This window comes from Streptomyces sp. NBC_00273, assembly GCF_036178145.1.
Classification (GTDB): Bacteria; Actinomycetota; Actinomycetes; order Streptomycetales; family Streptomycetaceae; genus Streptomyces.
Genome location: NZ_CP108067.1, coordinates 6,706,690 through 6,762,684 on the forward strand (window position 1 = coordinate 6,706,690; position 55,995 = coordinate 6,762,684).

At 71.8% G+C, this 55,995-nt stretch carries 52 protein-coding genes (2 of these 52 cut by a window edge); 20 read left to right on the top strand and 32 right to left on the bottom strand.

Annotation, left to right across the window (positions count from 1 at the left end; translation table 11 throughout):
* The 4 genes from efeO to OG386_RS29855 form a co-directional block, all read right to left on the bottom strand.
* Positions 1 to 247, bottom strand: partial view of an iron uptake system protein EfeO gene (gene efeO, locus OG386_RS29840; protein ID WP_328790664.1) — the 5' portion only. It extends 908 nt beyond the left edge of the window; only the first 247 of its 1,155 coding nucleotides appear in the window; its start codon is at positions 245 to 247; its stop codon lies off the left edge, out of view.
* 214 nt (positions 248 to 461) lie between these two features.
* On the bottom strand, positions 462 to 1,289 hold the full coding sequence (locus OG386_RS29845; RefSeq protein WP_328793410.1) for a heme ABC transporter ATP-binding protein: 828 nt from the start codon (positions 1,287 to 1,289) through the stop codon (positions 462 to 464).
* A gap of 20 nt (positions 1,290 to 1,309) precedes the next feature.
* Positions 1,310 to 2,629 carry a FecCD family ABC transporter permease gene (locus OG386_RS29850; RefSeq protein WP_328790665.1) on the bottom strand — a complete coding sequence of 440 codons (1,320 nt, stop codon included), beginning with the start codon at positions 2,627 to 2,629 and terminating at the stop codon, positions 1,310 to 1,312.
* 35 nt (positions 2,630 to 2,664) lie between these two features.
* Positions 2,665 to 3,678: a heme/hemin ABC transporter substrate-binding protein gene (locus OG386_RS29855; RefSeq protein ID WP_328790666.1), complete on the bottom strand. Its 1,014-nt coding sequence runs from the start codon at positions 3,676 to 3,678 to the stop codon at positions 2,665 to 2,667.
* Positions 3,679 to 3,792: 114 nt separating this feature from the next.
* On the opposite strand from OG386_RS29855, the gene OG386_RS29860 reads away from it, so the two are divergent.
* From OG386_RS29860 to OG386_RS29880, 5 genes are all read left to right on the top strand, one after another.
* Complete coding sequence (locus tag OG386_RS29860; RefSeq protein ID WP_328790667.1) at positions 3,793 to 5,199, top strand: HtaA domain-containing protein; 1,407 nt, start codon at positions 3,793 to 3,795, stop codon at positions 5,197 to 5,199.
* Between the two features lie 49 nt (positions 5,200 to 5,248).
* Positions 5,249 to 6,703: an HtaA domain-containing protein gene (locus OG386_RS29865; protein WP_328790668.1), complete on the top strand. Its 1,455-nt coding sequence runs from the start codon at positions 5,249 to 5,251 to the stop codon at positions 6,701 to 6,703.
* Between the two features lie 19 nt (positions 6,704 to 6,722).
* On the top strand, positions 6,723 to 7,388 hold the full coding sequence (locus OG386_RS29870; protein ID WP_328790669.1) for a PhzF family phenazine biosynthesis protein: 666 nt from the start codon (positions 6,723 to 6,725) through the stop codon (positions 7,386 to 7,388).
* Positions 7,389 to 7,476: 88 nt separating this feature from the next.
* Positions 7,477 to 7,794 carry a hypothetical protein gene (locus tag OG386_RS29875; protein WP_328790670.1) on the top strand — a complete coding sequence of 106 codons (318 nt, stop codon included), beginning with the start codon at positions 7,477 to 7,479 and terminating at the stop codon, positions 7,792 to 7,794.
* Positions 7,795 to 7,923: 129 nt separating this feature from the next.
* A complete protein-coding gene (locus tag OG386_RS29880; protein WP_328790671.1) occupies positions 7,924 to 8,571 on the top strand; it encodes a biliverdin-producing heme oxygenase in 648 nt (215 codons plus the stop codon).
* A 102-nt stretch (positions 8,572 to 8,673) separates the two neighbouring features.
* Here OG386_RS29880 and map read toward each other — a convergent pair whose 3' ends face one another.
* On the bottom strand, positions 8,674 to 9,531 hold the full coding sequence (gene map / locus OG386_RS29885; protein ID WP_328790672.1) for a type I methionyl aminopeptidase: 858 nt from the start codon (positions 9,529 to 9,531) through the stop codon (positions 8,674 to 8,676).
* A 72-nt stretch (positions 9,532 to 9,603) separates the two neighbouring features.
* On the opposite strand from map, the gene OG386_RS29890 reads away from it, so the two are divergent.
* Positions 9,604 to 9,858, top strand: coding sequence for a hypothetical protein (locus OG386_RS29890; protein ID WP_328790673.1), 255 nt, complete (start codon positions 9,604 to 9,606; stop codon positions 9,856 to 9,858).
* 3 nt (positions 9,859 to 9,861) lie between these two features.
* On the opposite strand, the gene OG386_RS29895 is transcribed toward OG386_RS29890, so the two are convergent.
* Positions 9,862 to 10,473: a hypothetical protein gene (locus OG386_RS29895; protein ID WP_328790674.1), complete on the bottom strand. Its 612-nt coding sequence runs from the start codon at positions 10,471 to 10,473 to the stop codon at positions 9,862 to 9,864.
* A gap of 94 nt (positions 10,474 to 10,567) precedes the next feature.
* On the opposite strand from OG386_RS29895, the gene npdG reads away from it, so the two are divergent.
* Positions 10,568 to 11,272 carry an NADPH-dependent F420 reductase gene (npdG, locus tag OG386_RS29900; RefSeq protein ID WP_328790675.1) on the top strand — a complete coding sequence of 235 codons (705 nt, stop codon included), beginning with the start codon at positions 10,568 to 10,570 and terminating at the stop codon, positions 11,270 to 11,272.
* A gap of 57 nt (positions 11,273 to 11,329) precedes the next feature.
* Here the strand turns inward: npdG and OG386_RS29905 are convergent, their stop codons facing one another.
* Positions 11,330 to 13,411 (bottom strand): TerD family protein, encoded by a 2,082-nt coding sequence (locus OG386_RS29905; RefSeq protein WP_328790676.1) that lies wholly within the window; start codon positions 13,409 to 13,411, stop codon positions 11,330 to 11,332.
* 242 nt (positions 13,412 to 13,653) lie between these two features.
* Here OG386_RS29905 and OG386_RS29910 point away from each other — a divergent pair, with 242 nt between their 5' ends.
* Positions 13,654 to 13,845, top strand: a complete 192-nt coding sequence (locus OG386_RS29910) for a hypothetical protein (RefSeq protein WP_327385785.1) — start codon at positions 13,654 to 13,656, stop codon at positions 13,843 to 13,845.
* A 35-nt stretch (positions 13,846 to 13,880) separates the two neighbouring features.
* Here OG386_RS29910 and OG386_RS29915 read toward each other — a convergent pair whose 3' ends face one another.
* Together OG386_RS29915 and OG386_RS29920 are read right to left on the bottom strand one after the other, a co-directional pair.
* Positions 13,881 to 15,548: a hypothetical protein gene (locus tag OG386_RS29915; RefSeq protein WP_328790677.1), complete on the bottom strand. Its 1,668-nt coding sequence runs from the start codon at positions 15,546 to 15,548 to the stop codon at positions 13,881 to 13,883.
* A gap of 178 nt (positions 15,549 to 15,726) precedes the next feature.
* Positions 15,727 to 16,527 (bottom strand): site-2 protease family protein, encoded by an 801-nt coding sequence (locus OG386_RS29920; RefSeq protein ID WP_328790678.1) that lies wholly within the window; start codon positions 16,525 to 16,527, stop codon positions 15,727 to 15,729.
* A 72-nt stretch (positions 16,528 to 16,599) separates the two neighbouring features.
* Between OG386_RS29920 and OG386_RS29925 the strand changes: the two genes are divergently transcribed.
* On the top strand, positions 16,600 to 19,944 hold the full coding sequence (locus tag OG386_RS29925; protein ID WP_328790679.1) for an AfsR/SARP family transcriptional regulator: 3,345 nt from the start codon (positions 16,600 to 16,602) through the stop codon (positions 19,942 to 19,944).
* 56 nt (positions 19,945 to 20,000) lie between these two features.
* Here the strand turns inward: OG386_RS29925 and OG386_RS29930 are convergent, their stop codons facing one another.
* The 3 genes from OG386_RS29930 to panB all read right to left on the bottom strand — a co-directional run bounded on the left by OG386_RS29930 (position 20,001) and on the right by panB (position 22,863).
* Positions 20,001 to 20,852 carry an ABC transporter permease gene (locus OG386_RS29930; protein ID WP_328790680.1) on the bottom strand — a complete coding sequence of 284 codons (852 nt, stop codon included), beginning with the start codon at positions 20,850 to 20,852 and terminating at the stop codon, positions 20,001 to 20,003.
* Entirely contained in the window at positions 20,849 to 21,874 is a 1,026-nt protein-coding gene (locus OG386_RS29935) for an ATP-binding cassette domain-containing protein (RefSeq protein WP_266597266.1), read from the bottom strand. The genes OG386_RS29930 and OG386_RS29935 overlap by 4 nt, the downstream gene beginning before the upstream one ends.
* 119 nt (positions 21,875 to 21,993) lie before the next feature.
* On the bottom strand, positions 21,994 to 22,863 hold the full coding sequence (panB, locus tag OG386_RS29940) for a 3-methyl-2-oxobutanoate hydroxymethyltransferase (protein WP_328790681.1): 870 nt from the start codon (positions 22,861 to 22,863) through the stop codon (positions 21,994 to 21,996).
* A gap of 284 nt (positions 22,864 to 23,147) precedes the next feature.
* Between panB and OG386_RS29945 the strand changes: the two genes are divergently transcribed.
* Positions 23,148 to 24,176, top strand: coding sequence for an endonuclease/exonuclease/phosphatase family protein (locus OG386_RS29945; RefSeq protein WP_328790682.1), 1,029 nt, complete (start codon positions 23,148 to 23,150; stop codon positions 24,174 to 24,176).
* Positions 24,177 to 24,275: 99 nt separating this feature from the next.
* Here the strand turns inward: OG386_RS29945 and OG386_RS29950 are convergent, their stop codons facing one another.
* The 4 genes from OG386_RS29950 to OG386_RS29965 all read right to left on the bottom strand — a co-directional run bounded on the left by OG386_RS29950 (position 24,276) and on the right by OG386_RS29965 (position 29,725).
* The gene (locus OG386_RS29950; RefSeq protein ID WP_328790683.1) at positions 24,276 to 26,030 is read right to left on the bottom strand and encodes an NAD+ synthase; all 1,755 of its coding nucleotides are present in this window, start codon (positions 26,028 to 26,030) and stop codon (positions 24,276 to 24,278) included.
* Between the two features lie 70 nt (positions 26,031 to 26,100).
* Positions 26,101 to 27,372, bottom strand: coding sequence for a DUF4352 domain-containing protein (locus OG386_RS29955; RefSeq protein WP_328790684.1), 1,272 nt, complete (start codon positions 27,370 to 27,372; stop codon positions 26,101 to 26,103).
* Positions 27,373 to 27,530: 158 nt separating this feature from the next.
* Positions 27,531 to 29,174, bottom strand: a complete 1,644-nt coding sequence (locus OG386_RS29960; RefSeq protein ID WP_328790685.1) for a multicopper oxidase family protein — start codon at positions 29,172 to 29,174, stop codon at positions 27,531 to 27,533.
* A gap of 92 nt (positions 29,175 to 29,266) precedes the next feature.
* Positions 29,267 to 29,725 carry a hypothetical protein gene (locus tag OG386_RS29965; protein ID WP_328790686.1) on the bottom strand — a complete coding sequence of 153 codons (459 nt, stop codon included), beginning with the start codon at positions 29,723 to 29,725 and terminating at the stop codon, positions 29,267 to 29,269.
* An 84-nt stretch (positions 29,726 to 29,809) separates the two neighbouring features.
* On the opposite strand from OG386_RS29965, the gene OG386_RS29970 reads away from it, so the two are divergent.
* Positions 29,810 to 30,511, top strand: a complete 702-nt coding sequence (locus OG386_RS29970) for a DUF998 domain-containing protein (RefSeq protein ID WP_328790687.1) — start codon at positions 29,810 to 29,812, stop codon at positions 30,509 to 30,511.
* A 17-nt stretch (positions 30,512 to 30,528) separates the two neighbouring features.
* Positions 30,529 to 31,443, top strand: coding sequence for an alpha/beta fold hydrolase (locus OG386_RS29975; RefSeq protein WP_405790700.1), 915 nt, complete (start codon positions 30,529 to 30,531; stop codon positions 31,441 to 31,443).
* Here OG386_RS29975 and OG386_RS29980 read toward each other — a convergent pair.
* The 4 genes from OG386_RS29980 to OG386_RS29995 form a co-directional block, all read right to left on the bottom strand.
* Positions 31,428 to 31,847: a CBS domain-containing protein gene (locus OG386_RS29980; protein ID WP_328790688.1), complete on the bottom strand. Its 420-nt coding sequence runs from the start codon at positions 31,845 to 31,847 to the stop codon at positions 31,428 to 31,430. The genes OG386_RS29975 and OG386_RS29980 overlap by 16 nt on opposite strands.
* Positions 31,848 to 32,008: 161 nt before the next feature.
* A complete protein-coding gene (locus OG386_RS29985; protein ID WP_328790689.1) occupies positions 32,009 to 32,719 on the bottom strand; it encodes a DUF305 domain-containing protein in 711 nt (236 codons plus the stop codon).
* A complete protein-coding gene (locus tag OG386_RS29990) occupies positions 32,716 to 33,417 on the bottom strand; it encodes a DUF3105 domain-containing protein (protein ID WP_328790690.1) in 702 nt (233 codons plus the stop codon). The genes OG386_RS29985 and OG386_RS29990 overlap by 4 nt, the downstream gene beginning before the upstream one ends.
* A gap of 58 nt (positions 33,418 to 33,475) precedes the next feature.
* Complete coding sequence (locus OG386_RS29995) at positions 33,476 to 33,880, bottom strand: hypothetical protein (protein ID WP_328790691.1); 405 nt, start codon at positions 33,878 to 33,880, stop codon at positions 33,476 to 33,478.
* Between the two features lie 172 nt (positions 33,881 to 34,052).
* Here OG386_RS29995 and OG386_RS30000 point away from each other — a divergent pair, with 172 nt between their 5' ends.
* Positions 34,053 to 35,414, top strand: coding sequence for a glutamine synthetase family protein (locus OG386_RS30000; RefSeq protein ID WP_030717411.1), 1,362 nt, complete (start codon positions 34,053 to 34,055; stop codon positions 35,412 to 35,414).
* Positions 35,415 to 35,714: 300 nt separating this feature from the next.
* Here OG386_RS30000 and OG386_RS30005 read toward each other — a convergent pair whose 3' ends face one another.
* The gene (locus OG386_RS30005) at positions 35,715 to 36,548 is read right to left on the bottom strand and encodes a PIN domain-containing protein (protein WP_328790692.1); all 834 of its coding nucleotides are present in this window, start codon (positions 36,546 to 36,548) and stop codon (positions 35,715 to 35,717) included.
* A 287-nt stretch (positions 36,549 to 36,835) separates the two neighbouring features.
* Positions 36,836 to 38,245: a hypothetical protein gene (locus tag OG386_RS30010; RefSeq protein ID WP_328790693.1), complete on the bottom strand. Its 1,410-nt coding sequence runs from the start codon at positions 38,243 to 38,245 to the stop codon at positions 36,836 to 36,838.
* 213 nt (positions 38,246 to 38,458) lie between these two features.
* Between OG386_RS30010 and OG386_RS30015 the strand changes: the two genes are divergently transcribed.
* From OG386_RS30015 to OG386_RS30025, 3 genes are all read left to right on the top strand, one after another.
* Positions 38,459 to 38,632, top strand: coding sequence for a hypothetical protein (locus OG386_RS30015; protein ID WP_328790694.1), 174 nt, complete (start codon positions 38,459 to 38,461; stop codon positions 38,630 to 38,632).
* A 707-nt stretch (positions 38,633 to 39,339) separates the two neighbouring features.
* Complete coding sequence (locus tag OG386_RS30020; protein WP_328790695.1) at positions 39,340 to 40,011, top strand: DUF3223 domain-containing protein; 672 nt, start codon at positions 39,340 to 39,342, stop codon at positions 40,009 to 40,011.
* A gap of 595 nt (positions 40,012 to 40,606) precedes the next feature.
* On the top strand, positions 40,607 to 41,074 hold the full coding sequence (locus OG386_RS30025; protein WP_328790696.1) for a hypothetical protein: 468 nt from the start codon (positions 40,607 to 40,609) through the stop codon (positions 41,072 to 41,074).
* 99 nt (positions 41,075 to 41,173) lie between these two features.
* Here OG386_RS30025 and OG386_RS30030 read toward each other — a convergent pair whose 3' ends face one another.
* Together OG386_RS30030 and OG386_RS30035 are read right to left on the bottom strand one after the other, a co-directional pair.
* Positions 41,174 to 43,240 (bottom strand): PIG-L family deacetylase, encoded by a 2,067-nt coding sequence (locus OG386_RS30030; RefSeq protein WP_328790697.1) that lies wholly within the window; start codon positions 43,238 to 43,240, stop codon positions 41,174 to 41,176.
* Between the two features lie 183 nt (positions 43,241 to 43,423).
* Positions 43,424 to 45,943 (bottom strand): PIG-L family deacetylase, encoded by a 2,520-nt coding sequence (locus OG386_RS30035; RefSeq protein ID WP_328790698.1) that lies wholly within the window; start codon positions 45,941 to 45,943, stop codon positions 43,424 to 43,426.
* 298 nt (positions 45,944 to 46,241) lie between these two features.
* On the opposite strand from OG386_RS30035, the gene OG386_RS30040 reads away from it, so the two are divergent.
* Positions 46,242 to 49,229 (top strand): bifunctional [glutamine synthetase] adenylyltransferase/[glutamine synthetase]-adenylyl-L-tyrosine phosphorylase, encoded by a 2,988-nt coding sequence (locus tag OG386_RS30040; protein ID WP_328790699.1) that lies wholly within the window; start codon positions 46,242 to 46,244, stop codon positions 49,227 to 49,229.
* 73 nt (positions 49,230 to 49,302) lie between these two features.
* Here the strand turns inward: OG386_RS30040 and OG386_RS30045 are convergent, their stop codons facing one another.
* From OG386_RS30045 to OG386_RS30065, 5 genes are all read right to left on the bottom strand, one after another.
* Entirely contained in the window at positions 49,303 to 50,082 is a 780-nt protein-coding gene (locus OG386_RS30045; RefSeq protein ID WP_328790700.1) for a CAP domain-containing protein, read from the bottom strand.
* 474 nt (positions 50,083 to 50,556) lie between these two features.
* Positions 50,557 to 50,835 carry a hypothetical protein gene (locus OG386_RS30050; protein ID WP_328790701.1) on the bottom strand — a complete coding sequence of 93 codons (279 nt, stop codon included), beginning with the start codon at positions 50,833 to 50,835 and terminating at the stop codon, positions 50,557 to 50,559.
* Between the two features lie 58 nt (positions 50,836 to 50,893).
* The gene (locus OG386_RS30055; protein WP_328790702.1) at positions 50,894 to 51,166 is read right to left on the bottom strand and encodes a hypothetical protein; all 273 of its coding nucleotides are present in this window, start codon (positions 51,164 to 51,166) and stop codon (positions 50,894 to 50,896) included.
* A gap of 105 nt (positions 51,167 to 51,271) precedes the next feature.
* Positions 51,272 to 51,799, bottom strand: a complete 528-nt coding sequence (locus tag OG386_RS30060; protein WP_328790703.1) for a CAP domain-containing protein — start codon at positions 51,797 to 51,799, stop codon at positions 51,272 to 51,274.
* 307 nt (positions 51,800 to 52,106) lie between these two features.
* Complete coding sequence (locus tag OG386_RS30065) at positions 52,107 to 52,592, bottom strand: hypothetical protein (protein WP_328790704.1); 486 nt, start codon at positions 52,590 to 52,592, stop codon at positions 52,107 to 52,109.
* Positions 52,593 to 52,833: 241 nt separating this feature from the next.
* Between OG386_RS30065 and OG386_RS30070 the strand changes: the two genes are divergently transcribed.
* Positions 52,834 to 53,559 (top strand): dienelactone hydrolase family protein, encoded by a 726-nt coding sequence (locus OG386_RS30070; RefSeq protein WP_328790705.1) that lies wholly within the window; start codon positions 52,834 to 52,836, stop codon positions 53,557 to 53,559.
* A 9-nt stretch (positions 53,560 to 53,568) separates the two neighbouring features.
* Here the strand turns inward: OG386_RS30070 and OG386_RS47005 are convergent, their stop codons facing one another.
* Positions 53,569 to 53,823, bottom strand: a complete 255-nt coding sequence (locus OG386_RS47005; RefSeq protein WP_405787021.1) for a hypothetical protein — start codon at positions 53,821 to 53,823, stop codon at positions 53,569 to 53,571.
* 27 nt (positions 53,824 to 53,850) lie between these two features.
* Here OG386_RS47005 and OG386_RS30080 point away from each other — a divergent pair, with 27 nt between their 5' ends.
* Positions 53,851 to 54,165: a DUF6980 family protein gene (locus OG386_RS30080; protein WP_328790706.1), complete on the top strand. Its 315-nt coding sequence runs from the start codon at positions 53,851 to 53,853 to the stop codon at positions 54,163 to 54,165.
* A 301-nt stretch (positions 54,166 to 54,466) separates the two neighbouring features.
* Here OG386_RS30080 and OG386_RS30085 read toward each other — a convergent pair whose 3' ends face one another.
* The gene (locus tag OG386_RS30085) at positions 54,467 to 54,595 is read right to left on the bottom strand and encodes a hypothetical protein (RefSeq protein ID WP_328790707.1); all 129 of its coding nucleotides are present in this window, start codon (positions 54,593 to 54,595) and stop codon (positions 54,467 to 54,469) included.
* 141 nt (positions 54,596 to 54,736) lie between these two features.
* Entirely contained in the window at positions 54,737 to 55,213 is a 477-nt protein-coding gene (locus tag OG386_RS30090) for an ATP-binding protein (RefSeq protein ID WP_328790708.1), read from the bottom strand.
* 115 nt (positions 55,214 to 55,328) lie between these two features.
* Between OG386_RS30090 and OG386_RS30095 the strand changes: the two genes are divergently transcribed.
* Positions 55,329 to 55,995: the 5' portion of a helix-turn-helix domain-containing protein gene (locus tag OG386_RS30095; RefSeq protein WP_328793413.1), read on the top strand. It continues 167 nt past the right edge of the window; only the first 667 of its 834 coding nucleotides appear in the window; the start codon lies at positions 55,329 to 55,331; its stop codon lies off the right edge, out of view.

Genomic DNA, 55,995 nt, shown 5'->3' on the forward strand with positions numbered 1-55,995 from the left:
CGGTCACGATGCGGGCGTCCGGGAAGAGGACGTAGACCTCGGTGACCTTGGAGCCCTTGTTCTCGACGTCGATCTGCACCTTGCCGGCCGGGAACTCCGTCTTCGACACGTCGCAAGCGCTGTCGGACGCCGCCACCTTGATCGCATCGTTGCCGCCCGCGTCACTCTTCTGGGAGCAGCCGGTGACGGCGGTCAGTGCGGCCGCCACGGAGGCCGCGGCGATGACAGTGAGGCGAGCGGGGCGCATATGGAGGCTCCTGGCGTCGGACGTTAGGGGCCGCCCCGAGGAGGGAGAGGCCGATGAGGCGGACCTAACTTAACCGAGGCTTACCTCACCCATACCCCCTCGTACCGTGATTCAGCTCATACGTTTGGGTCCCGGACACGGCCCTGTCACGGGGCCTTCACGCCAGCCCCATGGCACGGTCAAGCGGAGGTCAAGCCGGAGCTCAAGCCGGAGCTCAAGCCCGTACGGGAACCACCAGCGGGGCCCCGGTGCGCGGGTGCGGGAGGACCTCCACGGGCTGCCGGTAGACCCGGCTCAGCAGCTCGCCCTCGAACACCTCGGCCGGCGGGCCGTCCGTGGCGATCCGCCCGTCGTGCAGGACGGCGGCCCGGTCCGCGTAGGCGGCGGCCAGCCCCAGGTCGTGCAGGACGACGACGACCGCGTCCCCGGCCGCCGCCCGCTCCCGGCAGATGCGCAGCACGAGCTCCTGGTGGCGCAGGTCGAGCGCGGCGGTCGGCTCGTCGAGCAGCAGCAGCGGGGCCCGCTGGGCCAGTACGCGGGCCAGCGCGACCCGGGCCCGCTCGCCGCCGGAGAGGGCGGAGAAGGGTCGCGCGGCGAAGTCCGTGACCTCGGTGGCGGCCATGGCCACGGCCACCGCCTCCTCGTCGGCCTCGGCGAGGGGGGTGCCGGCCCAGGGCGCGCGGCCCATCCGTACGACGTCCTCCACCGGGAAGGGGAAGGCGAGCGCGGCCGACTGGGGAAGTACGGAGCGGCGCAGGGCGAGGTCCGGGGCGCTCCAGTCGCCCACCGGGCGGCCGTCGATCCGGATCACCCCGGAGGCGGCGGGCAGGTCGGCGGCGAGCGCACCCAGCAGCGTGGACTTGCCGGCGCCGTTCGGGCCGACCAGGGCCAGCACCTCGCCGGCCCGGGCGGTCAGGTCGATCCCGGCGAGGACCTCGCGCTGGCCGAGCCGCAGGTGCAGGTCCACGGCCTCGGCGACCGCGTCGCCCGGGGCCGGGCGGGCGGGGACGGTCCTGCGCGAGCGGGTGAGCAGCCCGGCCAGTGGCCCGGGCAGTCTGCTGGTCACGCCCAGCCTCCTTGCTTGCGGCGGGTGCGGCGCAGCAGCCAGAAGAAGAACGGGCTGCCGATCAGGGCGGTCAACACACCGAGCGGCAGCTCGGCGGGCTGGGCGAGGGTACGGGCGGCCAGGTCGCCCGCGACCAGGACGACGGCGCCGGCGAGGGCGCTGCCGGGGACCAGGAAGCGGTGGCCGGGGCCGTTGGCCATGCGCAGCAGGTGCGGGACGAGCAGGCCGATGAAGGTGATGACGCCGGCCACGGCGACGGCGGCGGCGGTGAGCAGCGCGACGACGAGGATGAGGGCGAGGCGCAGCCGCTCCACCTCGATGCCGAGGTGGCGGGCCGGGCGTTCGCCGAGGGAGAGGAGGTCGAGGCGGCGGGAGTAGAGGGGGGCGATCAGCAGCCCGGCGACGGCGCAGGGCAGGACGGCGAGGACCTTGGGCCAAGTGGCCTGGGCGAGGGAGCCGAGCTGCCAGAAGGTGATCTGGTTGACCTGGCCGCTGTCCGCGAAGAAGACGAACAGGCCGATGAGGGCGCCGGCGAAGGCGTTGACGGCGATGCCGGTGAGGATGAGGGTGACGACCTCCGTCTTCCCGCCGTTGCGGGAGAGGAGGTAGACCGAGCTGACGGTGATCAGGCCCGCGACGAACGCGCAGACGGTGATGGTCCAGTTGCCGAAGAAGCTGAGGCCGAGGCCGATGGCGGCGACCGCGCCGACGGCGGCGCCGGCCGAGATGCCGATGACGCCCGGCTCGGCGAGGGGGTTGCCGAAGACGCCCTGCATGAGGGCGCCCGCGCAGCCGAGGCTGGCGCCGACGAGCAGGGCGAGCACGACGCGGGGGAGGCGGACGTTCCACAGCACGCTCTCGCCGACCCGGTCGAGGGGGGCTCCGCCGAGGCCGAGGTGGTGCTGGACGGAGGCGAGGACGTCCGTGAGGGGGATGTCGTAGGCGCCGACCCCTGCGGAGAGCAGGGCGAGCAGGGCGAGGGTCGTGACGAGGGCGGCGGTGAGGAGGGCGGGCCTGCGGCTCCGCCCGCGCGGCTCGGGTTCGGGCCGGGCCCGGGAGGCGCCGGGCCCGGCAGGGGCGCCGGGGTCGGCGGCCACGGGGGGTGCGCCGGGGGCGGGTGCCCGCCGGGGCGTCCCTTCGGGCGCCGAACGTGACGAGGGGTCGGCAGGCGCGGTGACGGTGCGTTCGGCGCCCTGCGGGGCTCGCCCCGAGACGGTCCCGGCCCTGTCGGAGCCGTGCGGGGGTTGCACCGGCACGCTCCCGGCCCCGTCGCAACCGTGCGGGGCCGCCGCGGTGGCCGGCTCGCTGGAGTCCATCTCGGGTGCGGTCCTCGCTTCTGGGTCGGAGCGGGTCACCGCAGGTGGCCGTAGAGCTGGGTGACCAGGGAGGAGAGGACCTGGTCGGTGCGGGGGCCGTAGTTGAGGAGGACGCCGTCGTCGACCGTGACCACCCGCCGGTCCATGCCGGCCGGGGTCTGGGCGACGCCCGGGATCTTCACCAAGCCGTCGATGCCGCCGACCGATTCGAGGCCCTTGGACATGACGAGGATCGCGTCGGGCGCGGCGGCCGCCAGGGCCTCGCTGGTGATCGGGGTGAAGTCCTTGCCGAGTCCGGAGTCCTTGCCGGTGTCGACCGCGCCGGCCGCCTCGAGCAGTGAGGCGGCGCCGGAGTCCGAACCGCCCAGCAGGTAGACGGAGGCGGTGCCGCGCAGGTAGAGGAAGGCCACCCGGGGCTTCTTGCCGGAGGCCGCCGGGATGTCCTTGCGCACGGTGGCGATCCGGTCGGCGGTGCGCTGGTTCAGCTGCGTGCCGGCCTCCTTGACCGCGAGCGCGGCGGCCACGGCGTCGATGCGCTTCGGGACGTCGTCCAGTCCCTTGGCGGGGTCGATGACCAGGAGCGGGATGCCGGCGTCGCGGATCTGCTGAATCGCTTCTCCGGGGCCGCTGGTGGTCTCCGCGATGACGAGGGTGGGGCGCAGGGACAGGACGCTCTCGGCGGAGACGTCGTGGCCGCGCGTCACCACCGGCAGCTGGGCGGCCTGTTCGAAGGTGGCCGTGATGTCCCGGGCGACGACCTGTTGGCCGAGGCCCAGCGTGTGGACGATCTCGTTGAGGCTCCCGCTCAGCGGGACGACCCGGTCCGCCGACGTGATCGTGACCTGGGTGCCGTCGGCCGAGGGCACGGTGACCGGCAGGGCGGGCCGTGGCGCCGGGAGCGGTTCCAGCCGGTCCGGGACCGCGGCTGCGCTGGGGGCGGATGAGCCCGAGGTGGTGGCCGTACCTCCGCAGGCCGTCAGTGCGAGTGCCAGTGCTGCCGCGGCAACTGCGAGACGGGGGAAGCGGGATGACGCGGCGGGCGTAGGCACGAAGGCACCGTCCTGATCGTCCGACTGAGGTTCTGGAGACCGGGGGTGTTCATCCGGCCGGGGTTAGCTTAGGTTAGCCTAACCTTGCTCGCTAGACCTGAGGAGGGGGCATTCATGCCCACGAGACCCGTCCGTACGTTCGCCGTCGCCCTGTTGGCGGCCCTGCTGGGCGCCCTGCTCCCGGCGACCGCCGCCCGGGCGGGCACCGTACAGGGGGGTCGGCTCGACTGGGGCATCAAATCGTCTTTCCAGAGTTATGTCACGGGTCCGGTGGCAAAAGGCGGTTTCAAGCTGAAGAGTGGCGCAGCCACCGTGGGTGGCAGCCTCTTCCGCTTCCACTCCGCGGCCGGTTCCTACGACCCCGACTCCGGAACCTTCGAGGCCTCCTACTCGGGCGGGGTGACCTTCCAGGGCCACCAGAAGCCCGACGGCGTCTACGAGCTGGACATGACCGTCAGCCGCCCGACCGTCAAGATCTCCGGCGGCAAGGGCACGCTGTACGTCGACGTCTCCAGCAAGGCCAAGGACAGCGGCGTGGTCACCAACCAGTCGCAGGTCGCCTTCGCTTCGCTCGGCGTCGGCGGCATCAACATGAAGGGCGGCGCCAGCCCGCTGTCCCTCACGAACGTCCCGGCCACCCTCACCGGGGAGGGCGCCCAGGCCTTCTCCGGCTACTACGGCGCCGGCACCCAGCTCGACCCGATCTCGCTCTCCGCCGACGTCAAGACCGCCCCGGCCGCCGAGCCCGCGCCGTCGGCGACGGCCGCGCAGCCGAGCGCCACCGCGCAGACCCCGCAGCCGGCGGGCGCCTTCGTCGACGCCGCCGTTGACTGGGGGGTGCGCCGCACCTTCCGCGAGTACGTCACCGGCTCGATCGGCCAGGGCAAGTGGGTCCTCGCCGAGGGCGCCCAGGACGGCGGCGCGCTGTTCCGCTTCCCGCAGGGCAAGGGCTCGTTCGACGGCGACAAGGGCACTCTTGACGCGGCCTTCGCCGGTACGGTCCAGTTCACCGGCGCCCACCTGGACCTCACGCTCGGCAAGATGAGCGTGAAGGTGGAGAACGGCAAGGGCGTCCTGTCCGCGGACGTGACCGCCGGCGGCGCGACGAAGAACGCCGTCCCGCTCGTGGAGTTCGACGCCAAGGGTCTGAAGACCGAGGGCAAGTTGGCCACCCTGACCGAAGCCCCGGCCACCCTCACCGAAGGCGGCTCGCAAGCCTTCAACGCCATGTACAAGGCCGGCACCGAGATGGACCCCGTCTCGCTCGCCGTCGCCCTGGACGCCACCGCCCAGTTGCCCGCCCTGCCCGACCTGGGCGGGGTGGCCTCGCCCGCCCCCGCGTCCGCGTCGCCGTCCGCCGAGCCCGCCCCCGCCGCGAAGGCCGCGGAGTCCTCGAACACCGGGCTCTTCATCGCCCTCGTCGTGGCCGTCCTGGTCCTGGCCGGCGGCGGCACCTTCCTGGTCGTGCGCAAGCGTCGTACGGCAGCGGCCCCGCCGACGCCGACCGACGCACCCCAGTAGGCACCCCTTCCTCTCCCCCTTCCCCCTGTTCCTCCAGGAGCTCCCAGCCATGTCGTCCATCCGACGCCCGATCTCCCTCGCGGCCGCAGTCCTGACCGCCGCAGCGCTCGGCGCCACCGCCTTCGCCCTGCCGGCCACCGCCGCGGGCGGTCCGCCCACCGACCCGGTGAAGATCACCGGGGGCACCCTCGACTGGGGCGTGCTCGCGAGCTACCGCGCCTACGTGACCGGCATGGCCAAGGGCACCATCACCGTCGCGGACGGCGCCCAGCAGAACGCGGACGGCACGCTGCGCTTCGTCGAGCCCACCGGCGCGTACGAGCCGGCCAACGGGCACGTGGTGAAGGCGGCCTTCAAGGGCAGCGTCACCTTCTCCTCGCCCGCCCCGCCGACCGGCCACGGCTTCGAGGTCAAGCTCTCGGACATCCGCATCGACACCGGCACCAAGAAGCTCACCGCGGACGTCACCAAGGGCGGCACGACCACCCAGGACGTGCCCATGGCCACCGTGGCCTTCGCCGGCCAGGAGATGAACGGTCTGACGACGACGCTCACCCAGGAGGCCGCGGACGTGCTCGGCTCGCCGGGCTACAAGGACAAGCCGGGCGACCCGCTCACCGCGAAGCTGGAGCTCGAGAAGAAGCCCGACCCCGAGCCCACCCCGGAGAACACCACCAAGAACCCGACGCCTCCGGCCGACGACGTGCAGAAGGTGCTCAGCGGCAAGCTGACGTGGGGCGTGAAGGAGTCGTTCCGCAAGTACGTGCTGAGCGCGGGGTCGATCACCCCGGCCAGCGGCGCCGCCAAGAACGGCGACACCTTCGACTTCGCCTTCGGCAAGGGCGACCTCGACGTCAAGAAGCAGAAGCTGAACGCCTCCTTCCAGGGCAACCTCCGCTTCCAGTACGCGGCCCACGGCATCGACATGACCTTCGGCAGCCCCCGCGTCGAGGCCACCGGCAAGACCGGCACCCTCTACGTGGACGTGAAGAACGCCTCCGGCACCAAGACGGGCCTCCGCTTCGCCACGCTCGACCTGTCGAAGACCGACTACAAGACCAAGAACGGGGTCCTGGCGCTGAACGCGGTCCCGGCGGTCTTCACCGCCGAGGGCGCGGCCGCCTTCGCCAACGACACCACCGGCTCCATGTACAAGGCGGGCGACGCGATCGACCCGCTCACCTTCGCCGTGGCGGTGGACAAGGACGCCACCTTGCCGAGCACCGGCGGTACGACCGGCGGCTCGACGGGCGGCTCGAACGGCGGCACCACCGGCGGCTCGAACGGCGGCACCACGGGCGGCACCACGGGCGGTACGACCGGCGGCACCACCAGCGGTACGGGTGGCACCGTGGGCGGCGGCTCCTCCACCGTCGGCGGCAACCTCGCCAACACCGGGGCCGAGATCCCGGCCGGGGCCCTGCTCACCACCTCCGGCGTGGTGATCGCGGCCGGCGCGGGCGCGGTGTACTTCGCGCGCAGGCGCCGTACGGCCCAGGTCTGAGCCGTGCTTCAATTCCCGCGTGAACGATCTCGACGTGTTGAAGGTCTTCTGCGCGGGTGACGGCCGCTTCGGCAACCTGCTCGGTGTCGTGCGCGACGGCCGGACCTGCCCCGACGACGCGTCGCGGCAGGCCCTGGCCGCCGAACTCGGCTACAGCGAGACGGTGTTCGTCGACGACCCCGAGCGCGGGGTCGTCGACATCCGCACCCCCGGCACGCGCATGTCCTTCGCGGGGCATCCGCTGGTCGGGGCCGCGTGGCTGCTGGACATCGAAGAGCTCCAGCCGCCCGCCGGATCCGTATGGGCGCGTGACGACGGGGAGTTCACCTGGATCACGGCCCGCCCCGAGTGGGTCGAGGGCAAGCGCACCGAGCAGTACGGATCCGTCGCCGAGGTCGAGGCGCTGCCCGCCCCGCCGCCCGGCGAGGGCTGGTTGTACGCCTGGGCCTGGGAGGACGAGGCCGCGGGCCGCGTGCGGGCCCGGGGCTTTCCGCGCCGCCCCGACGGGATCATCACCGAGGACGAGGCCACCGGTTCGGCGGCGATCTTGCTGACGGCCGAGCTGAACCGCGCCCTGAACATCACCCAGGGCGCCGGATCCCAGATCCTCACCGCTCCCGGCCCGGACGGCACGGTGGAGATCGGCGGCCGCGTCCGCTTCGCCCCGACCCCGGACAGGTTCTGAGGCTCCCCCCGCCCTGAGTACCCCGCGCAGGAGGAAGTGAGTACGCCGGCGCTGATGCGGACGCCGGTCGTCGCGGTGCAATGGCGCCATGACGCAGACTCCCGTGACCCGCAGCCCCGACGAGCGCCAGCAGTGGCTGCCGGTGGCGGCGCTCTTCACCGCGCTGGCCCCGGCGGCCGCGTGGTGCGGCCGGGCGACCTCCTACCTGCCCGGCTTCCCGCCCGGGTTCGTCCTCTTCTACGCCCTGCCGCTGGCGATGGTGGCCTTCACCTGGATCCCGCCGCGGACCGACGCGCAGCGCAGGCGGCGCCTGGCGCTGGGGAGCATCGGCTGCCTCCTGGCCTTCCTCTACCCCCACGTGCTCCTCGTCGGATGGTTCACGCTCTGGGCGCTCTCGGGCGGCTGACGCGGGCGCGGGGCCGGATTCTTTTACCGACAAGGCGTCGGGAACTCATTGACTTAGGCAAGCCTAAGTAGGAGGATCGGGCGTGACGGTGATGCCGTCACGCCCGTTTCCTCTTCCTGGAGGTCCGCCTTGGACGCCTTCTCTACGGTCATCCGCGTCGCCTCGCACGAGCAGCACACCGAGGCCGAGACGTCGACCTTCATGAGCGATCTGCTGGGAGGCCGGCTCGGCGTGGAGGCGTACACGCGCTACACGGAGCAACTGTGGTTCGTGTACCGGGCCCTGGAGGAAGCGGCCGAATCCCTCAAGGACGACCCGGTGGCCGGCCCGTTCATCCAGCCCGAGCTCATGCGGGTCGCCGAGATCGAGCGCGACCTCGCCCACCTGGTGGGCCCGGACTGGCGCGAGAGCGTGGTGGCCCTGCCCGCGACGCGTGCGTACGCCGACCGGGTGGCCCAGTGCGCGGCGCAGTGGCCGGGCGGGTACGTCGCCCACCACTACACCCGCTACCTGGGTGACCTCTCCGGCGGCCAGATCATCCGCGACAAGGCGGAGCGCACCTGGGGCTTCGAGCGCAAGGGCGACGGCGTCCGGTTCTACGTCTTCGCGGACATCTCCAACCCGGCGGCCTTCAAGCGGACCTACCGCGAGCTGCTGGACGCCATAGCGGCGGACGACCTGGAGAAGCAGCGCATCATCGACGAGTGCAAGCGCGCCTTCGACTTCAACGGCGCGGTCTTCCGGGAGCTGGGCGAGGAGTTCCCGCTCAGCGCGTGACCCTCGGGAGCCCGCGGAAACGGGGCCGGGCCCGGTGCGCAGCTGCACCGGGCCCGGCCCCGTTCGCCTCCGCCTCCGCCTCCGTGGAGGCGGCCGGAACGGCTAGGGGAGGGTCAGGATCTCCGCGCCGGAGTCCGTGACCACCAGCGTGTGCTCGAACTGCGCCGTCCGCTTGCGGTCCTTCGTGACGACCGTCCAGCCGTCCTGCCACATGTCGTACTCGTGGGTGCCCAGCGTCAGCATCGGCTCGATGGTGAAGGTCATGCCGGGCTCGATGACGGTGGTGGCGTGCGGGCTGTCGTAGTGCGGGACGATCAGGCCCGAGTGGAAGGACGAGTTGATGCCGTGGCCGGTGAAGTCCCGGACCACGCCGTAGCCGAAGCGCTTCGCGTAGGACTCGATGACCCGGCCGATGATGTTGATCTGGCGGCCCGGCTTGACGGCCTTGATCGCCCGGTTCAGTGCCTCCCGGGTGCGCTCGACCAGCAGCCGGGACTCCTCGTCCACGTCTCCGCACAGGTAGGTCGCGTTGTTGTCGCCGTGCACGCCGCCGATGTACGCGGTCACGTCGAGGTTCACGATGTCGCCGTCGCGCAGGACGGTGGAATCGGGGATGCCGTGGCAGATGACCTCGTTCACGGAGGAGCACAGCGACTTCGGGAAGCCCCGGTAGCCGAGCGTCGAGGGGTAGGCCCCGTGGTCGCACATGTACGCGTGGGCGACCCGGTCGAGCTCGTCGGTGGTCACCCCCGGCGCGATCAGCTTCGCGGCCTCTTCCATCGCCTGGGCGGCGATCCGGCCGGCGATGCGCATGGCCTCGATGGTCTCGGCCGTCTGCACCTCCGGTCCGGTGTACGGAGTCGGTGCGGGCTTGCCCACGTACTCGGGCCGGCGGATGTTTCCGGGAACGGAACGGACGGGGGAGAGCTCGCCTGGTACGAGCAGCGACTGGCCAGACATGCGAACGAGTGTATCCAGCGGGGATGGGGCAGCATGGCGGGATAGAGCGGTACGAGAGGAGTCCCGACGACGATGGCCCTGTTCAAGAAGCGTCAGGTGGGCAAACCCGGCGAGTGGTACTACTGCCTGGTCCACAAGAAGGTCGAGGAAGGACCCGACTGCCCGGCCAAGGACCGGTTCGGGCCCTACGGCACCCCGGAGGAGGCGAACCACGCCATGGAGACGGCGCAGGAACGCAACCTCGAATGGCAGAACGACCCCAAGTGGAACGACCGGACCCGCGAGGACGAAGAGGGCACCGCGGGCACCGGCACCGGCGGGGCGTAGTCCTCACCAGCGGCTGGGCGGCGGTGCGGTCAGGTGGTCGGCCAGCCGCGCCAGCCGGTCCCTGAACCGGCGCGGTGCGCGCCGCACCGGCCCGCTGTTCTCCCCGGCCGCCGCGCTGACCAGGTGTTGCACGGTGTCCAGGTCCATTCCGTCGTCCGGTACCGGGGCCGGTACCGACAGCGCGTCGTGGGCGAGCGCGCCCAGATCCGGGTCCCCGTTGTCCAGGGACAGTACGGTCGCCCCCGCGCGCCGCGCGTCGTGGACGCGTTCCAGCAGCCCCTCGCCCGGCGCCCCGGGCGCCACCACCAGCAGCGTGTGTCCGCCCCGGGCCGCCGCCAGCCGGCCCAGCCCCACCGACAGGTGCGGCGGCTCCCCGGGCCGCACGTGGTGGCGTACGAGGGTGGGCGCCAGCTCCGGCAGACCCGACCAGGCGGCCTCGTCCACCAGGTGCGCCGCCAGATGCCAGGGCTCGTAGCCCTCGGTCCCCACCAGCAGCAGGCGACCGCCGGCCGGTACGACGGACCGGCGCAGCGATCCGGCGAAGCGGCGGGCCTCTCCCGGCCACTGAGTACCGGCGAGCACCTCGCGCAGCAGCGCGACCCTCACGGCGTCCATATCGGCATCCTGCACCATGCGGGCGACACGGGGAGCGGTTCCTTCCCCTTCACCACCCTTCGACTGTGGGCTACCCGGCAGTACCCTCGCCCCCATGACTTCCTCAGACAACACGCAGAAGCCGCCGGTCAAGGACCCGTGGGAGCTGCCGGACGTATCCGGCCTCGTCGTCGGCGTCCTCGGCGGCACCGGCGACCAGGGCCGGGGGCTGGCCTACCGGCTCGCGAGGGCCGGCCAGAAGGTGATCATCGGCTCCCGCGCCGCCGACCGCGCGCAGACCGCGGCCGACGAACTGGGCCTGGGCGTGGAGGGCGCGGACAACGCCGAGTGCGCGCGCCGCAGCGACGTCGTCATCATCGCGGTGCCGTGGGAGGGCCACGCCAAGACCCTCGAAGCACTGCGCGAGGACCTCGCGGGCAAGCTCGTGGTGGACTGCGTCAACCCGCTCGGCTTTGACAAGCAGGGCGCGTACGCCCTCCAGGTCGAAGAGGGCAGCGCCGCCCAGCAGGCCGCCGCCCTGCTCCCGGACTCCCGCGTCACCGCCGCCTTCCACCACCTCTCGGCCGTCCTGCTGCAGGACGAGTCGATCGACGAGATCGACACCGACGTGATGGTCCTCGGCGAGGTCCGCGCCGACACGGACATCGTCCAGGCCCTGGCCGCACGCATCCCGGGCATGCGCGGCGTCTTCGCCGGCCGCCTGCGCAACGCCCACCAGGTCGAGTCCCTGGTGGCCAACCTGATCTCCACCAACCGCCGCTACAAGGCCCACGCGGGCCTGCGCGTCACGGACGTCTGATCCGGTCCGTCCGGTCCCGCCCCTCCCGGGCCGGGACCGGACCGCCAGGCAGGCGGATCAGCTCCGGCGGCCGCCGCGCGCCTCGAAGGTGCCCAGGTGGGCCACCACCCCGTGGTAGAAGCGGTCGACCGCGGCGTCGACGCCGCGGATGAAACCGGACTCCGTATTGCCCCGGGTGTTGCCCATCCCCTTGATCAGCGACAGCCGGAACCCGCCCGGCGCTGCCCCGTCCCTGGGCAGCAGGTCGCCGGGCTCGGGGCGCAGCCGCTCCAGGGTGCCGCGCGGCCCGTTCTCGCCCTCCACCAGGGTCTGGACGTGCAGGTCCGCCGGCGCTTCGGCCAGCGCCCGCAGCAGCCGCTTCGTCGTGGCCAGCGGGTACGAGCCCTCCGGGGCGGGGATGTCCACGCAGGTCCGGACCTTGCCGGTCCGTAGATCGGCGGTGACGGCGATGACGGAACTCGTCCCGTCGATGCGCAGTTCGGCGCAGAGCTTCCCGTCGGTGCACAGCGCCGCGGCCGCCGCGATCCGGCGGGCCCGCGGGTCGCTGTCGCGCCGGGTGCGCTGCACGGGCAGCGCCTTTTGCCCCAACTCGCCGCCCAGGCGCAGGCAGACCTGGCGGATCAGCCGTTCCCAGCTCTCGACGACGTCGACGGCGCGCTCGTCGTCGGGGCTGATGGTCTCGTCCTCGATGCCCTTGCGCACGGGCACCCAGGCGGGGCCCATGTTCTGGAACCCGTGGCAGCCCGAGTTCTCGTGCTGGAGGTACTCCAGGAGCTCCTGGAGGAGCCACGCGTGGGCGGCGTTGCCGACGCCCTCGTGGCGGATCAGCATCTGGGCCTGGTGGGCCACCTCCGCCCAGGACAGGTGCCAGAGGCTGATCTTGTGCTTGCGCCGCCCGTCGATCTTGACGTCGACCACGGGCGAGCCGTCCAGGGCCACGTCGTTGGAGAGCGTGATCACCGCTTCGTAGCCGCGGCGCGCGGCGATGTCCATGTACTGCTGGACCTGCTCGTCCTTGAGCGGATTGCCGTGCGTCTTCGTCTCCACGAGGGCCGTCCAGAGCTTGCCCGCGCGTTCCACCCGGATCACCCCGTCCGGCCGCTTCGGGGTGTCGCCGTGGGGGAGGGGGACCTCGGTGAAGGTCTGCATGCGGCCGGCGGGCGCCCCGAACCCGGCGGTGAGGCGGCGGCCCAGCTCGGGCACCTGCGCCATGACGGAGAGCAGTACGGAGGTCGCCCGGACCTCGCGCTCCTTGTCGCTCTTGAGGGACGGCACGGGGAAGAGCCGGGCGGTACGCCAGGTGTCGTTCTCGGCGAGCGACTTCTTGGCCACCTTGGGCAGGGTGACCTTCTTCCTCGTCGTGCGGGGTGCGCGGCCCCGGGTCTGGGCGGGCACGGTGGCGCTGGCCGCAACTGCTGCCGCTGCCGCCTCGGGCGCCGCCGTGGCCCCGGGCGCCGTCGCGGCGGCCGGCGCCGGCGCCGGCGCCCCGGCCGGGACGGCGGTCGCCCCGCCCTCCTGCGGCGGCGCGGTCACGGTGTCGGTCACGGCTTCGGTCACGGCGGCCGGCGCCGTCGCCGTTGTCGTCGGCTCGGTGTCCTCGAGTACGTCGATGCCGAAGTCGGTGGCCAGCCCGGTGAGGCCGGTCTCGTACCCCTGCCCCACGGCGCGGAACTTCCATTCCTCGCCGCGCCGGTACAGCTCGCCGAAGATGAAGGCCGTCTCCACGCCCGCGTCCTCGATGGAGTACCCGACGAGCGGCTCGCCCGTCCGGTCCGAGACGGTCATCCGCAGATCGTCGAGGTCTCCGAAGCGTGCGCCGCCGTACTGGCTGGCCGCCACCACGATCCGCGCCACGTCCTCGGGAACGGCGGTGAGGTCCACGCTGATGCGGTCCTCGTCGCCGTTCGCGGTCGGCGTCTTGCCGAGGAGCTGGACGCTTCCGTCCGCGGCGGCGGGGTGGTTGTAGAAGTAGAAGTCGTTCTCGCTGCGGATCTTGCCGTTCTCGTCCAGGAGCAGCACGGAGACGTCGGCATCGCCGGCTCCGGTGGCGCTGGTCCAGCCCAGGCTCACGACGACCGCCCCGGCGTCCTCGCTGAGGGCGGTCAGGCTGACGTTCGCGCCCTTGGAGATCTCCTGCATGCGTGCTCCCCCCCACTCGCCCGGTGTCGTCCGTCGCGGGCCGAGCAGGCCGGGCTGTTCGTTCCGTCGCGCGCGGAAGTACGGCGCGTATCCGCCGAACGGTAGTGCCGCGGGGTGCAGGAGATCAGGTGAAGCCGAAAACGAACCGGACGCGATCGCGGACGCCCTTACGGCAGCACTGCGGGGCATGGGGGACACTGGAGGGGCTCGACCCCGTTCAGTGTTTTCGAGGAGCTCGTCCCATGCCCCGCCTTGCCGTCTTCGCCCTTGTCGTCTGCGTCTGTGCGGTGGCCGCGGCCGTCGTCGCCTTCGTCGAGGGCAGCTTCCTCGGGATCGTCTGGGTGCTGCTGGCCGGCCTCACGTCCAACATGGCCTGGTACTACCTGCGCAAGGCGAAGGCCGAGAAGGCCTCCGCCGCGCGCCAGGTCGGCTAGGAACTGCCCGGGCGGCCCCGGGGTCGTCCGGTGGGTCAGACGGCCGGGCCGAAGCCGGTGACCGCGGGGTGCGGGGTGGCCGTGCCCGTACCCGGGAAGACGGTGACGTGGCCGGTGGCGTCCGCGGACCACAGGTCCGGCAGGCCATCGCCCGTGAGGTCGCCGTCGGAGCCGAGGCGCGGGTGCGCGGCCGGGGTCAGGGTGGACAGGACCGGCCCGGCGGCCGGATTCACGAAGGCGGAGAAGTCCGGTGCGTCCGCGGTGCCCTTGATGGAGAAGGCGCGGATCGCGCCGTCCGCCCGGGAGCGGGCCCACAGGGTCGGGAAGTCCGTGCCCTGCGCCCGGCCCGGGGTGAGCAGGTCGTAGCCGGCCCAGGAGGTGTCGTCGCCGGAGACGAGCACGGCCGTCCGCAGTCGGATGCCGCCGAACTTCGCGAGCCACAGCCGGCCGTTCTCGACGAACAACAGGGAGCTGCGGGGCAGGAAGCCGTCGACCGCGCTGTCGCCGGTGGGCGATCCGTACGCGGCGATCTGCGTGACCTTCGACCAGTCCGAACCGTACCCGTGCTGGGCGCAGTCGATGGCGGAACCTGCCGGGTCCAGGCACTTGGCGGGCTTGTCCATGTGGATCGAGCCCTGGTCCGTGAAGTGGCCCGCCCCGTCGTTGTTGAACCGGTAGACGTACTCCCCGCCGGGGGCGTGGGCCAGCAGGTCGTCGACCGCCGTCTCACCCAGGGGTCCCCGGTGGGTGTACTGGACGCCGGCCCAGCTGTCTCCGTCGCCCGGGGCGGCCAGGTGGCGGGCGTTCGCCGGGTCCAGCGGGTTCGCGCCCCACTTGCGGAGATTGCCCGCCGCGTCCGGGACGAGGACGTCCGGCTTTCCGTCGGAGTCGATGTCGCCGAAGGCGGCGGGCTTGGTGGTGGGCTGCGCGTAGTAGTACGCCTGCGCCTCGCCGAGGTTGCCCGCGTTGTCCTTCGTCTGGAGGTACACCGCCTGGCTGCCCCAGGTGGCGGGCTTGACCTTGATGTCGGCCGAACCGTCGGTCAGCCGGACGACGCGCGAGTCGGTCGCCCCGTCCGCGCAGTTCCAGCCGACCGGGAAGGTGGGGCTCGTCTGCCAGCGGGCGCAGGCGATTCCCGAGCCGCCGTCGGTGCCCTTCAGGGTGAAGGTGGCCTCCTCGCCGACCTTCTTGGGGGTCTCGTCCGTGGTGACCTCGGCGGTGGGCCGGGTGTGGTCGACGCGGAAGTAGCACCAGGCCGTGTAGGGGCTGGTCAGCTTCCCGTCGGTGGCCCGGGCCCGCCATGCGTACTGGCCGCCGTCCTTCAGCAGGGCGCGGGAGAGGACCGTGGCGGCCTGGGGGTAGGTGGACCACGAGGTCGGGAAGTCGGTGCGCGCGCCCCCGTACGAGGTGTCCCACAGCTGGAACGTCGTCTGCAGCTGGGCGTGGGACGCCGAGGTGGCGGTGACCTTGGTGGTGACGTCGTTCAGGCCGATCCAGCCGGCTCCGGATCCTGCGTACGGGTCGGTGTAGCAGTCGGAGTACTGCTCCTCGCCGGCGAAACCGGGGGCCGGGTTGGTGAGCGGCGCCGTGACCTTGGGCGCCGCCGGGTCGGCGGCGGCCGAGGCCGGCGCGGCGGCGGCCAAGCCGAGCGCCAGCGACAGGGCCGCCGCGGGCAGGGCGCGCAAGGGCGTTCTGAGTGTCATGTGTGCGAAATCCCCCTGGGACTACTGCTGTTGATCGGTCGGATCGGTCGCAGTCTTTCCGAAAGGGATAGCAGTTCGCACTGACATTTGATCGGGCGAGCGGCTCGGGCCGGTCGAACGGTAAGAATTCCGACCATTCGACCATTCGACCATTCGACCGTGCGGCCGCCCGGCGGACTCAGTCCTGCGGGACGGCGCAGTATCCGTCGGTGTCCCGCCAGAAGCTGTAGAGGTCGCGGCCGCAGTACGTCTCCAGGTCCGACACGCCGAGCGCGGACATCAGACCGTCCACCGCGCCGAAGAAGAACGCGTTGACCCCCGGGATCCACAGCAGCGCGAACACGGCCAGCAGGCCGAACTGTGCCAGCGGCTCCATCTCGCGGCGCACCCGGTACGACAGCCAGGGCTCGATGACTCCGTAGCCGTCCAGCCCCGGTACCGGCAGGAAGTTCAAGATCGCCGCCGTGACCTGCAGCATGGCGAGGAAGGCGAGCGCGTAGCGGAACGCCAGCGGCACCCCGTCGAGGGCGTCCAGCCAGAACGGGGCCGTGCACACCACGGCGAAGGCCACGTTGGTCAGCGGGCCCGCCGCCGAGATGAGGCTGTGCTTCCAGCGACCCTGGATCCGACCCCGCTCGATGAACACCGCGCCGCCGGGCAGGCCGATGCCGCCCAGGATCACGAAGATCACCGGCAGCACGATGCTGAGCAGCGCGTGCGTGTACTTGAGCGGGTTCAGCGTCAGGTAGCCCTTGGCCCCGACGGTGAGGTCACCGCCGTGCAGGGCGGTGCGGGCGTGCGCGTACTCGTGCAGGCACAGGGACACGATCCACGCCGAGGTCACGAAGAGGAACACGGCCAGTCCGGGGCTCGCCGCGTACCCCGTCCACACCGCCCAGCCCGTGACGGCCATGATCGCGAAGATGCCGAGGAATACCGAACTGATCTGCCGCTCTCCGCGGCTGCCCTGATGACCCATGCGGGCAACCTATCCCGCAGGCCGAACGGAAAACGGTGCGGGTCCCGGGCCGGCTCCGGGGACAATGGGCCGGTGCGTTACGCGATCCTCGGAACCGCCCAGGCCATCCACGACGACGGGACCCCCGTCGCCGTCGGCGGAGCACGCCTTCGGGCGCTCCTGACAGCGCTCGCGCTGCGGCCGGGGCGGGTGGTGCCCGCCCAGCTGCTCGTCGCCGAGGTGTGGGACGGCGATCCGCCGGCCGACGCGGTGGCGGCCCTGCAGGCGCTGGTCGCCCGGCTGCGGCGGGCGCTCGGACACCCGGCCGTGCGGTCCGCCGAGGGCGGCTACCAGCTGGCCGCCGAGCGGGAGGACGTCGACCTCTACCGCTTCGAGCGACTGGTCCGGGCCGGGGGCCAGGCATCGGACCCGGCCGAGGCGGCGGCCCTGTACGAGGAGGCCCTCGCCCTGTGGCGCGGACCGGCCCTCGCCGACCTGCCGGACCCGGCAGCGGAGGCCGCGCGCTGGGAGGCCGTACGGATGGACGCGCGCCGGGGACGGCTCGCGGCGGCCCTGGCCATGGGCGAGGCGGAGCGGTGCCTGCCGGAGCTGACCGCGCTGTGCGCGCAGCAGCCGCTGGACGAGCCGTTGCACACCCTGCGCATCCGGGCCCTGCGCGACGCGGGCCGCCCGGCGGAGGCGCTGGCCGAGTACGACAGCCTCCGCCGGGAGCTGTCCGACCGGCTGGGCACCGACCCGGGCCCGGAACTGCGGGCCCTGCACGCCGAACTGCTGACCTCGGACCCGCAGCCGCCGACCGCTACCGCAACTGCCACCGCTACCGCCGCCCCTGCCGTCGCCGGAGTGCCCCCGGTCGCCCCCGCGGCCGCGGGGAACCTGCGGGCGCGCCTGACCACCTTCGTCGGCCGTGAGGACGACATCCGCGTCATCGGGGACGACCTCGTGCGGGCCCGCCTCGTCACGCTCCTCGGACCCGGCGGCGCCGGCAAGACGCGGCTGTCCCAGGAGGCCGCCGAGGCCCAGGACGAGAGCGCCTGGCCCGACGGCGTCTGGCTCGTCGAACTCGCGCCCATCGACGGACCCGGCGACCCGGAAGACGTCGCCGAAGCCGCCCTCACCGCGCTCGGGGCGCGGGAGACCAAGCTGCGCGGCGCCGCCGCCGAGGAAATGCGCGCCTTCACCGAACGCGCCGGGGACGACCCCCTCGACCGGCTCGCCGAACACTGCGCACGGCGCCGGCTCCTGCTGCTGCTCGACAACTGCGAGCACGTCATCGGCGCGGCCGCCGCCCTCGCGGAACGCCTTCTCACGCACTGCCCCGACGTCCGGATCCTGGCCACCAGCCGCGAACCCCTCGGCGTCCCGGGGGAGTCACTGCGCCCGGTGGAACCGCTGCCCGACCCGATCGCGCTGCGGCTGCTCGGCGACCGGGGGGCCGCCGCCCGCGCCGGGTTCACCATCGAGGAGGACCCGGCCGCGGCCGCCGAGATCTGCCGCCGCCTCGACGGTCTGCCGCTGGCGATCGAGCTGGCCGCCGCCCGGCTGCGGCTGCTCACCCCGCGCCAGATCGCCGACCGCCTCGACGACCGGTTCCGGCTCCTGACCAGCGGCGCCCGTACCGTCCTGCCCCGCCAGCAGACCCTGCGCGCGGTCGTCGACTGGTCCTGGGAGCTGCTCGACGAGGCCGAACGCACCGTCCTGCGCCGGCTGTCCGTCTTCGCCGGCGGCTGCGACCTCGCCGCCGGCGAGGCCGTGTGCGCCGACCCGTCCGACCCCGCCCGCCACGCCCCGTACGACCCCGCCGACGTCCTCGGCTCCCTCGTCGACAAGTCCCTCGTCGTGGCCGCCCCCGGACCCGACGGCCGCGGCATGCGCTACCGCCTGCTGGAGACGGTCGGCGAGTACGCCGCCGAACGCCTCGCCGAGGCCGCCGGCGACCGCGAGGCCGCCGAGCACCGCCACCTCGTCCACTACCGGGAGCTCGCCCGCACCACCGAGCCGCTGCTGCGCGGCCACGGCCAGCGGGCGGCCACCGACCGGCTCGCCACCGAGTACGAGAACCTCCGCACCGCCATGCGCCGGGCCGTCGCCGTCCGCGACGCCGACGAGGTCCTGTGCCTGGTCCACTCGCTGGGCTGGTACTGGCACATGCACGACCTGCGCTCCGAGTCCCGGCACTGGGCCGAGGCCGCCGCCGCGCTCGGCCCCAACCCCTTCGAGCCGCCCTACGTCCCCGCCGAGCCCGTCTACGAACGGCTCGTCGACACGCCGCCGCCCTACTCCGAGGAAGCGCGCACCGAGGGCTGGCGCGCCCTCAACCTGGTCCTGCTCGCCTCCCGCGACCAGACCAACGAGACCTGGAGCACCCCCTCGGTCCGTGCCCTGATCGACGGGGTCCTCGCCACCTACCGGCCCGGACTGCCGCAGACCTGCCGGACCCCCGCCTCCCTGTGGATCTACGCCGTCATGATCGCCGGCGACCCCGGACTGCTCCAGCGGGTCATCGACGCGACCGTCACGACCGCCCGCGAGCTCGGCTACCGCTGGGAGCTGGCCTCCGCGCTCCAACTGCGCGCCAACATCCTCGCGAACCGCGCCGACTGGGCCGGGGACGCCTCGCGCGACGCCGACGAGAGCCTGGCCCTGTTCCGCGAACTCGGCGATGCCTGGGGCTGCGCCGAGGCCCTGTCCGCCGGCGCCGAGGCCCGGGAGAAGCGCGGCGAGTACGCACTGGCCGCCCGCGACTACCTGGAGGCCATCGCCTACGCCGAACGCCTCGGCGCCATGGCGCAGGTGACGGTGCTGCGCGTACGGATGTCCGGGAGCCTGATCGAGGCCGGCCGGATCGAGGAGGCCGAGCAGATCCTCACCGAGATCAGCGCGACCACGCAGCGGTACGGCAACGAGGCCATGCCCGCCGCCCGGATGTTCCTCGCGGGCATCCTCGGCCGCACGGGACGGTTCCCCGAGGCGCGCGGCCAGCTGCAACTCCTGAGGGAGGAGTTCGCCTTCGGCGCGTTCGCCATCTTCGACGGTTTCCTGCTCGGCACGATGGCCTGGCTCGACAACCGGCAGGGGCTGTACGAGGAGGCCCTCGACCAGCTGCGCCGGGGCATGGGCACCGTCACGGACCCGATGGCGCGGATGGTGTCCCCGCAGATGCCTGCGGTCTACCTGCTGATAGCGGCCGTCTCGCTGGTCTCGCTCGGCGGTCCGCGCCGGGAGTACGACGCCGCCAGGCTGCTGGGCGCCTACCGGGCGCAGCTGCCGCCCGCGCACTTCCCGGTCACGACGGAGCGCGAGGACCACGCCCTCGCGCAGGAGCTGACCCGGGCTGCGCTGGGCGACGCCGCCTACGAGAAGGCGTACGCCGAAGGCGGTGGCCTCTCCTTGGAGGAGGCCACCGCCCTCATCTGATCCGGCCCCCGGCCGGTGCCCGTCCGGGACGCGATCCGAACGGATCGGTCCGCGGATCAGGTCTTCTGGCGGAACTTCCGTACCGCGAGCGGCATGGTGACCGCCGTGATGGCCAGCGACCAGACCAGGGTCATCCACACCGAGTCGCCGACCGGAACGCCGTTGATCAGGGAGCGGGCCGCGTCCGCCAGGTTCGACAGCGGGTTGTAGTCCGTGAAGGACTGCAGCCAGCCCGGCATCGTGGTGGGCGGGGCGAAGATCGAACTGCCGAACTGCAGCGGCATCAGGACCATCATCGCCATGCCCTGGACGGCCTGCGGGGTCTTCAGGGTGAGGCCGAGCAGGACGAAGATCCACATCAGCGAGGCGCCGAAGACGGCCGACAGTCCGATGGCGAGGAACAGGCCCAGCACCGGACCCTTGATCGACAGACCGAGCAGGAAGCCCACGGCGAGCAGGATGGCGATGGCCACCATCATCCGGCCGAGCTCGACGACGATCTTGGCGATGAGCACCGACGACCGGGCGATGGGCATGGACCGGAACCGGTCCATGACGCCCTTCTTGAAGTCGTCGTTGACCCCGGTGCCGACACCCATGGCGATGTTCATGCCCATCATGGCCATGAGGCCCGGGACCACGTAGTTGACGTACTCCCCCTGGTTCCCCTTGCCGGAGATCGCGCCGCCGAAGACGAACACGAACAGCAGCGTGAAGATGATCGGCATGAACACGACGTCGAACATCGACTCGGGATCCTGCTTGATCTGCAGGGCGTTGCGGCGCACCAGGGCGCCGATGTGCCGCAGGTTGCCCCGCAGGCCGATCCGGCCCTCGCCGTGCGCGTCGGCCACCGGGGCCGGACCGGACGCGGCGGGAGCGGGCTTCGTCGTGGTTACGGTGCTCATGCCGCGACCTCCTCGGTCTTCTCGGTGGGAACGCCCGCAGGTGTCGTCGCCTCGACGGAGACGGGCTTCTGGCCGGTGATGGCCAGGAACACCTCGTCGAGGCTGGGCAGGTAGGTGCCGAGGTCGGCGATCGCGTACCCGCGGGCGGCCAGCAGACCGACGACGGCCGTCAGCTGCTCGTCGCTCAGGATCGGGACCAGCAGTACGCCCTCGTCCGGTACGGCCTGGCTGCCGGCCACGCCGTCCAGTCCGGCCTCGGCCAGCGCGCGGGCCATGCCCGGCAGGTCCGAGGCGTCCACGGGGCGGATCTTCAAGGTGCGGCCGCCGACGCGCGCCTTCAGCTCGTCGACCTTGCCGTTGGCGATGACCTTGCCGCGGTCGATGACCGTCAGCTCGCTGGCGAGCTGCTCGGCCTCCTCCATGTACTGGGTGGTGAGCAGCACGGTGGCGCCCTCGGCGACCAGGCGCTGGACCTCGTCCCACACCTCGTTGCGGGTGCGGGGGTCGAGACCGGTGGTCGGCTCGTCCAGGTAGAGCACGGCCGGGTTGCCGATCAGGGAGGCGGCGAGGTCGAGCCGGCGGCGCATGCCGCCGGAGTAGTTCATGGCGGCCTTCTTCGCCGCCTCGGTCAGGGAGAACCGCTCCAGCATCTCGTCCGCACGGCGGCGGGCGTCCTTGCGGGAGAGGTCGAGGAGCCGCCCGATCATGTAGAGGTTCTCCCAGCCGGAGAGCTTCTCGTCGACCGAGGCGTACTGACCGGTGAGGCCGATGGTGCGGCGCAGCTGCCGCGGCTGGCGGACCACGTCGAAGCCGGCGACGGTCGCCGTGCCGGCGTCCGGGACGATCAGGGTGGAGAGGCAGCGCACCAGCGTGGTCTTGCCGGCGCCGTTGGGGCCGAGGACCCCGAGGACCGTGCCCTCCCGTACGTCCAGGTCGACACCGTCGAGGGCCTTGGTCTCGCCGTAGTGCTTGACGAGCCCCCGTACCTCCACGGCGTTGGGCTTGTTGTCGTTTCGCGTCATGCCCTCATGGGACCAGCCGCCACTGACAAAGCACCGACAGCCGACCGACAAACGTACGACAGACGTACGACAGCCCGCCGACGCGCGGTCGGCGGGCTGTCGGTCCGTCGCTCACCCCATCAGTGGAAGGCGTGCTCCGGCTGCGGGAACGTCCCGCCGACCACGTCCTCGGCGAAGGCCCTCGCCGCGCCGGTCATGGTCTCGCGGAGCTCCGCGTACTGCTTGACGAACTTCGGCATCTTCCCGCCCGTCAGGCCCATCATGTCGGTCCACACCAGCACCTGCGCGTCGCACTCCGCGCCCGCGCCGATGCCGACCGTCGGGATGTGCAGCGACCGGGTGACCTCGGCGGCCAGCTCGGCCGGGACGAGCTCCAGCACCACCGCGAACGCGCCCGCGTCCTGCGCCGCCTTCGCGTCGCGCAGCAGCCGGTGCGCGGCCTCGTCGCCGCGGCCCTGCACCCGGTAGCCCATCGCGTTGACGGACTGCGGGGTCAGGCCCAGGTGGGACATGACGGGGATGCCGGACTGCACGATCAGCTCGGTCTGGGCCAGCGAGCGCTCGCCGCCCTCCAGCTTCACCGCGCCGACCCCGGCCTCCTTGACGAGTCGGGTGGCGCTGCGCAGGGCCTGCACCGCGCCCTCCTGGTACGAGCCGAACGGCATGTCGCCGATGACCAGCGCACGGCTCGTGCCGCGCACGACGGCCGCCGAGAGCATGGTCATCTGGTCCATCGTCACCGGGACGGTGGAGTCGTAGCCGAGGTGGCAATTGCCCATGGAGTCACCGACGAGGATGACCGGGATACCGGCCTCGTCGAAGACGGAGGCGGTCATCGCGTCGTAGGCGGTGAGCATGGGCCACTTCTCGCCGCGTTCCTTGGCGAGGGCCAGGTCGCGGACGGTGATGCGCCGGGTGCCCGTGCCCCCGTACAGGGTGGCGGAGGCCGCGGATGCGGGTTCGCGGGCAGGCGAAACGGCAGGCGTCATTGCAACTGCTCCTTGTGTCATCTCGAGGCGCCCTTACGACGTCCCCGGACTTACCCCCATGGTGGCATCCACGCGGGCAAAGGCGGAAGTGGTCAGTGCGAGCCTGACCACGGGATCCAATGTGCGCGTTTCGTGACAAGCGGAACCCTCTGCGCACGGCCGTTCGTCCTCCCGGACGTACGACCGTGACCGACGGTCGTGACGTACGGCACGGAAGGCTCCGGTTCATCGCCTAGGGTCAAGGGGCGGGGACGGAGCGCGAGCACGGCAGTGAGGGCAGTGGTATGGCACAGGCGTACATGACGGAGTCGGGGAACGGCGGCTCGGAGTCCGAGCCCTCCGGGACCCGATTCCGGCGCCGGCTGACCGTACTGCGCAAGGACCCCGGTATCTGGCGGCGGGGCCGGGTCCTCGCCGGGATCGCCGTAGGGATCTCGCTCGTCATGATCTTCCACGCGGATCTGCCCAACGACGTGGGCAACCTCGGCAGCCTCACCGAGACCTTCCTGCCCTGGTTGGGCCTGGCCGTCCCGTTCCTACTGGCCGGGGCCGTCTACCGCAAGTCCGCCACCGCGCTCCTCGCGGTAACGCTGACGGCCGCGGTCTGGGCGAACCTCTTCGGCGGCCTGGTCAGCGACAAGTCCGGCTCCGGCGGCAACCTGGTGGTGGCCACCCACAACGTCGACGCCGACAACGCCGACCCGCGCGGCACCGCCGAGTCGGTGGCCCGCTCCGGGGCCGACGTGCTGGCCCTGACCGAGCTCAAGGGCAGCGCCGTCCCCGTCTACGAGAAGGCCCTCGCGGCCGTGTACAAGCACCACTCCATCGAGGGCACCGTCGGCCTGTGGAGCAAGTACCCGATCAGCGCGAGCGCGCCCGTCGACATCCGGATGGGCTGGACCAGGGCCATGCGCGCCACCGTCACCACCCCGCAGGGGCCGGTCGCCGCCTTCGTCGCCCACCTGCCCTCCGTTCGGGTCAAGCTGAACGCCGGCTTCACCGCCAACCAGCGCGACGACAGCGCCGGCGCGCTCGGCGCCGCGCTCGCCGCGGAACCGCTGAAGAAGGTCATCCTGCTCGGCGACCTCAACGGAACCATGAACGACCGCGCCCTGTCCGAGGTCACCTCGCAGATGCGCTCCACCCAGGGCGCGGCGGGCGACGGCTTCGGCTTCAGCTGGCCGGCGCAGTTCCCGATGGCCCGGATCGACCAGATCATGGTCCGCGGCATCCGGCCGGAGGCCTCCTGGACCCTGCCCCGCACCGGCAGCGACCACCTTCCCGTCGCGGCCCGGGTCACCGTCAAGCCCTGACGGACGCGGTCGTGCGACGGCCCCGGCCGCTCTCCTCGGAGAGCGACCGGGGCCGCGCCGTGTCTGCCGCCGGCGTCCAGGCGGGGTGTCCCGCGGCGGCTACGCCCGCTCGCGCCAGCCGTTCGTGATGGGCAGCCGGCGGTCCTTGCCGAAGCCCTTCGCGGAGATCTTCGTGCCCGGCGGGTACTGGCGGCGCTTGTACTCCGCCGTGTCCACCATCCGCAGGGTCTTGGCCACCAGCTCCGGGTCGAAGCCGGCCGCCACGATCGCGTCCATGCCCTGGTCGCGGTCCACGTACATGGCCAGGACCGCGTCGAGCACCGGGTAGTCCGGCAGCGAGTCCGTGTCCACCTGGCCCGGGCGCAGTTCGGCGCTCGGCGGCTTCACGATCGAGTTCTCCGGGATCGGCGGGACCTCGCCGCGCTCGGCGGCGGCCCGGTTGCGGTACTCCGCGAGCCGGAACACGTCCGACTTGTAGACGTCCTTGATCGGGCCGTACGCGCCCACCGAATCGCCGTACAGCGTGGAGTAACCGACGGCCAGTTCCGACTTGTTGCCCGGGGCCAGCACGATGTGGCCCTCCTGGTTGGACAGCGCCATCAGCAGGGTGCCGCGCAGCCGCGACTGGAGGTTCTCCTCGGCCAGGCCGGTCAGGCCCAGCGAGCCCATGTACGCGTCGAACATCGGCTCGATGGGGACGGTCCGGAAGTTCAGCCCGGTGCGCTCGGCCAGGTCGGCCGCGTCGCTGCGGGAGTGGTCCGAGGAGTACTTCGAGGGCATCGAGACGCCGTGGACGTTCTGCGCGCCGATCGCGTCGCAGGCGATGGCGGCGACGAGCGCGGAGTCGATGCCGCCCGAGAGCCCGATCAGGACGGAGCGGAACCCGTTCTTCTTGACGTAGGCGCGCAGTCCCACGACCAGCGCGTCGTAGACCTCCTCGTCGTCGTCGAGCCGGTCGGCGTAACCGCCGGTGACCACCGGCTCGTACGGCTCCACGGGCTCTTCGGAGAGGATCACGCGCTCGATGCGCAGCCCGTCGTCCACCACGCCCTCGGGCGCGTCGGGGTGGGCGGCCGGCAGGTCGAGGTCGACCAGGACGCAGCCCTCGGAGAACTGCGGGGCGCGGGCGATGACCTCGCCGTCGGCGCCGACGACGATCGAGTCCCCGTCGAAGACCAGCTCGTCCTGGCCGCCGATCATCGCCAGGTAGGCGAGGGTGCAGCCGGCCTCCTGGGCGCGCTTGCGCACCAGCTCCAGGCGCTGGTCGTCCTTGTTGCGCTCGTAAGGGGAGGCGTTGACGGAGATCAGCAGGCCGGCCCCGGCGGAGCGGGTGGCGGGGACCCGGCCGCCCTCCTGCCAGAGGTCCTCGCAAATGGCCAGGGCCACGTCGACCCCGCCCACCCGGATCACCGGCTGCGTGTCGCCCGGCACGAAGTACCGGAACTCGTCGAACACGCCGTAGTTGGGGAGGTGGTGCTTGGCGAAGCGCAGGACGACCTGCCCGCGGTGCAGAACGGCGGCCGCGTTCTCGGGGGAGCCGGCCGGGCGGCCCAGGCGGGGCGCGGCCCGCTCGGTGCGGTCGAGGTAGCCGACCACGACCGGCAGCTCGCCGAGGCCCTCGGCCGCCAGGCGCTCCGCGAGCTCGCGCAGCGCGGTACGGGAGGCCTCCACGAAGGAACCGCGCAGGGCGAGGTCCTCGACGGGGTACCCGGTCAGCATCATCTCCGGGAACGCCACCAGGTGGGCGCCCTGCTCGGCGGAGTGCCGGGTCCAGTGGACGACCGAGTCGGCGTTGGCGGCGATGTCGCCGACGTGCGAGTCGATCTGATTCAGAGCGAGTCGAAGTTGAGGCACGGGCCCAGTGTAATCGTCTTTCTGACGCGATGTCCTGGGCCCCGCCTGTTTCCCGCCCGGTGACGCTCCGTCAGCCGATCGGGCCCGCGTACTTCACGCTGCCGAGCCCGACCCCGGCGGAGATGTCCGCGGTGATGCTCTTGGTGCCCTTGGGGAGCTCGAAGGCCACGATCCCGCTGGCGGTTTCGCCCGGCATGATCGAGCCGCTGATCATCTTCGGCACGCCGCTGCCGTCGATGACCATGTCGGCGGTCATGCCCTGGTCGTCGCGGACGTTGGGCATGGCGTAGATCACTTCGTGCGGCGCGTTCGAGGCGTTGGTGATGGTGACGGTGAGCTGGACCGCGTTCTTGATCCTCTTGCGGGAGTACTCGTCCTTCGCCTCGTACTTCGTCGGGGTCGAGAGGCTCACCTTGACGCCGTTCGGGTAGGTGAAGGTCTCGCCGAACGGCAGCGCACTGGTCAGGCCGGGGACCTGGGTGGGCGAAGGGGACTTGGAGGGCCAGGGCTCACTGCTGGGGTAGTCGTCGCCCGGTCCCCAGTCCCTCTCGACCTGCCGGTCGATGCGACTGTCGGCCCGATCGACGACCAGGACGGTGAGGAAGAAGCCGCCGACCGAGGCGAGCAGACCGAGCCCGGCGAGCACGGTGCCGACGACGGCCATCGACTTCCTCGGGGCGCCCTTGTTGGCGCGGACGATGCCGCCGATGCCGAGGCCCACGCCGACGGCGGCGAGCAGGGTGCCGGCCCAGAAGAGGAACGGGATGATGCCCAGGAAGATGCCGAAGCCGCCGGTGATGACGGCGGCGACCGCCAGGCCGTTGTTGTTCGGGGTGGCCTGCGGGTAACCGGGGTAACCGGGGTAACCAGGGTGACCGGGGTAACCGGGGTACACGGTTCCGGGGTAGCCGGGGGTGGGCTCGCCCCACGTGTGGCCGGGCGCACCGGGTGCACCGGGCGTGCTGGGTGTGCCGAAGCCTGCGGCCGCCGGGGTGGGCGCGGACGGCGACGGCGGGGCGAACGCCGACGGGGCGGGAGCCGGCGCCGGGGCGGCTGCGGCGGGTACCTCGGGCGCCTCGGGCGCCTGGGCCGTCTTCGGCGCCTCGGGAGTCTCCGGCGCCTCGGGGGCCTCGGGGGCCTTCTCCAGCGAGAGCGGCTGCGCGGGTGCCTCGGGTGCCTCAGGGGTCGCGGGTGCCTCAGGGGTCGCGGGGGCGGCCGGGGTCTTCTCCAGCGAGAGCGGCTGCGCCGACGTCGGTATGGAGTCCGTCTCGGGTGTCGGGGTGCCCGCCGGCTCGGCCGGCGGACCGGCGGGAGTGCTGGGCGGGTTCGGCGGGGTGCTCATACCGGCGGGGGCGTCCTTTTGTCGCGGCAGTCGTGATCACCGCAAGGGTGCCATGCCCGCGCCCGGGGCCCACCCCAATTCCCGCCCGCGTGCCGGCCGCCCGCTTCCCCGCGCGGCCCGGCCCCGCCCGGCCCGGGGCCGGGCGGGGCCGTCCTGGCCTACAGCTGGTAGCCGAGCACCGTCATCATCCCGGACTCCGAGTGGTAGACGTTGTGGCAGTGCGTCATCCACAGCCCGGGGTTGTCCGCGTCGAAGTCCACCGTCAGCCTGCGCCCCGGCAGGAGGATCGCGGTGTCCTTGCGCGCCCCGCCCTCCTGTCCGCCCAGCGCGAAGGTGTGCCCGTGCAGGTGGACCGGGTGCCACATCGGCGTGGCGTTGGCGAACTCCAGCCGGACCCGCTCGCCCGCCCTCACCGGGTGCCGCTGGTCCGGCGTGTACGGCTTGCCGTCGAAGGCCCAGTTGTAGTTGGTCATGTTGCCGGTGAGCCGGAGCTGCACCGTACGGTCCGGGTCGCGCGGGGCCAGCGCGACCGATTCGGCGGCCCTGAGCGCGTCCGCCATCAGCGGCGGCCCGTCCAGTTCGGCCGGCCGGGTCGCGGCCGTCGGCGCCGCCCCCGACCCGGTGCGCAGCACCGCGAGCGCCGAGCCCTCCTTGCCCTCGGCCAGCGCGGTGAGGGGGAACACCCCGTCCTTGGCGGTGACCAGGACGTCGTACCGCTCGCCCATGCCCAACAGCAGCGACCCCGTCTTCGTCTGCTCCACCGGGTGGCCGTCGGCGTGGGTGACCGTCAGTTCGTGGTCGCCGAGGGCGATCCGGAAGGCGGTGTCCCCGCCGGCGTTGACGATGCGCAGCCGGATCCGGTCGCCGGGTTCGGCGGTGAAGACCGAAGGGTCGTCCGCCACCCGCCCGTTGATCAGGTAGTAGGCGTAGACGACGTCGCCCGCGTCCCCGCCGAGGTAGTCGCTGAAGCCGCCCATGGCGACGTAGGAGCGCTTCCGGGCGCCCTTGGAGGACGGGGAGGGGGAGGCGCTCCGGCCGTGGGTCGCGTGGGCTCGGCCGTTGCCGTTCATGCCCTTGCGGAGCTCGGCGAGGACGGCGTCCGGGGTGGCTCCGTCCACCCCGTCGATCCAGTCGTCCAGGACCACCACCCACTCCTTGTCGTAGGAGAGGGGCTCCTTGGGGTCCTCGATGACGAGCGCGCCGTACAGGCCGCGGTCCTGCTGGACGCCGGTGTGCGGGTGGAACCAGTACGTGCCCGGGTTGGGGACGGCGAACTTGTACGGGAAGGACGCGCCCGGGGCGATGTCCCGCTGGGTCAGCCCCGGGACCCCGTCCATGTCGTTGCGCAGGGAGAGGCCGTGCCAGTGCAGGGAGGTGGCCTCGGGGAGGTTGTTGGCCAGGGTGAGGGCGAGCGTGCCGCCCGCGGTGGCCCGGACCTCCTGGCCCGGCAGCTTGTCCCCGTACGCCCAGGAGCGGACGGTGATGCCGGCGCCGAGGTCGAGCGGGGTGGCGGTGGCGGTCACCTTGACTTCGGTGAGGGGGCCGGTGGCGTTGCGGGCGGCCTCGGCGGCCTGTACCTCGGGCCCGGCCGGATCCACGTACCCCTCGGGCACGTCCGCGGCGGAGCCGCCGTGGTTCATCGAGCCGTGGCCGGAACCGGCGGAACCGGCGGAACCGGCGGAGCCGGCGGAACCGGCGGAACCGGCGGAACCGGACGATCCGGAGCAGGCGGCGAGCAGCCCGGAGCCGAGGACGGCCGCGGACGTACCGAGCACGGCGCGACGGGTGGGAAGAGAGCGCATGGGAGCACCTCGTGGGTGTGGTGTTGCGGATGCAAGGGCACGGATCGGCGCCGCCCCGGGCATGCGCGGGCATGCGGGGCGGCGGCGTCGGCCTATGCCCGCAGGACCGCCAGCCGGGTGAGGAGCTCGCGGGGCGAGGGCGGGTCCGGACCACCGCCGGACCGGACCGGTATGCGGGCCGCGCCCCCGAGCGGCGCGGTGCGTCGGGATCCGGTCCGGCCGGTGCCGATGAGCAGCACGACGAGCCCCGCGAGCACGGCGAGGCAGACCGACGTGGGGTCCATCTCGGTCGCGGGCACCGCGTGCCCCCACCAGGGGACCGTGGGGGAGGACGTGTCGGTGGTCGCCGGGGCCGAGGTGTGGCGCGTGCCACCCCGTCCGGCCGTGGCGGGCTGTCCCGCCGAGGCAACGGAGTGAGCCGCAGACACGTCTTCCACGGTGTGGGACTCAGTCGGATGACCCAGGGTGTGCATGGTGACGATGCCCAGCAGTAGCGCGGCGAGCAGCAGCAACCGGGCCCCCGGGGCGGCTCGCTGAGCACTGCGCGTCATGCCGGGAACCCTACCGGGGGTGGGTATCCGATCGGAGGACCGACCCCGCATCTGCTTAGGATTAGTCACACTATGTCCCCACAAGTGTCCCCACACGGACTCTCGCCGCGGACCGCGTGGCCGGTCGCCACCCTGATCGGTCTCGCCGCGGCCGCCTACACGGCGTGGGTGCTCGAAGTCGTCCTCTCCACGGGCCTCAACCCCATCGAGACGTACGTCAGCGAACTCGCCGCCCAAGACCAGCCGCTCGGCGGCCTCTTCCGGGCCACCGACTTCACCGCCGGCCTGCTCGCCTTCTCCGGAGGGCTCCTGGCGCTCTCCCGGCTGCTGAAGTACGCGGAGTCCCGCCGGGCCTGGGCGGTCATCGGCTGGGCCGGTGTCGCCCTCTTCGGCGCGGCCACCGCCGCCGACGCCTGGCTGCCGCTGAGCTGCCAGCCCACCGTGGACCCCGAATGCGCCGCCCGGGAGACCGCCGGACTGGTCCCCGCGACCCACCAGGCACACGCCGTCAGCAGCAGCCTCGCCATGACCGGGGCCCTCGTCGGCCTGGTGGCCCTCACGGTCGCCGCCCGCCGCTACGGCTGGTTCGCCCCGCTCGCCCGCTACGGCCCCGCCCTCGTCGCCCTCGAACTGCTCGCCACCGTCTGGACCCTGTCCGCGATCGCCCTGTTCACGGCCGGGCGCGGGACCTGGGCGCTGGGCGCCGGCCAGCGGCTCCAGGTGCTCCTGGTCGCGCTCTGGCTGGGCCTGCTCTCCTACTCCGTCCACAAGGAAGGCCGCACGTGAGCGTCACCGGCCGGTTCGTGCGCGTCGACCACGTCGAGGGGGTCGAAGGGGGCGAGGGCGCCCACCGCGTCGACGGTGTCGACGGGGTCCCGCTGCACGTCGTCGTCGAAGGCCGGGGGCCCGTGTGCGTCCTCAGCGCCGGGCTCGCCATGGCCTGGTTCGACTGGGACCCGGTCGTCGCACCGCTCGTCGCCGCGGGCCGCACCGTCGTCCGCTTCGACCGCCCCGGACACGGCCTCAGCGGCCCCGCCACCGAGCCGCCCACCACCGCCGGGGAGGCCCACCGCATCGCCGGACTGCTGGACGCGCTGGGGCTCGGCGCCCGCGCCGCCGGACCCGTCACCGTCGTCGGGCACTCCATCGCCGCTTTCCACGCCGAAGCCTTCGCCCGCCTGTACCCCGAGCGCACCGCCGCGCTCGTCCTGGTCGACGGCAGCACCGAGGAGGCCCCGCACACGACCCTGCCCGTCGCACTGCGCACCGGGGCCGCCCGGGCCCTCGGCCGGGTCGTGACCGCCGCCGGACTGCCGGCCGCGCTGGGACCGCTGGCCCGCCGCGTCACCGTACGGGCCTCCCGCACCGGCGGCTCCGACCCGGCCGCACGGGACCTCGTACGCCGCTGCTACCGCACCGGCCGGGTCTGGCGCGGCGCCCTGCTGGAGAACTCCCGATACCTGGACATGGCCGCCGAGCTGCAGGCCCTGCGCGGGACGCACCCGCTGGCCGCCCCCACCACCGTCCTGGCCGGCCACGACGGCTCGGCCGGGCGCCCGGCCCTGCGCTGGCTGTCCCGGCAAGCGGACCTCGCCGACCTGCTCGGCGCCCGCTTCGAGGTCGCCGAACCCGCCGGCCACCTGGTCATGCTGGACCGCCCGGGCCAGGTGGCACGGGCGGTCCTGGCAACGGCCGGGCAGGGTCAGACCCGCGCGTAGACCTTCTCCACGAAGGTGGCCATCTGGTCGTCGGAGAGGTGCTGGGCGAGGTCGGCCTCGCTGATCATGCCCACCAGCTTCTTGTTCCGGATGACGGGCAGCCGGCGGATCTGGTGGCTCTGCATCTCCTCCAGCACGTCACCGACGTCCGCGCCCGCGTCGATCCAGCGCGGGGTGCCCTGGGCCATGTCACCGCAGGTGACCTTGGCCGGGTCGTGGCCCTTCGCCACACAGTTCACGACGATGTCGCGGTCGGTGATGATGCCGCACAGCCGCTCCTCGGCGTCGCTGATGGGCAGGGCACCCACATTGAGCCGGGCCATCAGCTGGGCGGCCCGGTCGAGGGTCTCGGTGGCGGGAATCCACTGGGCCCCGGGGTGCATGATCTCTGCGGCAGTGGTCATCGCTGAACCTCCTGAGCACACCGTTCGACACCGGGCGCGGACGCGTCCGGTGCGGCGCGGTCCCCCACGGGCCGGTACGGGTCCCACACGGCGGCCACACGGCGGAGCACACGCCCGTACGGGTGAGAGGGCGCCTCTCACCACGGTACGGGCGTGTCCCGTCACCCGCGCGGCGCGGCTCCGCGCTGGCGCAGCATGTCCGCCATCAAGGTGAGCTCCGAGCGCTGCGCGTCGACCATGCCCTGAGCCAGCGCCCGCTCGACCGGGGTCCCGCACTGCTGCGCACAGCCCTCGGCCATCGTGACGCCGCCCTTGTGGTGGTCGGTCATGAGCTGGAGGAAGAGGACTTCCGCGTCCCGGCCCGAGGCGGCGCCCAGCTGGTCCAGCTCCTCCTTGGTGGCCATGCCCGGCATCAGCGCGCCGGGCTTGGCGGCGTCGTGCCCCGCATGCCCGCCGTGGCCGCCCGACGTCCCCATCCAGGACATCGGAGGCTCGCCGGCCACCACCTTCGGCAGCCCCCACAGGTCCAGCCAGCCGAGCAGCATGCCCCGCTGGTTGGCCTGGGTGTTGGCGATGTCGTAGGCGAGGGTGCGCACCGCCTCGTCCTGGGTGCGGTCGCGGACGATGAAGGACATCTCCACCGCCTGCTGGTGGTGCACCGCCATGTCCCGGGCGAAGCCCGCGTCCGGTGACCGGAGCTCCGGAGTGCGGGGCGCCGCCGTACGGTCCGACGGGCCGGAACCGGCGGAACCGCCGCCGTTCGCGGCGGCCACCGTGGCGGCCGCCGCGAACAGCAGGGCCAGCAGGACGGCCGTGCCCGCGACCCAGTACGTACGGGGGACGGGACGGTCCGGGCGTGCCGGGCGGCTCACTTGCCGGCCAGCCCGCTCGTGCAGGCCGCGCCCGGCTCCGGGGTCTGCTCGCCCTGCACGTACTTCGTGAAGAACTGCGACACCCGCGGGTCGTCCGCGCCGTCCACGGTCAGCTGCTTGCCCCACGCGCTGAGCATGATCGAGCCGGTCTGCTCCTTGATCGGGCTCATCAGCGTGTACGGGGTCTTGCCGACGGTCGCGGCGAGCTTGTCCACGTCGGCCTTGGGGGCCTTCTCGTTGTACGTCACCCAGACCGCGCCGTGCTCCAGCGAGTGCACGGCGTTCACCTCCGGCACCGGGTTCTTGTAGACGTCACCGTTGCAGTTCATCCAGCGGGGGTGGTGGTCACCGCCGACCGGCGGGTTCATCTCGTACTTCACCGGGGTCTCGACGTGGTTGCGGCCCAGCGTCTTCGCGTCCCAGAGCTGCTCGCCCGCGACCGGCTGCTTGCGGATCTCCTCGGCCTCCTTGCGGATCTTCTCCGCGGCCGCCTGCTTGCGCTGCTCGGCCTGCTTCTGGTCGATCAGCACCCAAGCGCCGAAGCCGACGAGGCCGACGACGACGGCGGACGCGACCGTGATCGCGATGGCCTTGTTGCGCCGCTCCCGGATCTGGTCGGCGCGGCGCATCTCGGCTATGCGCGCCTGACGGGAGTTCGGGTCGGTGTTCTGGTTGGTCCTGCCGGACTTGCTGGCCATGTGCCCTGGTTTCCTTCTGCTGAGGGGGGTGGATGAACGCGAAACCGAACCGGACCGCTCAGGTCCGCAGCACCTGGAGGGCAAACAGGTCGGGGGCGCGTGGCGGAGCCCCGTACATCCGGATCCGCGATGCCCCGGAGGCGATCGCGGCGGGCGCCGGCGCACCCACGGGGCCGGTCACGGCGGGCGGCGGAACGGGCAGCACACCCGGAGTGATGCGCGTGCGCGGCGAGCAGCCGGGCAGGTCGTCCGGAGACACGCAGACGGCGCGCGCCGGCGCCCCGACCCCTGCTCCCGCCCCTGCCTGCTGCACCTGTGCACCCGGCGACGGGACGTGCGACTCGCCCGAACGCGCACACAGCAGCACCGTGCCGGCCAGCACTGCGAAGACGACCAGCAGGACGGCACGCCGAAGCCCGGGACGTCCGCGACGCCCCGACTGCGTGTGCTGCCGGCCCCCCATGGGCGCAGATGGTAATGCTCATGACTGCTCCCAGGTCAGTGCGGGGGTGCCGCGAGCTTTCCCGTGTGCGTAATGTGGCGGAAACCACGACTGGCGATACTGGGCGCGCCCGACTGTGCCCCGACGGTCGAGGCGGTGGTGCACAGGCCGTCTGAACTGCGAGGATGAAGGCATGGACAAGCAGCAGGAATTCGTCCTCCGGACGCTTGAGGAGCGCGACATCCGCTTCGTGCGCCTGTGGTTCACCGACGTACTGGGCTTCCTCAAGTCCGTCGCGGTCGCGCCGGCGGAGCTGGAGCAGGCCTTCGACGAGGGCATCGGGTTCGACGGCTCCGCGATCGAGGGCTTCGCGCGGGTCTACGAGTCCGACATGATCGCCAAGCCGGACCCGAGCACGTTCCAGATACTGCCGTGGCGCGCGGAGGCCCCCGGGACCGCCCGGATGTTCTGCGACATCCTGATGCCGGACGGCTCGCCGTCCTTCGCGGACCCGCGCTACGTCCTCAAGCGCATCCTGGCCAAGACCTCGGACCTGGGCTTCACCTTCTACACCCACCCGGAGATCGAGTTCTTCCTGCTGAAGGACAAGCCGCTGGACGGCACCCGCCCGGTCCCGGCCGACAACTCCGGCTACTTCGACCACACCCCGCAGAACGTGGGCATGGACTTCCGCCGCCAGGCGATCACCATGCTCGAATCGATGGGCATCTCGGTGGAGTTCAGCCACCACGAGGGCGCCCCCGGCCAGCAGGAGATCGACCTCCGCTACGCCGACGCGCTCTCCACGGCCGACAACATCATGACCTTCCGCCTGGTCATGAAGCAGGTGGCCCTCGAGCAGGGCGTGCAGGCCACCTTCATGCCGAAGCCGTTCTCGGAGTACCCCGGCTCGGGCATGCACACCCACCTGTCCCTCTTCGAGGGCGACCGCAACGCCTTCTACGAGTCGGGCGCCGAGTACCAGCTCTCCAAGGTCGGCCGCTCCTTCATCGCGGGCCTGCTGAAGCACGCCGCCGAGACGGCGGCGGTCACCAACCAGTGGGTCAACTCCTACAAGCGCATCTGGGGCGGCTCCTCCCGCAGCGCCGGCGCGGGCGGCGAGGCCCCGTCGTACATCTGCTGGGGCCACAACAACCGCTCGGCCCTGATCCGCGTCCCGATGTACAAGCCGGGCAAGACGGGCTCCTCGCGCGTCGAGGTCCGCTCGATCGACTCGGGTGCCAACCCGTACCTCACCTACGCCGTCCTCCTCGCGGCCGGCCTCAAGGGCATCGAGGAGGGCTACGAACTCCCGGCGGGCGCCGACGACGACGTCTGGGCCCTCTCCGACGCCGAACGCCGCGCGATGGGCATCGAACCCCTCCCGCAGAACCTCGGCGAGGCCATCTCCCTGATGGAACGCAGCGAACTGGTCGCCGAAACCCTCGGCGAGCACGTCTTCGACTTCTTCCTCCGCAACAAGAAGCAGGAGTGGGAGGAATACCGCTCGGAGGTCACGGCCTTCGAACTCCGCAAGAACCTCCCCGTCCTGTAAGGGCAGGTCAGCACCCCTGCGGGCCATGCACAACACTCCGGGCCGGCGGTCGACGACCACCGGCCCGGAGCCGTCTCACTACCCCTGGGCCGTCTGTGGGCCGTCCGACGCGGAACCCGAGGCCTTGTAGACGGGGTCCCTTCGAGCCGCATGCCGTCCTTGGCCGGCAGTGAGGCAGGTATGCCGTACCGGCCGTCGGCCATCAGCCACGCCGCCACAATCCAGCGATGCGGATTAGTGGACACAGCTCCGCCGGCGACACGTGAAAACCTCCCCCACCTCACTGGGGACGGACTTCGCCTACTTTCGATCCGGCTCGATCCCCGTCCCGGCGTCGTTGCGCAGCTTCAGCACCGGCAGGTTGAGCATCTTCGCCCGCATAGCCATGCCTGTGTCGTACGTGACCAGCTGCACGTCGCCTGCTGCCATCGCGTAGACGGCCAGGGCTCGGTCGACGATCTCGTCGTCCGCCTCAGGAAGCCGCACGTGGCCCGGGGTGTCGGTAAGCACCTCGACCTTGCTCGGGCCGAGGGATACCTTCTCGGTCAACAGCCGGTCGAGGACAGCCAGGCTGTACCCGGCCCGCCATCGGGTGCGCTGGTTCCTTGACTCCTTCAGCTTGTCCAGTTCGTCGACGACCACCATCGGTACCACGACTGCCACAGGCAGGCGGCCCTCAACGCCGAGAAGCTTCGCGAAGTCGGCCTCCTCCAGCTTCACTTCGTGTTCGATGAAGAACGACGTGTCAAGGACGGCGACGACCACGAATTCGGGCCAGCGCCGCATCTGAGCCTGGAAGGCCTCCACGGCCTCACTGAAAGCGTTGACGCGCTGCCGGAGCTCGAGGGACACCAGCCCGTTCACGAGCCGCCCCTGTTCGCTTCCCGCAAGGTGTCCGACACCGTCGAGAAGCGATTGGTGCATCCGCGTGCGGATCAGGTTGTCGATGTCGCGGCTGGTGACCTGGGAAGTGAGCATACGGACGGCCTCGTTCGCCCATTCCAAGTAGGCGAGGAGTCGTGGGTACGCGGAGGGAAAGTTCTTTCCCTCCAGGTTCTCCGCTGCGAGGTGGAGGGACCGCAAGGTCTTCCAGACGTTGTCCCGGTGTGCACCGGGTATGGGGGTTACGACCATCTTGGGATCATGCCAGTTGCCGCCCCGCGCCCGTGCGAAATTCAAATGCGATTCTGCTGGCCGAAGGCTCCTCCACAGTCCCGCGGGGCGGGGCACGGGGTTCTGCGGGTACAACTAGCGTCGTATCGTGACCAGGCCGAAGGAATTCGCTCCGGACCAGATGGGACGGGGCACTAGCACCTCCAGGTCGCCGACGGCCCCCCATCCAGCGCCGCACCCTCCAGGGGTGGGCGCGCCCGCTACCGCGATGGCCTCGCGGTAGCGCCGAGCGGACTGGTTGAGCGTGATCAGCGCCGCCGGAACCACCACTTTGGCGGAAACTCGGAGTCGACTGCCGCCGTCCAGAATTCCTGCATGTCGCGCTTCTGTCGGCGTGTGGCGCCCAGGATGTTCAGAAGGTCGGAGAGCTGGCCCCGTCGTGTGGGCATCGTGGTGCCAGCGAACCAGCTGGCTACTTCCTTGGTCTCGTTCTGCTCGTCGAACCCGGAGAAGATCAGGCTTGAGATCTCCTCGTCCGTCCAGCTGCGCTTCGCCTGCTCCCTGATGTCCGTGAGCCGGTCGCCGAACATCTTTGTGAACGCGAGCAGACCGGGATTGGCACCGGGTGTCTGACCGGGTTGCGTGTCGGGCTCCTTCGGGGGCACGGCACCCTCGGCGAGGTCCCGCGGTGGTGGGGCCCAGGTCTTATCGTCCCTGGACGGCATGCCGAAGAAGTCACCAGTCGCAGGTTCGGTCATCAGGTAATTCGGGTTGTCCTGGGGTTGTTCCGGGACAACGGGCGACTCGGTCTGATCAGTCCCGTCCGGATTCTGCTGCGGGCCTTGTGGTTCGGGGAACAGGTAGTCCTTGGGTTGTTTCGGACCTGCATGCGGGACCCAGGGATCACGCCGAGAGAGGGGGGCCCGCGGGGCGGGGTCGACGCCGATCAGGTCCTCGAGGTCGTCGAGTTCGTCGTCTTGGGCCTCGAGCTGTTCCTGGGCTGCCTGCAGGACGTCGCGGATCTGCTCCAGCGGCGGGAGCCCCAGGTAGTCCGGGCTGGCGGCCGAGGGCTCCGGAGCGCTGTCGTTGGCCCTGTCGTCGATGCTGTTGACGGCGAGGCGTTCGCGGGAGACCTGCTCTTCGGCGGCCAGACGGAGCTGGTAGGCCTTCTCCTCCGCCCGGCGGGCGTGCTCCAGCTTCTCGTCTGCCTGGCGCCGGTACTCCCGGGAGATCTGCAGTTCGCTCTCCAGCTCGGCGCGGACGTCCTCGCGGGCCCGGTCCCGCTCCACCTCCAGCACTGTGCAGCGCTCCTGGAGGATGGAGACCATGTTCTCTAACTGCGCCCGCTGGCGCTCCGAGGAGGCCAGCTTCTCCAGGGCCTCGATCTGCCGCATCCGTGCGTCGTCCAGACGCAGCAGGGCTTTGGCTACCTCATCGGTGCCCCGCGCTACCGGCACCGGCAGCGGGGCCGGCTCGGGGGCCGCGGTATCCACCAGGGCCGCCTCGGCCTTCTTCGCGGCTGCCAGGAGGCGCAGGCCCTCCGCCTTCTGGCGGTCACGCATCTCCGGCTCTGTCACGTAGCGCTCGACCACGGCCTTGAGGAGGTCCTCGGACGGCAGGCGGCTGCCGCTGCGGAACTCGCTCCACGAGGTCGTGCTGTAGGCAAAGTGCTCCTCAAGCGTCCGGATCGCCTTGCCGAGCGTCACTTTGCCAGCCACACGGCCAGCTCGTTCGCCTGCTCGGTCCGGCCTCGTAACGCGCCCAGCGGTCGCCCCATGGCTCCCCCGCATCCTGTTGTCCCGGGAACAACCCGGGGATTGTTCCCGATCTTCGGCCGCCACCTGCAAGGACGCTTGTCCCCCGGAGCGGACAATCACACCATCGAAGACGGTGAGACCTCCACCCGATCAGACGATCACAGGAGGCCCGCCGTGACCACCCCCAACACCACCCAGCCCCCGCGCCGTTCCTGGCCCTACGTGGTGGTCGCCATCACCGTCCTTGCCATCCAGCAGGGCTGGGACGCCCAGCAGGTCACCACCCTCGCCGTCAGCCTCCTCGTGCTCGTCGCCCTGATCACCTCCGCAGGCCGCGGCAACGACTAGGCGCTGGTCTTCGGTGATTGAGTGGTTCGGCCTCGGTTCGGTAGCCCACACGTCCAGCGCCGTGTTCGTGGGCGCGGGCCGGTGGTTCAGAGAAGCAACCACCCCAACCATTCCAGACCGCCAGTACACCGGCGAGGCCATGAGGCAGCCGGTATGGCCGCCGCTGACCGACCTGGCTAGACCTACGGATCAGAAGGCGAGGGCGCAGGGACGGCCGGCGGAGTACGGTCCGCTCATGTAGTCCGACTCCTCTCTCCCGATGTCCTGAGTGCAGTCAGCCGATGAAGTTCGGCGGATTCGCTCGCTGCGATTGTGGCGGTGAGCGCGTTGCCGCGGCGTACGGGGCCTCTCGCAGCGCCACATCTGGTGGCAGTGGGCGGATCGGCCGGAGGCTTCACCGGAGGGCTGTCCTCACCCGGAGTTGTTCGGTGGCTGACCCCAAGCGCAAGGGTGGGTGTCCAGCTGCGTGACAATGCCGAGGTACACCGGCGGAAGAGCGCGGACCACCAGCGCAGGTGAGAGGGGCACCGGCCCGGGGCCAAGATCCCACCCAGGTTGCTTAGGACGTAGAGGTCGCGGATTCGGACGGTGGCGGGAATCTCGCGACCACCTGTCCAGTTCAGTCGTGCGGGCTGCGCACACCGGAGCTGGCGAGCACACTGCCCCATTAGGGCCGGTACGGCTATCAGCGACGAGGGGTGGGGCACGTGGCACGGCTGGAGTATCGGATCAACGGCGAGCACTTCCGGACACAGAAGGCGCTACGGGAACGGATCCAAGGGATCATGAACTCGTACCGCTTCGACGAGGTGGTCGGCGAGGCCGACGAGGAGTTCCTGCGGGACCTGATCACTCTCCACCCGGACTACGAGGAGAAGGCAGGGCTTGGGGTCGGTGGGTTCGTGGTGGTGCGGACCGAGTGGAACAACCGTGGGCTGATGCTGGTCCGGATCGACGGCTCGGACATAGACATCTCGTGGCAAGACTGCCTCAAGGCGACTCCTCACGGCCGGCAGGTGGACGGGTGCCTGCGGCGGGCGGTCAAGCCCCAGGTCCTCGCAGTACTCACCGAGGCATTCGCGCATGGGCCTGTGGTGTGCGCGGTCACGGGGGACAGCATCGCCTCGCCCCGCGAGGCGGACGTGGACCACTATCAGCCCGTGTTCAAGGAACTAGCTGCGAGCTTCATCCAGGAACACGGCGGGCTAGAAGCGTTCGTCATCTCCCCCGACAAAGCGGCTGGCTTCTCAGTTGCCGAGCTGGAGAACGCAGCACTCGTTACGGACTGGCAGGAGTACCACCGCAAGCACGCCAATCTGCGTGTCGTCACCAAGCATGCCAACCGATCGATCCTCCGTAGGAAGGCCCGCGACGAGTGAGCGCCGCCTGAGGCTGAAGGGTGTCGCCCGGAGGGGGAGCCTCAGCCCGCCTCTCCGCGTCTTCCCGCACAGCTGAACTGGAGACTCGACGCCAATGAACTCTTCCGCCTGACGTCTGAGCTCGGTTCGCGTGCACGGTATGCGATAGAGATCGCTGAATGACGGACTCCTTGTAGGCAAAGTCGCAGCTCGAGGGCCAGACATGGACTGCAATAGGCGTTCCCACCCGGAGCTGTGTGCTGAGGCCGTCCGGGCCGCAGTAGTGACAGGCCTGGGGGGCTGACTCTGGGGCGTCGGAGGGTAGCGGCGGTGGCCAATGACGGCCCCTCGGGTGCTGGGTGGGATGGGGGCCGTAGAGGTTGGGCGGAGTACCGCAGCGAGGCCACGGCCTTCGGACTCCGCAAGAATCTCCCGGTGCTGTAGCCGCAGCTCAGCGTGTACGTCACCGGGCCGGCGGCGCCTAGCATGGGGCTGGTGCCCGGGTGGGCTGCGGGGAGAACGGGTGCGGGGGAAGAGCGTGAGTAGGAGCAGGGGCGGCTTGTGGGCGGCCGTTGTGGGGGCTGTCGGGGTTGCGGTGTTCGTCGGGGTGCTTGGTGTGGGTGGGGCCTTGTTGGGGGCGGAGGGTGAAGACGGTCTCGACGGCAGTTGGGTTCGGGAGCCCGCCGGGGCCGAGGTTCCGGCACGCGCCGGGGGAGATCCGGCGCGCGGCACCGTCGCGGCGGAGCTCGCCGCCGCCGCGGCTGCGGCCGGGCTCGCCCCGGGCGCCCCGTACCCCGCGGAGGAGGGGGAGCTCGCCGACTGCATCGCGGACTGGAGGGGCGACGGCCCCGCCGCCGACGACCGGCTGGCGGCCCTCGAAACCGCCCTGGAGGAACGCGGCTGGCAGGTCACGGCCCGCCAGGGCGGGCCCGCTGCGGCGGTGGCCCTGAAGAGCGGCTCCTGGCGTCTGCACTTCACCAACGGCGGCCTCATCGACACCCTTTCGCTGGTGGCCACCCGCTCCGGCCGCACCTGCGAAGAGGCCTTCCGCCGCGCCGAAGCGACCCGCGGCCCGCGCGGTTAGGTCGTCACCTTCCGGATCTTGCCGGTCGCGCCCGTGCCGTTCGGCGCCGCGCATCTCGCCCGGCTGCAACGTCGTGAGGCGCCGTGCCGGGCGACGGCGTCAGTGGACCGCGCGGTGCCAGGTGGGGCGGTTGGGGGTGGTGGGGGTCGTCGTCGTGTGGAGTTCGGCGTCCAGGCCCAGGACCGCCGTCGTGATGGTGCCCGAGGGTTCGAGGACGGCCGACGGGGCGCCCGCGAAGAGCATGCCGGATTCGACCCATGCCGGGGGGCCGCCGAGGCCCGTGGTGCTGATGGTGCCGCTGTCCGCGCGGCCCACCATGAGGCGGCCCGCCGCGCCGACCGCGCCGTAGCCCGCGCGCCCGCCCGCCTCCGTGACGCTGGAGACCTGGGGCCGGACCGAGGGGCCCGCCGTGACCAGGGCGGTGCGGACGACGCCCGAGTCCGGGCGGCGGAAGAAGAGGCGGACGCCCGCGCCGTCCGGGGCGGCCGAGAGGGGGACCGTGGTGGCGGGCAGGCCCGTCGGTGCGGGGCCGAGCAGCGGGGTGTCCGGGGTGCGCTGGGTCCAGGCCAGGACGGACGTCGTGGTGGTCGCGTACACGTGGCGCCGCCCGGCCGCGTCGATCGCCGTCACCGGGTCGCTCTGCAGGTCCTCGCCGCCGAGCCGCTCCCACGCCGAGAAGCTGCCGTCCGGCTGCTGGGTGCTCGCGCGCAGGGTGCGGCGCGAATCGCGGAGGTAGACGGTGAGGAGGCCCCGCGCGTCCACGGACACCGCGGGCGCGCTGATCGCCGAGGTGCCCTCGTCGTCGGTGCGCTCCGGGGTGCCGAGCGACTGCCACGGGCCGAACGGGCCGTCGGGCACGGACTGGACGGCGTACACGACCTCGCGCCGGTACTCCGCGGGCGTGGAGCCGAAGGTGGTGCGGGTGGCGAGGACGGCGATGCGGCCGCCGGGGAGGCGGGCGGCGGTGGCGCCCGGGTCGATGCCCGTCCCCGGGATGAAGACCGGGCCCGCCCAGTCGCCGCCGGCGCTGCGGGACCAGTACGCGCTCTGGCCGTCCAGCGTCGCGAAGGCCCACAGGCGGCCGGGCGTTCCCTCCGTCAGCCAGGAGGTGTTGTCGGCGCGGGTGTAGCGCAGCGACTGGGCCCAGTTGCGCCCGGTCGGGTTGCCCGCGACCTTGCGGTCGCCGCAGCCCGACGGGCTGCCGCAGTAGTCCTGGTGGTCCTGCCAGGCGTAGGTCTTCAGGAAGCCGGTCTTGGTCTCGGCGGTCTGCGGGTCCAGCGCGTGCGGGAGGGTGCTGTTGTGGTAGCCGAGGTAGCTCTGGACCGTGAAGTGCGGGCGCCGGCTGACCTGGGCGGCGTAGGCGGCGGTGGCGGCCTGCACGAAGCGGGCCCCGTACATGTGGTCCTGGTGGTCGGTGTACCGGCCGGTCCCGTTCTCGCCGTACCGGTTCGGCGTCGGGTCCTGCATCCGTATCGTCGTCGGCCGGTAGCGGTCCAGGACCTCGGCTATCGCCTGGACGAGCTGGTCCTTCGTGTACGTGAACGGCTGCTTGACCGGGGTGCCGGAGCTGAGCTGGGCGTCGAGCGCGGGTATCCGCCCGTTCCACAGGCCGCGCAGGCTCTCGGGGGTGTCCCCGCCGGTGCTGCGGGCCTCCCTCAGCATCAGCCACACCAGGTTGACCTGCGGCTTCGCTATGAGGACGTCGAGTTCGGCCTGCCCGCCCCCGGCGGTGGGTATGACCGTACGCTTCCACGCGCTCGTGCGGTCCCCGGTGGCCATCTGTGCGTACGCGGAGCGGATGCCGTTCTGCCGGGCCTCCGCGTAGTGGGCGCGGTCGGCGGGCTGTTCGGGGTCGGAGGCGGCGCCGCCGTGGGCCTCGTTGCGGCCGTCGGACTCGCCGGAGGTGAGGTAGGCGGTGGTGACCTGGGTGCCGGACAGCAGGGACCGGCTGAGGTCCGGGTTCATGAAGAACAGGTCGTCGTCGGGGTGGGCGACGATCTGGACGACCGAACCGGCGGTGATGCTCGCGGGCCGGGCCGCGGCCGGGTTCTTCTCCTGGGTGGCTTGGGCGGTGGTCTGCTGGCCGCCGGCCACGGAGAGCACACCGGTGGCGCCGGCTGTCAGCACGGTGAGCAGGGCCGCGAAGCGGCGACGGGTCACGGGCATCGGGTCTCGCCTCGGGTCAGTTCTGGGCGGGAGAAAGCGTCCAACAGTCAAAGAGAGGGCGATTCGGTGGACTTGGTTCACCGAATGCGCAGATGACCGGTGCTTTTCTCCGACAAAATGCGGACGTTGTTCGTCCCTTTATGGCGGCGACCCGGGCGGACAGCGGTTACGGGCGGTGTGCGGTTAAGGGAACGGAGGCGCGTTGCGCGGGCCCACCGGCTGCCACGGCGCCAGGTGCGCGTTCGGCACGTCGGCCGAGGAGGTCACGTACAGCCGCGCGTCGAGCCCCACCACCGCCAGGCTGACCAGGTTCTTGCCGGTCATCGTGGAGGAGGGCGCGCCGACGAACATCAGCGGGGACCGTTCCCAGGGCCGCCCCGGCCCGGCCTCCGAGCCCAGCTGGCCGCCCGCCGTGCGGCCCGCCAGTACGTGCCCGCTCGCCGTCACCGAGCCGAAGCCCTGGAGGCCGCCGAGGTCGGTCATCTGGCTCACCTTCAGCCCGCCCTCACCCGTGATCAGGGCGGTACGGACATTGCCGGAGCCGGGCTTGCGGAACCACAGCCGCACCCCGCCCTCGCGGCCGTCCGCGGTCAGCGGGAGCGTGGTGTCCGGCAGCCCGGTGGCCGTGACCTGGCCCAGCGGGGCGCCCGGCTTCGGCTGTACCCAGCCCACCACCGACTTGGAGGTGGCGGAGAACACCATGCGCCGCCCGGAGCCGTCGGTCGCGGTGGCCGGGGAGCCGTGCAGGTCGGTGCCGCCGTACTTCTCCCAGGGCCCCCAGCTGCCGTCCGGCCGCTGCACCCGGCCGCGCAGGCTGGACGCGCCGTCGCGGACGTACGCCGCCAACTGTCCGGTGCCGTCGACCGATACGGCCGGCGCGCTGATGTCGGAGGTCCAGGTCTCGTCCGCGGTCTCGGGGGTGCCGAGCGACTGCCACTCCGTGAACTCTTCGGCCCCCGGCTGCTTCTGGACGACGTAGACGACCTCGCGCACGTAGTCGGTGGGCTTCGCGCCGAAGGAGGTGCGGGTGCCGAAGGCGGCGATCCGGCCGTCCGGCAGGGTCACGGTGCTCACGCCCGGGTCCATGCCGGTGCCGGGGAGCAGGTCCGGGCCCTTCCAACGGCCGACGGGACCGGGCCGGTGCCAGACGGCGACCTGGCCGTCGAGCACCTTGAAGGCCCACAGCCCGTGCTCCGCGTCGGAGGTCAGCCAGCTGGTGCTGGTGCCGCGGGTGTAGTTGATGGAGTCCGACCACCGGTTGCCGCCCGGCTGGTCGGAGACCTTGAGGTCGCCGCAACCGGCGGGACTGTTGCAGTGGTTCTGCTGGTCGAGCCAGGCGTAGGTGCCCAGGATGTCCAGCTTCTCCTTGGCCTCGTCCGGGTCCAGGGTGCTGGGGAGCGAGCCGTTTATGTAGCCGGCGTAGTTCTGCACCGCGAAGTGCGGACGGTCCGTGACGTCCTTGGCGTAGGCGGCGGTGGCCATTTGTACGAACCGGGCGCCGTAGAAGTGGTCCTGGTGGTCGGCGTACCGCTTGGTGTTGGGATACCGGCCGGGGGTCGGGTCCTGGGAGCGGACGGTGGTCGGCCGGTACTGCTCCAGGATGCCGACGAGGGTCTGGACGACCTGGTCCTTGGTGTACGAGAACTTCTGCGTGACCGGGGTACCGGACGCGAGCATGGAGTCCAGGCGGGGAACCTTGCCGTCCCACAGGCCGTGCAGGCTGTCGGGGGCGTTGTCGTAGACGGTGCCGGCCTCGCGGAGCTGCAACCAGACCAGGTTGACCTGGGGCTTGGCGACCAGGACGTCTACCTCGGCGTGACCACCGCCCTTCGTCGGGACGACGGTGCGCGTCCAGGGGCTGCCGCGGTCGCCGGTGGCCATCTTGGCGTAGGCGGCGCGGATGCCGTTCTGGCGGGCCTCGGCGTAGGCGGGCTTGTCGGGCTTGGTGGTGGCCGCCTTGGCGGAGCCGGCGTTGATGCCGTCGGCCTCGCCGGAGGTCAGGTAGACCGAGGTCACGGGGTGGCCGGCGGATATGGAGTACCGCAGGTCCGGGTTCATGAAGTAGAGGTCGTCGTCGGGGTGCGCGATGACCTGGAGCACCCGGCCGGGGTCGGGCGGTTCGGGGGCGGGGGTGGGGGCCGCCTTCTCGGGGACGGTGGGGGAGCCGAGGCGGTCGAGGAGTTCGTTGCCCCGGAGCAGGAGAAGGCTGCCGGCGGCGGTGACCACGCAGAAGGCGACGACCTTGACGAGGCCGGTCCGGCGGCGGCGAGAGGGGCGGGCCCCGCCCCGGGCTCCACCGCGGGCCCCGCCCTTGCCGCGGGCTGCGCGGCGCGCCCGGCGCCGGCCGTCGGCGGTTGCGGCGGCCTCGGGAGCGTCGGGAGCGTCTGCGGCTTCGGCGGACTCGACCGCGGCGGGCGGGTCGACCGGCTCCACCGGCTCGGCCAATGCAGCCGGTCCGGCCGCATTGGCTGCATCGGCCAAGTCGGCGTGCGGCGGGGTCTGGTGGGCCTGCTGGGACGGGTGGGGGTATGGGTGCGGGTGCGCGTGTTGCTGCGGGTAGCCCTGGTGCGGCTGTTGTGTCGGGTGGTGTCCCTCGTACCCCTGGTGCGCCTGCTCGGACGGCCAGGCCTGCTGCCCCCACGCGGATCCGGTCGGCACGCCCTGCGGGTTCCAGGCCCCGGGGCCCTGCCAGGAGTCGGACACGGGGCTCCTTCCGGCAGGACGGCGGGGTGTACCCCAATGATGCGATGAATAATCTGATGATCGGAGAATTCTTGGCATCGTATGCGCGTTGAGTCGAACATTTGATCCGGACACGCCCAAATCTGCGCCGCGGCCCGGGCGGGACTCCGCCGACAGGTCCCAGGGCCTTAGGCTCAGGAGCAGAGCACGCCAGGGCAGCGCAGACATCAGCGCAGACACCAGCGAGGACCAGCGAGCACCGGCGAGCACTGGCAGGCAGTGGCAGGCAGTGGCAGCGACAACCGCGGGAGGCGGCGGGATGACGGTCCCGGGACGCAGGAGCAGCACCTTCATCCGGCTGCTCCGCAGCGGCTTCACCGACCCCTCCGCCGCCGCCCGGCTGCTCGACGCCGACGCGCTCGCGGCCGTACGCACCGATCCCGTGCTGCTCGACGCCCTCGGCGCGACCGCAGACCCCGACCTCGCCCTCCTCGGGCTCGTCCGGCTCGCCGAGGCCCAGCCCGACGGCGAGCTGCCCGGGCTCCTCGACACCCTCGTCAGCGCCAAGCCGCTGCGCGACCGGCTGCTCGGCGTGCTCGGCGCCTCCGAAGCCCTCGGCGACCACCTCGCCCGCCACCCCCGCGACTGGCTCGGCCTCGTCACCTACGAGGCCGCCGACCTGCACCCCGGACTCGCCGAGTTCGAGCTCGGCCTCGCCGACGCGCACGACCCCGTCGGCCTGCGCGTCGCCTACCGCCGCTGCCTGCTCTCCATCGCGGCCCGCGACGTCTGCGGCACCATCGACGTCGCCCAGACCGCCGCCGAGCTCGCCGACCTGGCCACCGCCACCCTCCGCGCGGCCCTGCGGATCGCCTCCGCCGCCGCCCCCGAGGACGCCGCCCTGTGCCGCCTCGCCGTCATCGCGATGGGCAAGTGCGGCGGCAACGAGCTGAACTACGTCTCCGACGTCGACGTCATCTTCGTCGGCGACGCGGCCCCCGGCGCCGACGAGGGCAAGGCCCTCCAGGCCGCCACCCGCCTGGCCTCGCACCTCATGCGGATCTGCTCGGAGACCACCGTCGAGGGCACCATCTGGCCCGTCGACGCCAATCTCCGCCCCGAGGGCCGCAACGGCCCCCTCGTCCGCACCCTCGCCTCCCACCTGGCCTACTACCAGCGCTGGGCCAAGACCTGGGAGTTCCAGGCCCTCCTCAAGGCCCGCGCCGTGGCCGGCGACGAAGCCCTGGGCGCCGAGTACATCGCCGCCATAAGCCCGCTGGTGTGGCAGGCCGCCGAACGCGAGAACTTCGTCGCCGACGTCCAGAAGATGCGCCGCCGCGTCGTCGACAACATTCCCGCCGCCCAGGTCGAGCGCGAGCTGAAACTCGGCCCCGGCGGCCTGCGCGACGTCGAGTTCGCCGTCCAGCTGCTCCAGCTCGTGCACGGCCGCAGCGACGCCACCCTGCACTCCGGCACCACGCTCGACGCCCTGCACGCCCTCGCCGCCGGCGGCTACGTCGGCCGCGCCGACGCCGCCCAACTGCACGACGCGTACCGCTTCCTGCGCGCGATGGAGCACCGCATCCAGCTCTACCGGCTGCGCCGCACCCACCTCGTCCCCGAGGACGAGAACGACCTGCGGCGCCTGGGCCGCTCCATGGGCCTGCGCACCGAACCCGTCGCCGAACTCAACAAGGCCTGGCGCCGGCACGCTTCCGTGGTCCGGCGCCTGCACGAGAAGCTCTTCTACCGGCCGCTGCTCGACGCCGTCGCCCAGCTCACCCCCGGCGAGACCCGGCTCTCCCCGCGCGCCGCCGGCCAGCGCCTCGAAGCCCTCGGCTACGCCGACCCGGCCTCGGCCCTGCGCCACCTCGAAGCCCTCGCCTCCGGCGTCACCCGCAAGGCCGCCATCCAGCGCACCCTGTTGCCGGTGATGCTCGGCTGGTTCGCCGACTCCGCCGACCCGGACGCCGGCCTGTTGAACTTCCGCAAGGTCTCCGACGCCCTCGGCAAGACCCCCTGGTACCTGCGCCTGCTGCGCGACGAGGGCGCTGCCGCCGAGAACCTCGCCCGCGTCCTGTCCGCCGGACGCCTCGCCCCGGACCTGCTGATGCGCGCCCCCGAGGCCGTGGCCCTGCTCGGCGACCCCGAGGGCCTGGAGCCCCGTACGCACGAGGCCCTGGAGCAGGAGGTCCTCGCCGCCGTCGGCCGCGCCGAGAACCCCGAGGCCGCCGTCGCCGCCGCCCGCGGCGTGCGCCGCCGCGAGCTCTTCCGCACCACCGCGGCCGACATCATCGGCTCGTACGGTACGGAGGACAACCCGGCCGAGGAGGACCACGGAGCCCTCGTAGACCGGGTCGGCGGAGCCGTCTCCGACCTGACCGCCGCCACCGTTGCAGGGGCCCTGCGCGCCGCCGTCCACAGCCACTACGGCGACATGCTGCCCACCCGTTTCGCCGTCATCGGCGTCGGCCGCTTCGGCGGCCACGAACTCGCCTACGGCTCCGACGCCGACGTCCTGTTCGTCCACGAGCCCCGCGAGGGCGTCGACGAGCAGGAGGCCGCCAAGGCCGCCCAGACCGTCATCGCCGAAATGCGCAGGCTGCTCCAGCTGCCCACCACCGACCCGCCGCTGCTCATCGACGCCGACCTGCGCCCCGAAGGCCGCTCCGGCCCGCTGGTGCGCACGCTGGCCTCCTACGCCGCCTACTACCGGCGCTGGTCACTGACCTGGGAGAGCCAGGCCCTGCTGCGCGCCGAACCGGTGGCGGGCGACGCCGACATCGGCGCCCGCTTCATCGAGCTGATCGATCCGCTGCGCTATCCGGTGGAGGGGCTCCGCGAGGACGCCGTGCGCGAGATCCGTCGGCTCAAGGCCCGCATGGAATCGGAGCGGCTGCCCCGCGGGGCCGACCCGACCCTGCACACCAAGCTCGGCCGCGGCGGCCTCAGCGACGTCGAGTGGACCGTCCAGCTGATCCAGATGCGGCACGCCTGGGTCGAACCGGGCCTGCGCACCACCCGTACCCGCGAGGCCCTGGCGGCCGCCCACGCGGCCGACCTGATCCCGACCGAGGAGGCGCAGATCCTGGACGAGGCCTGGGTCCTGGCGACCCGGGTACGCAACGCCGTGATGCTGGTGCGCGGCCGGGCCGGGGACACCTTCCCGACCGAGGCCCGGGAACTCGCGGCCGTGGGCCGCTACCTCGGATACGCCGAGGGCACGGTCGGGGAGATGCTGGACGACTACCGCCGCATCACCCGCCGTGCCCGGGCGGTCGTGGAGGAACTCTTCTACGGCGCATAGCCGGGAGCCGGAAGCCGGAAGCCGGAAGCCGCGGTCCGGCTCCCGGCTCCCGGCTGACCGGGCGGGCGCGGGGTCAGCGCGCCGTGCCGAAGTCCTGCGTCCAGTAGTAGCCGGGCTGTGCCAGGCCGATGCCGATCTCCTTGAAGGAGCAGTTCAGGATGTTCTCCCGGTGGCCCTGGCTGTTCATCCAGCCCTCCATGACCTTCTCGGGAGTGCTGTAGCCGTAAGCGACGTTCTCGCCGTACGTGCTCCACGCGTACCCGGCGCGGGTGATCCGCGCGCCCGGGTCCGAGCCGTCGGAGCCGGTGTGGGACATGTTGCTGTGGGAGGCCATGTCGGCGCTGTGGTCCTGCGCGGCCTTCGTGAGCTTCGCGTTGAGGGACACGGCCTGGCAGCCGGCGGCGGCGCGCTCCTGGTTGACGAGCGCGAGGACCTGGGCGACGTCGCCGGAGGCCGGCGGGGCGGCGGTCTTCGACGGCTGGGGCGCGGGCGCCTGCGGCTTCTTCGTGGCGACCGGCGGCTTCGCCGGCTTGGGCTGCGCGGGCGGCGTGGGCTGTACGACGGGCTGCGTGGGCTCGGCGGAGCTGCTGGGGGAGGCCTCGGAGGGGCTGCTGCTCGGCGCTCCGCTCGGGAGCGGTGCGTCCACGGGCGCCAGGGTGCTCGGAGTGGCCGACGGGGTGGACTGCCACTGCCACGGGCGCTGCTGCTGGTGGCTCGCGGTCCGGATCCGGCCGTTGCCGTCGTCCTGACCGTCGAAGCAGGCCATGGCGGCGGTGGGAACACCCACGATGGCGAGCGCGCCGACGCCGATGACTATTTTCTTGTAGGACGTCTTCTTCCGATGCTTCTGCATGCCTGACCTCATTCAGTGATCGCGAAGCTTCCGGCGCCGGAATCACAGGGCGCCGAAGAGGCCGCCATTCTTAAAAGGCTCTGAATGGCCTGGCAAGTTTCCGCTGATCACAAGCCTGGGGCGGTCGGCACGCGGCTTGAAACGGGACCGTGATCGTGCATCATCACGATTTGGTCACTCCCGCAACCGTCTGATGGGCGATCAGAAACGGCTGTGACCTGGCAGGTCGGGGACCGGTCTGCCGGTATCGCATATTCCGTTTCCGGCGGAGTGGGGAATGTCGATTCCAAAAGGGACAAATATCGAAATGTCGGCGGGTTAACGCTCCGTCAAGAAAGCCCACCGCCGATGGGCGCACCGTGACGCATGTCACTGTTTCGCGGCCGGGGCAGCAGCGCGCAGCGCCCGTTTCCCCTCGGATCGTCCTCGGCCTGCGCCGACGGCGTACGGAGGGAAACGGGCGCTGCGATCGATCTACCGCGGTTCCAGGGCCGCGGTCCGGCAGGCGCCGTTCGCGGCGCCACCCGGCACCCCGGCCCCGGTCAGGCCGCTCACGCAGCCCTGCAGATCGCCGCTCACGCCTTGCCGACAAGCCGCCGTGACGGCGTCGGTGACCTCGGCGCCCGCCTGCGCGGCCATGTTCGTGCAAGCAGGGATGTCCGCGTGGGCGGCGGCGGGGGCGACGAGGGCCGCGCCGGCGAGGGAGAGGAACAGGCCGGTGAGGACACCGGCGATACGGGTCGACGGGTGCATGGGGCACACACCTGCTTTCGGAAACGAGTGGGGCCAAGGGCGGCGGAACTCGGAACTCCTACTCGGGGGCCACCCGGCAGGCGCTCACGGCGGTCCCGTTGGTGACGCCTGCTCCGGTCAGGCCGGACACGCACTGTTCGTTGTCGCCGGTCAGACCGACGTAGCAGGCCATGCGGACGGAGTCCGGGGCCTCGCCGCCCTGCAGCTCGCGCTCGACCTGGTTGATGCAGGCCGTGACGTCGGCGTGGGCGGCGGGGGCCGCGAAGGCGGCGCCGCCGAGGGCGAGGGCCAGGCCGGTGAGGACACCGGCGACACGGGTCGACATGTGCATGGGGACGTACCTGCTCTCCGAATTCGTCGCCGGCGGGTCCGGTCCCCCCGTACCGGACCGCTCGGCAGGGCTTCCCCCTCGTTCGGTGCCGGATCGGCTGTGCGGCTACCTCGACTGGACGGCGAAGAGCTGGACGGCGTACTCACCGCTCGTGCCGATCCCGGTCTGCTTGTACGTGCAGTTCAAGATGGCGGCCCGGTGGCCCCTGGTGCTGGCCATCCAGCCGTCGACGTGGGACTTCGAGGAGGCGTGGCCCGGTCCGGAGACGTTCTCCGAGGACGGGCCCGCGGGCGAATAGCCGGCCTTCTCCATGCGGGACAGGTCGCTGGACCCGTCCGAGCCGGTGTGCGCGGTCAGTCCGTTCGCCGCCATGTCGTCGGCGTGGGCCTGGGCGGCCGCCGCGAGCCGCGGATCCACCGTCAGGGGCTCGCAACCCGCCTTCTCCCGTTCGGCGTTGACCAGTGCGAGGATCTCGTCCGGCGAGGACTGCTGCACGCTGCGGGTGACGGAGGCCGACGCCGCCGCGGCTGCCGCCGGGACGGCGATCGCGGTGGCCGCTCCGCCGAGCACGAGCAGCGGGACGGTATAGGCGGCGGCGCACACGCGACGGATCCGGCTGTTCTTCGTACGCATCGGAGTTTCCCCTCGTCGGGGGTCGCGGGGAGCCGCCCGTGGTATTCGCCCCTCGGGGTCGGGGTGCTGCGCGGCCTGTGCGGGCACGTGCACCGCCGCAGGCTGCTGCGGGGGCGCGCGCCTCCTTCCACCGTACGACCGGCGGCACGTCCCCACGACCGGGCGCCTGCGCGTGCGGCCTCGGCGGAGGTGTGCGGGGCCCCTGGCGCGGGGTGCGGGGCGGCTCTGCGGACGTGTCCCGCCGAGCCAGCGCGCATGCGGGGGCCGGCCGGGGCGCGCAGCAGGAGTCGCAGCCGTCCGCGTGCGATCAGTACGGTGAACCGGGCCCAGGGGTCGCAGGAGTCGTGGGTTCTGCCAGATCCGGCATGGCCAAGAGCATGGCCCGGATCTCCGCATCGCCTTCGACGGCTGCCCATGCACGCAGGGACCGGAGCACGGTGTTGAGGCTTTCGACGACATCGCCGAGCGGTGTCGTGGTGTCGGCGAGCACAACGGGATTCGCCTCGTCCCGGTCGCACACGCCCGCAACCCGGACGAGACGCGGGCTTCCCGGCGCAGCTGCAACCGGGATCATCTTGACGAAGTACGAGCCGTCGAAGAAATAGGCGTCCCACGTCTCTCCCTTCAGCACCCCCTGCACGGCTGTGCAGAGCGAGCCGAAGACCGAAAGGGGGCTGTCGTGCCAACCGGACTCGGGGAAGTCAGTACCTCCCAGCCTCAGCCACACCACTCCGGCCGCGAACAACGGTCCCCGTACTTCCAGCGTCTCGACAGGCAGATTCAACTCGAACACGCTTCACGGCCTCCCCCAAGCCAACCCGACATCGCACGCCACACTAGGACGCGGTTGGTCCCGGACGAGTCGCGGGTGCTGTTTCGGCGAGCGGTACCGCCAGCAGAGGTGATACGTCCGCAGGTCGGGGGCCGGCGTCGGGCCGGGGACCGCAAGTTGGGATCGAAGATCCACCTGGCCACTGTCCGCCAGCGGTGAACACCCGTCCGAACGAACTCGACGGTCACTACAGTCCGGTCGCATGACGACGGTCACCACGCGTGCAGTGGAGTATCCAGCCGACAACCTGACGATGATCGGACACCTCGCGCTCCCGGCCGGTGCCGATCGCCGGCCCGCGGTCCTGATCGGACCCGAGGGGATGGGACTCAGCCACGTCGAGCGCCGCCGGGCCGAGGCCCTGGCGGAGCTGGGGTACGTGGCACTGGCCTTTGACCTACATGGCGGGCGCTACTTGAGCGATCCCGAGGAGATGCTGGCCCGTTGCATGCCGCTGCTCGCCGATCCCGACCGGATGCGGGGCATCGGCCATGCGGCGCTTGACGTGTTGCGCGCCGAATCGCGGGCCGACCTCGACCGCATCGCGGCTATCGGTTACGGCACCGGGGGCGCCATCGCGTTGGAACTCGGGCGCGACGGCGTCGACCTGCGTGCGATCGGGACGGTCAATGGACTGACCACGGGCCGACCGGACGAGGCGGCGCGCATTCGCTGCCCGGTGTGGGCCGGAGTCGGTTCGGAAGACCCGATCATGCCACCCGCGCAACGGGAGGCATTCACCGCCGAGATGCAGGCCGCAGGCGTCGACTGGCGCCTCACGGTCTACGGCGGAGCCTTGCACGCCTTCCACCACCCACCGGTCGACCACGCCGCGCCCCCCGGTGTCGGCTACCACCCGCGGCACGCACAGCGAGCTTGGCGCGACGTCGTCGAGCTGCTCGCCGAGTGCCTACCCGTAACGCAGTGATGTGGTCGGCTACTGAAGCTCACTCATGCCCGCCACCCTCGTCCTCGTCCTCGTCCAGCTCCGCCCGTCCGGGGCGCGCAGCGGGCGCAGGGGTCCGTCGGCCGGGACCTGGGCGACGGCGGCGTCGAGGTCGTACACCCGGGCCCAGGGCCCGTACCGCTCCGGCGGGTCCCGCCAGGGGACGTCGGTACGGGCACGGAACCGTATGCCGTCGATCAGCTGCCACCCGGTGATCAGCACGGTCCATGATCTACTTCTGGGCATGGTGCCGATGAACGAGAAGCCGAGGTCATGACCAACCACTGCTGCGAGGTGATGAGCCGCCGCGTGAATGTGCGCTGTGACCAGCACGACGACCCCTTCGCCTGCCCGGACGCGCTGATCGACTTCAGTGCCAAGTTCCAGGAGTACGGGCTGATCATCCACGACGGCGGCACGTCGAGCATCACCGTCGGGTTCTGTCCCTGGTGCGGACGGCGTCTCCCCGAGTCACAGCGGGACCGATGGTTCGACGAGCTGGAACGCCGGGGGATCGATCCGGGGGAGGACGAAGTCCCTGCCGAGTTCCAGGACGACCGCTGGCTCGCCGCCCTACCTCGGGACTGACCAACCGACAGCCCCGCACGTCACTTCCGATACACGCCCTAAGGCCCCTTACCGAGGGAACGGCCTACGCGGCGGTCGCCGCCGTGGCCGGTGGTGGGGTGCAGCCTCGGCAGAGGCCCGGGGCGAGCAGCGCGGCCGGGCCAGTAGCTCGACCTCCGGGACGTCTGCCGGGGCCTCGTCCGGGGCGGGTTCGGGAGCAGGCTCCGGGGCGGGGGCCGGCGCTGGGAGGATTGCGGATCGCGGCGCTCGTGGGCCGTTTCCGCCGACCTGGCGGGCGGGTTGTTGTACGGGACCGTGCAGGTCACGACACGCTCGGACGGGAGCCGCTCCTGGAATCGGGCCGGTAGCCGTGCGCCTCCAGCTCGCGCAGGGCGGCGGCGATGCGGACCTCGCCCTCCCGGAAGCGTTCGACCAGGGCCTTGATGGTCACCTTGCGGCCGGTGGGGAGGGACTGGATGTGCGTGGCCAGCCCGATTTGTCATACGCGTCAGCCAGGTTGGGGTGATTCCCCCGACCGGGTGGGAGGGGAGGGAGAGGTATGGAGAGGCCCTTTCCCCCGGTTGTCCATTCCTTAGGCGTCGCGCGCGACCGGTAGTCGATCCACCGGAACGTGGAAACCTCGATCCGGCGAAATCGGCCTCCCCAGATCCATTTCTGCCCATACGGTTTTCAGCGGCGCGGGCCCGTGATCGATCCCCCAGCGCGCGGCGAACGCGGCGACCAGGACTAGCCCCCGCCCCGATTCCGCCCCAGGTGACGCCGGCACCGCAGGTGGTGTGAACTCCCGCCTGGTGTCCGACACTTCGATACGGAGCGTAGGCCCGTCCGTGATCCGCAACGCGAGCCGGAAGTTCCGCCCCGGTACGCGGCCGTGGGTCACGGCGTTCGCGGCAAGCTCGGCCACGACCTGCGCGGCATCCTCGAACGGAAGCCCCTGTTGCGTGAGTTGGTTGACTGTGAGGGCTCGGGCGGCGCGTGCTCCGCGCGGGGTGGACGGGAACGTGGCGGCGAGGCAGGTTTCCTGATTCACGTGACTCAGCGTGGCCATCCGTGCGTAACCTGAACAGAGTTGAGGGCGCTGTGTACGACGGCTGTCCAAGGTCGTCCCGTCGTGTCCTCCCGGTCCCGCGGAGGTGGCAGTGAGCACGGACGGCACGGACGGCATGGACGAGTCGAGCTGGGAACTCGACCCGGAGGACGAATCCGGGGCGGTCATCGCCACGGTGGGGCGCCAGTTGAAAATGTGGCGAGAGGCGAGCGGGCTCGACCGTGCCAAGTTCGGTGAACGGATGGGGTACGGCGCCAATCTGATCTACAAGATCGAGCGAGGTGCGCGCATTCCGCGTCCGGAGTTCTTGGACAAGGCGGACGAGGTCCTGGGGGCGGGTGGGAAAGTCGCCGCGATGAAGGAGGACATTCAGCGGGCCCGGTATCCGAAGAAGGTTCGGGATCTGGCCAAGCTCGAATCCGAGGCGGTTGAGCTGGGTGCCTACGGGAACCACAACCTGCACGGGTTGCTTCAGACCGAGGAGTACACGCGGGCGCTGTATGAGATGCGGAGGCCTGCCTACTCGGCGGACGAGGTGGAACGGTATGTCGCAGCTCGAATGGCTCGGCAGGAGATCTTCCATCGACAGCCGTCACCCGCACTGACGTTCGTTTTGGAACAGGTCACGCTGGAGCGAACGATCGGTGGGCGAGAGGTACTTCGCAGGCAGTTGGAGCACCTGCTCGACGTCGGCCGACTACGAAACGTCGAGATCCAGGTGATGCCGACGGATTCCGAGGACCACGCAGGCATGGGAGGTCACCTTCAGGTGGTGAAGATGC

What these genes read in the sequence shown, in the direction of transcription:
- OG386_RS29850 (WP_328790665.1), bottom strand. Translation starts at nt 2,629, where the DNA reads ATGGACTCCAGCGAGCCGGCCACCGCGGCGGCCCCGCACGGTTGCGAC.
- OG386_RS29860 (WP_328790667.1), top strand. Translation starts at nt 3,793, where the DNA reads ATGCCCACGAGACCCGTCCGTACGTTCGCCGTCGCCCTGTTGGCGGCC.
- OG386_RS29865 (WP_328790668.1), top strand. Translation starts at nt 5,249, where the DNA reads ATGTCGTCCATCCGACGCCCGATCTCCCTCGCGGCCGCAGTCCTGACC.
- OG386_RS29875 (WP_328790670.1), top strand. Translation starts at nt 7,477, where the DNA reads ATGACGCAGACTCCCGTGACCCGCAGCCCCGACGAGCGCCAGCAGTGG.
- map (WP_328790672.1), bottom strand. Translation starts at nt 9,531, where the DNA reads ATGTCTGGCCAGTCGCTGCTCGTACCAGGCGAGCTCTCCCCCGTCCGT.
- OG386_RS29890 (WP_328790673.1), top strand. Translation starts at nt 9,604, where the DNA reads ATGGCCCTGTTCAAGAAGCGTCAGGTGGGCAAACCCGGCGAGTGGTAC.
- OG386_RS29895 (WP_328790674.1), bottom strand. Translation starts at nt 10,473, where the DNA reads ATGGACGCCGTGAGGGTCGCGCTGCTGCGCGAGGTGCTCGCCGGTACT.
- npdG (WP_328790675.1), top strand. Translation starts at nt 10,568, where the DNA reads ATGACTTCCTCAGACAACACGCAGAAGCCGCCGGTCAAGGACCCGTGG.
- OG386_RS29905 (WP_328790676.1), bottom strand. Translation starts at nt 13,411, where the DNA reads ATGCAGGAGATCTCCAAGGGCGCGAACGTCAGCCTGACCGCCCTCAGC.
- OG386_RS29910 (WP_327385785.1), top strand. Translation starts at nt 13,654, where the DNA reads ATGCCCCGCCTTGCCGTCTTCGCCCTTGTCGTCTGCGTCTGTGCGGTG.
- OG386_RS29915 (WP_328790677.1), bottom strand. Translation starts at nt 15,548, where the DNA reads ATGACACTCAGAACGCCCTTGCGCGCCCTGCCCGCGGCGGCCCTGTCG.
- OG386_RS29920 (WP_328790678.1), bottom strand. Translation starts at nt 16,527, where the DNA reads ATGGGTCATCAGGGCAGCCGCGGAGAGCGGCAGATCAGTTCGGTATTC.
- OG386_RS29930 (WP_328790680.1), bottom strand. Translation starts at nt 20,852, where the DNA reads ATGAGCACCGTAACCACGACGAAGCCCGCTCCCGCCGCGTCCGGTCCG.
- OG386_RS29935 (WP_266597266.1), bottom strand. Translation starts at nt 21,874, where the DNA reads ATGACGCGAAACGACAACAAGCCCAACGCCGTGGAGGTACGGGGGCTC.
- panB (WP_328790681.1), bottom strand. Translation starts at nt 22,863, where the DNA reads ATGACGCCTGCCGTTTCGCCTGCCCGCGAACCCGCATCCGCGGCCTCC.
- OG386_RS29945 (WP_328790682.1), top strand. Translation starts at nt 23,148, where the DNA reads ATGGCACAGGCGTACATGACGGAGTCGGGGAACGGCGGCTCGGAGTCC.
- OG386_RS29955 (WP_328790684.1), bottom strand. Translation starts at nt 27,372, where the DNA reads ATGAGCACCCCGCCGAACCCGCCCAGCACTCCCGCCGGTCCGCCGGCC.
- OG386_RS29960 (WP_328790685.1), bottom strand. Translation starts at nt 29,174, where the DNA reads ATGCGCTCTCTTCCCACCCGTCGCGCCGTGCTCGGTACGTCCGCGGCC.
- OG386_RS29965 (WP_328790686.1), bottom strand. Translation starts at nt 29,725, where the DNA reads ATGACGCGCAGTGCTCAGCGAGCCGCCCCGGGGGCCCGGTTGCTGCTG.
- OG386_RS29980 (WP_328790688.1), bottom strand. Translation starts at nt 31,847, where the DNA reads ATGACCACTGCCGCAGAGATCATGCACCCCGGGGCCCAGTGGATTCCC.
- OG386_RS29990 (WP_328790690.1), bottom strand. Translation starts at nt 33,417, where the DNA reads ATGGCCAGCAAGTCCGGCAGGACCAACCAGAACACCGACCCGAACTCC.
- OG386_RS29995 (WP_328790691.1), bottom strand. Translation starts at nt 33,880, where the DNA reads ATGGGGGGCCGGCAGCACACGCAGTCGGGGCGTCGCGGACGTCCCGGG.
- OG386_RS30000 (WP_030717411.1), top strand. Translation starts at nt 34,053, where the DNA reads ATGGACAAGCAGCAGGAATTCGTCCTCCGGACGCTTGAGGAGCGCGAC.
- OG386_RS30005 (WP_328790692.1), bottom strand. Translation starts at nt 36,548, where the DNA reads ATGGTCGTAACCCCCATACCCGGTGCACACCGGGACAACGTCTGGAAG.
- OG386_RS30030 (WP_328790697.1), bottom strand. Translation starts at nt 43,240, where the DNA reads ATGCCCGTGACCCGTCGCCGCTTCGCGGCCCTGCTCACCGTGCTGACA.
- OG386_RS30040 (WP_328790699.1), top strand. Translation starts at nt 46,242, where the DNA reads ATGACGGTCCCGGGACGCAGGAGCAGCACCTTCATCCGGCTGCTCCGC.
- OG386_RS30045 (WP_328790700.1), bottom strand. Translation starts at nt 50,082, where the DNA reads ATGCAGAAGCATCGGAAGAAGACGTCCTACAAGAAAATAGTCATCGGC.
- OG386_RS30050 (WP_328790701.1), bottom strand. Translation starts at nt 50,835, where the DNA reads ATGCACCCGTCGACCCGTATCGCCGGTGTCCTCACCGGCCTGTTCCTC.
- OG386_RS30055 (WP_328790702.1), bottom strand. Translation starts at nt 51,166, where the DNA reads ATGCACATGTCGACCCGTGTCGCCGGTGTCCTCACCGGCCTGGCCCTC.
- OG386_RS30060 (WP_328790703.1), bottom strand. Translation starts at nt 51,799, where the DNA reads ATGCGTACGAAGAACAGCCGGATCCGTCGCGTGTGCGCCGCCGCCTAT.
- OG386_RS30070 (WP_328790705.1), top strand. Translation starts at nt 52,834, where the DNA reads ATGACGACGGTCACCACGCGTGCAGTGGAGTATCCAGCCGACAACCTG.
- OG386_RS47005 (WP_405787021.1), bottom strand. Translation starts at nt 53,823, where the DNA reads ATGCCCAGAAGTAGATCATGGACCGTGCTGATCACCGGGTGGCAGCTG.
- OG386_RS30080 (WP_328790706.1), top strand. Translation starts at nt 53,851, where the DNA reads ATGACCAACCACTGCTGCGAGGTGATGAGCCGCCGCGTGAATGTGCGC.
- OG386_RS30090 (WP_328790708.1), bottom strand. Translation starts at nt 55,213, where the DNA reads ATGGCCACGCTGAGTCACGTGAATCAGGAAACCTGCCTCGCCGCCACG.